A 56,624-nucleotide genomic window follows, 5' to 3' on the forward strand; every position below is an offset into this window, starting at 1 on the left:
ACCCGATTGCCATCGCGCCCATGAAGATGAGGATGTAGATGGATGCTCCGCGCGATCGTACCCATTGCGGGAGGGTCAACTGAAGCGCGGCATTCAGCACGGTGAGCGTCCCGATCCAGGCAACGCCAGCGAGAACGAGCAGCAGCAGCATCGGCAGGAACGACAAGAACGCTGCCGCGACAGTGCCGACCGCGAACAGCAGAGCACTCACGGCGATGACCACGTTGTCGGAGAACTTTTTCCGGGCGATGGGCAGAGCGAAAATGCCGAGTACGGCGCCGGCGCCGAGGGCACCGAGGAGGAAGCCGTAACCACTTGACGTAAGGCCCAGTCGTGTGGCGGTAACGGGAACCAGCGCCCACAGTGCGCTGGCGGGAAGAGCGAACAAGGCCGACCTCAGAAGGATGCGGCGCACCAGGCGGGCCGATGCTACATACCGAACGCCCGCTCGAAGCGCGGCGGTGAACGGCTCTCGGTCGTCGAGCCCCACCTGCGGCGGACGTCGCCACCACCAGAGTGCAGCGACCGCTGCGACGAAGCTCAGCGCGTTGATACCGAAGACCACGGGGGCGCCGAACAGGGACAGCAACACTCCGGCGAGAGCGGGACCGACTGCGCGGGCGCCGTTCACCGTCACTCCACCGAGCGCCGAGGACGCACCGATGAGCGAGCGGGGAACGAGTTCAGGTTGGATCGCCTGCCACGCCGGTGACGTCAGTGTCGAGGTGATTCCGAGCAGGAACGTGAAGCCGAGGATGGTCCACGGTGTGAGTGCATTGAAGAAGGCGATGAGTGTCAGCACCGCGGCGATCACGGCGCTTGCCATCGATCCCCAGATCAGTAGCTTTCGGCGGTCGAGGGAATCGGCAAGAACTCCGGCGGGGAGGGAGAACAGCACGGCCGGGGCAAGGCTCGCTGTCTGGACGAGGGCGATGATGGTCGCTCCCGCTCCCGCGTCGACGAGGAACCACTGCGCACCGACGGTCTGCATCCAGGTGCCGATGTTGCTCCCCAACTGCGCGAACCACAGCACCCGAAACGCCGGGATTGCCAGCGGAGCCCAGGCGGAGGGGGCGCCGGGCTTCGTCACATCGGATGTGGAAGTCATCGGTCGGCGTCCGCCCTCAGAGATGGCTCTTCTCGAACGGCGAAGAGGTTGCCGAACGGGTCCAGAAGTTGACAGAGTCGCTCACCGGTGAAGACCGTTTTCGGCCCGCGGTGGGCTTTCGCGCCATGGGCAGTCCACTCCGCGACAACCGCGTCGACGTCGAGCACCGTCCAATACGGGACCGTCCCGGACGGGCCGGGCGAGTTCAACTCATCCATGGCGTGCAACGTCAGACGCGAACGGCCCAGCTCAAACGCAACCAACGCTCCCCCTCGAACGACAGGCTGGCAATTCAGCCGCGCTGCGTACCACTCAACCGCGGCGTCCAGATCCGCAACGAAATAGAAGACATTGCCCACCGAATCGAACGAAGCCATGCTCACGTGGCATCCATTGCGAGGACGGAACCGAGGAACGCAAGAGTCGGTCCGATGGCGACCGGGGTGTAGCCGTCTCGACCGGTCTGCTGTGTCTTCCGACGTGGCGGCATCCGCCGGGCGGAAACGTCCAGGAGCAGCGGGACGGACGGGGCAGATCCGTACTGCACGTCGAGGGTGACGAGTGAGTCCGCTGACATATCCGGGGCAGTCCTTCCGTAGTACACATCAGGCCTGGTGGCTTCGATGCAGATGGTACAAGGTGCAATCGCCCACTGGAGCGTGCAGGACGATGTTCCGACTTTCGTCCGAAGCTTTCGCTTTCGCTCGTCGCGGGTATCCAGATGTCACCGCCATTTAATGGTCATGCGCGGTGAGCGGGTCATGGCTGTGCCTTGCGATCGTCTCGCCACGTTGCTCCCGCCACTCGCGCTGTTCGGCAGAGTCGGCGGAGGCGTCTACGAACCGCCGGGCCCGCGTCAGTCCGGATGTCGTCCGGTGGTACCCGCCGAAGTGCACCACCGGGCTCCACCCCGTTGACGGGGACTCCAGAGGATCGGCCTGGCCCTCGTAGGCGTCCGAGGCGAACACGACGCGGCCGCCGACTACCGTGAGCTCGGCTTCGATGTGGGGTATCTCGTCGTCGGCGACGGAAAAGTAGTCGGCGGAGAGGATCACGAGGTCGGCGTACTTGCCGACCTCGATACTGCCCTTGGCGTGCGACTCGCCGCTGAGCTCGGCGCCGGCGATGGTGTACATCTCCAGCGCTGTTCAGCGGTCGACGAGGTTCCCAGGAGCTGAGCGCTTCACCCCGGCGATGTCGCTGCCAGTGGTGAGCCAGTGCAAAGCCAGCCACGGGTTGTACGAGGACACTCGGGTCGCGTCCGTCCCGGCGCCCACCGTGAGGCCGGCCGCGAGCAACTTGGTCACCGGCGGTGCCCACTCGGTCGCGAGAGCCCCATACCTGTTCTCGAATGCCGCCCCTTGGAAATACAGACGGTTCTGCACCGACACGCTGCCGCCGAGTGACGTGAGTCTTTCGATGCTTCGGTCGCTGATGGTTTCGGCGTGGTCGAACAACCACGGAACCCCGAGGGAGCCGCCAGAATCGCGGGCGATCCTCTCGAACACGTCGAGATCCTGAACGATGGTTTCGTCGTATGTCGCGTGGATGCGAAAGCCCCAGCCGTTCTCGACCAGCAGGCGGGCCGACGCCTCGAGGTCGGCGGCCGCACTCTCGCGCAATTGGGGTCGGGGCTCGGCGAAGTTCTCGAAATCGGCGGCGCTCCACACGAGGTTCTCGCCGGCGCCATTGGCGCGCAGCCACTGGTCGCCGTCGCCGGGTTTCACCATCGATATCCACCGTCGAAGGTCGTCCAACTCTTGCCCCGCCGTCTGGGGGAAGAGGTGATAGGCGATGCGGACGGTCAGCTCGCCGCGAGCGGCGAGCTGCATCACCGTGCCATAGTCCTCGGGGAAGTCCTGGAACCCACCAGCGGCATCGATGGCGCTAGTCAGGCCGAACCGGTTGAGCTCGCGGAAGAAATGGCGACTGGACTCGAGCTTCTGATCATCTCCCAGGACCGGACCCTTCGCCAGCGTCGAGTAAAGAACAGACGCGGTGGGGGCCGCCAGGAGCAGTCCCGTCGGCTCACCGACTCGATCGCGCACGATCTCACCGCCAGGAGGGTTGGGGGTGTCACGGGTGTACCCGATCGCGGCAACCGCTGCCTGGTTCATCAATGCGGACTGATAAAGGTGCATGACAAATACAGGGGTGTCCGGTGCGGCATCGTTTAATTCCCGCAGCGTCGGAAGACGCTTCTCTACGAACTGTGCGGCGCTCCAACCGCCGACGACCCGAACCCACTGACCAGCGGGCGTTCGGGCGGCCTGCTCACGCACCATGTGCAATGCGAGCCGCAAGCTGGGTACACCGTCCCAGCGAAGCTCCATCAGGTAGTTGTTGCCGCCTCGGATGACGTGTGTGTGAGAGTCGTTCAACCCCGGGATCACACGCCTGTTGAGAGCGTCGACGACGCGAGTGTCCGTGCCGAGATGTGGCGCCACGTCCGCGTCGGTTCCCACGGCGACGAAGACCCCGTCGGTGACCGCCACGGCGGTTGCCGACAGCCGGCTTCGGTCGCCGGTGAAGATCTTCGCATTGCGCACGATCAGGTCGGCTCCGCGTCCCGCGTCGGCTTGCGGACGCATCCCACCAACGGGCATCGATTCTGTCACCATCTCGATCACCTCGATCTTTCGCGCCGTGATCGGCACCTCCATCGCACGCTAGGAGATGCAGACGCCGCGGTGGCTAGACATTTGTAGAGGGGGCAGAGGTGGGAGCGCTCGTACGCTTTCTCCCCACGGTAACCGCTCAGGTCGAGAGGGGCACGAATGTCGAACGCGTCACCGAATCCACGGAAAGCCGCTGTGCGCCCGCCCCCATCGCAGAACCTCGCCTTGATCGTCGTGTGCGCGGCACAATTCGTGCTCCAGCTCGACTTCAGCGTGGTGAATGTCGCGTTGCCGTCGATCAAGGGCGGGCTGGGGTTCTCTGACAGCGATCTGCAGTGGATAGTCACGGGCTACGCGCTGACCTTCGGCGCGCTCCTGCTGTTTGGCGGCCGGGCAGGTGACCTCTTCGGCCAGCGGAAGATGCTTCTCCTCGGCCTGATCGTGTTCGGGGTCGGCTCCGTCGGCGGCGGGCTGGCTCCCACACCTGAAACGCTTATCGCGGCGCGCTTCGTTCAGGGGGCAGCAGGCGCCCTGGTCTCACCGGCCGCGCTGTCATCACTGACGCTCTTGTTCCCCGACGGTCCAGGACGGATTCGAGCGCTGGGCATCTGGCAGGGGGCGACCGCTGCCGGCGGAACCGCCGGAATCGTTCTGGGAGGGCTGCTGGTCGAAGTGCTCGGGTGGAGAAGCGTCTTCATCATCAACGTCCCGATCGTGATCACGCTCGTCGTTCTGGTACCTCGGGTGATACCGCGACCGGCGCCCCGACAGAGCGTCTCCCTGCACGTCGGTCCGTCGTTGTTGGTCACCGTGGGCATTGCACTTGTGATCTACGCGCTGAGCAGTTTGGAACAGTACGGGCCGGTGAGTGTCAACACCCTGGCTCCTTTCATCACCGGCCTCGTCCTAGTCGCCGGTTTCATCGCGATTCAGGTGCGCTCCCGGGACCCGCTCATCGCGCGCGCGTTGCTTCGCTCACGGCAACGGCGCGGCGCGTTGGGCGTCATGCTCATCACCGGCGCCGTCCTCGCCGCCTATGTCTACTTCGTTTCGCTCTATCTGCAGACCGTGCTCGGGCTGAGCCCGTTGCTCACCGGGCTCAGCCTGCTGCCCGCAACACTCACGATCGTCGTGCTCTCGTCATTCATCGCCCGCCGGGTCATCGCGAGGACCGGCCTGAAGTCCTCGGCGCTTATCGGCGCGCTACTGGTCGCCGGCGGCCAGTCGTGGTTTGTGTCGCTCTCGACCGCGGGCAGCTACCTCCTCAACGTTCTCCCGGCCCTCCTCTTGACAGCTGCCGGCATCGGACTGCTGCTGCCCGCGGTGTCCATCGCCGCCACTGCGGACGTCGCGTCGAACGTCCAGGGCGCTGCGGCCAGCCTTCTGACGACGAGTCAGCAGGTCGGCGCGGCTCTAGGGGTCGCAGCCCTGGCCACCATCGCCGCGTCCCGGACCTCCGCCGGCGCGAGCGCATCCGGGGGATACTCCACCGCCTTCCTGGTCTCCGCCATAGCGACGGTCATCGTGGTCGTCATCGTGGCAGCGACCTTCACGAAGCCGGAACCGGCATCTTCAACCCCAGCTGCACATCCCTAGGAGGAAAACATGAAAGACGCAGACCACCAACCCGCTCCCCTCCGATTCTCGACCGACATCAAACCGCTCTTTCGTGAGCTCGACCGCAACAGCATGGTGAAGGTTTTCGACCTGTGGAACTACTCCGACGTCGCGGAACATCAAGACGCGATTGTCCACTCGCTCGAAAGCGGTGCCATGCCCTGCGACGGCACATGGCCTGCCGCCCAAGTAGCCAAGATCAAGCGCTGGATCGCGGAGGGATCTCAGCCCTGACTCAGCCGCCCTGAATCTCTCCGCGAGTCGCCCGCCGATCGACATGGGGACGGCAATCGATCATCCATTGACTGCGGGAGGAGATCGGGTGCTCGCGCAAAGACGGGCGAATACCGCCTTTGCGAGACGGCGGGGATCTGCGATCCTCAACGTTGGGACATCCGCTGAGCACATTCCCAAAAGGCGTCCGTGGCTTCACGTCCCCAGCTAGAGAGACGAACGCCCGTGGCGCAGCATCCGTTCGGAGAGCTCCTGCGACGCCGTCGCCATTACGCCGACCTCACTCTCGAGCATCTCGCGGAGTTGGCGGGGGTGAGCACGAGGACTGTGAGCGATATCGAACGAGGTGTCAGCGTTGGCCCACAGCGCCGGACGGTCATCGCTCTGGCTAATGCTCTCGAACTCGCGGATCACGACCGCGCGGAGTTCCTCGGCGCAGCTCGACTTGGGCGGCTGAGAACTGCGACGAACGTCTCACTGTCTTCTATCCAACCTTTTCGGCTGCCAGATTTCACCGGGCGCGAGGCCGAGATGACGGCTTTGGTTTCTCTGCTGTCTTCGCGCACCGGTGAGGCAGCGAGCTCGGTGTTGGTGACCGGTATGGCGGGCGTCGGGAAAACGACTGTGGCGCTCGAGGCGGTTCACCGAGCAACCGCTGGCACGTCCGACGTCCTCTTCGTCAACCTTCACAGCCCAGACACGCTTCCCCTCTTTCCGCTCCAGGTGCTTCAATCGCTGCTACGCCAGAAGGGGCCCCAAGAAGAGCACGCCACGATGGAAGGAGCTTTCGCGGCATGGCGTCGCGTCAGCGCCATCGAACCCCTCGCCGTGGTCCTCGACAATGTGACCGACGAGGACCAGGTCCGACCGGTGCTCGCCACGGCGCGCCCGGTGGTGGTCGCCCTCACGTCACGCCGATCGCTTGGGGGCCTCGAAGGTTGCCAGCGAGTCGTGCTCGCGACACTCCCTCGGGCAGACAGCATCGCGTTCTTGGCCCGAATCATTCCGGAAGGTCAGCGAGCACGCGGTGATCTCGCAGAGCTGGCTGAGTTGTGCTCCGATCTTCCGCTGGCGCTGCGTATTGCGGGAAACCGAATTTCATCTCGTCCTACGTGGACCGTCGAGGACTTCGTGCAACGGCTGCGCGCGCACTCCTCGCGGCTTCGGCATCTCGTGGCCGGAGATCTCCGCGTCGGCTCGACGTTCGCGCTCTCCTACGAGGCTCTCTCCCCCAGATCCCGGCAGGTATTCCGGAGCCTTCCACTGATCGTCGGCTCCTCTTTCCGGGCGGACATGGTCGCGTCCATTCATGGATATGACGTGGAGACGACCGATGGAATTCTCGGTGAGTTGGCCGACCTTGCCCTCTTGGAACCGTTGAGCGGCGACAGATACCGCATGCACGACTTGCTTCGCATTTTCGCCGAGGAGCGCCTCGGAGTTTCAGAAACGCCGCAGGAAATAGAACCGGGGCGTGCGCGACTACGAAGTTGGACACTTGAGAAGGCGCGCGAAATGGCACTCGTCGATGAAGAGATGGATGCCGCCCACGAGCCGGGGGATGTCACCCTCCCCTCGGCACGAGAGTGGCTGACAACAGAAGCAGACTCGTGGCTGGATGCTCTGAGGGTGGCTGCCGCTACCCCGACCGACTCCCTTGACTTGGTCCTGGGGACCGCCGAGGCGCTCGTCCAGTTCGCAGAGCGGTGGCTCAGTTTTCCGCATTGGCGAACCGTCGCGCGCATCGCAGTGACGGCAGCGGAGCAGTTCGGAGATGAAGCCCGTCTGGCAAAGCAACTGCAGATGTTGTCCGCTCTTGAGTTGGGCCTGCTGGATGCGAATCCGGATATCGCGCTCGAGATCGCACGCCGTGCCCGCGAGACAGCAGAAAGAGCGGGCGCCGGTGATGCAGCCACGTGGGCGCTCATCTCCATCGCCTGGAGTGAGACGCACCGCGGTGAGTCAGATGCAGCCCTGAGGGCTGCGAGGCACGCCCTCGAAGAAGCGCTAGAGGGCGGGTTGGTAGAGCCGCAGGTACAAAGTCGGTATTGGATTGCGATCGGGCTGCTGGACGACGATCCGGAAGGCGCGTTGCACCAGGCAGCCGAGATGCGTACAACCATCGACGACCACGAATCTGACTTGTCTCTGCGCCAGTGGAGCACGCTGAACAACCTCTCTACCGCCATCTCCGCGAAAGTGCTCATCCGCCTCGGGCGGTATTCGGAAGCCGTCGAGGTGGCGAATCGCATGATGGACGACGCGCCGTTCTTCCCGCACGAACCGGACTTCCTAGCTCGCGCGTACCGCCATCGTGGGTTTGCGCACCTCGGGCTCGGCGAACGCGAGAATGCTCGGAGCGATCTTCGCCGGGCGCTAGACCTAGTGCAAGAGCACGAGCGGCCCGACTGGTGGGCGGCAGAGATTCAGGATGCGCTGGATTCTCTCGACCGACCATGATTGCGGGGCTCTCCACGGCAGACGGGTGAACGAAACCGCCACCCGCAATGCCCGTGGGGGCAGAACACCGACGGCGACCACACGGTAATTACCAGCGAGCGGCTACCTCCGACAACGAAGTCGCACCAGCGTGACCGACACAGTGTCGACGGCGGAAGGAGTTCGGCCCGCAGGGCGTGCGCGTGAACACCGTGTCACCAGGCACTACGTACACGACCATCCACGCCGATGGCGGGCGCCCGAACGCTCCCGAGGAGCGCGCCCCCGGTATCCCGTTGCGCCGCGCTGCGCATCCCCACGAGGTCGCCGACGCCGCCGCCTACTTCTTCGGTTCGGGCGCCGCATCCACCTCCGGCGCCGATCTCCGAGTCACTGGAGGCAACTGAGCCTGCACGGCTCGGACTCCGCAACGCACGCCGCCGAGCGAGACCACCCGTGCAACACGCTCACGGTGTGCAGATCGCTGCGTGCCGAGCCTAGGAGGCCGCGCCGTCCCGGTGTTCATGCTCAACCGAGCAGTACGGGTGGAGCCCTCGCCAGATCGCAAGGTGCGACGGGAGCGCAGTTCCACACTCCTCGCAGGCAACGGTGGAGCGTCCGTACAGCGCCCGATCGACGGCCGCGCGGATGGCGTGATGCAGTGGCAAATGTTCCCCCCGGAGGTGGCCCGCTCCGCTCAGGGGTGCCTTCCATCGCGGAGCGGGCCGACCACGAGACTACGGCCGCTTGTCCCCCATTCGGGGGACAAGCGGAGCCGACTAGGGAATTACTAGGGCCTCGTCGACGCGTCCCCTAGGGGCTTCTTCGGGACGGTCTGCCTGCATGGTGACTTACTGCCGGCGTGCGCGGCGATCTTCCACCCTCGGCCGGCCCTGTTCCGGGAACGCTCGCTAGATGACGTCGAGCCCGTCCCACTCGTCGTTCTCCCACTCCTGGTTTCGGTCGCGACTGCGAACCGCGACGACGGGAGCCGAGCCCCCGCCATGCTGAAGCAGCTCTACGCTGGACGCCATCGAGGCGACGAGTTCGGGATCGAGGATCTCCGGATGCGCCGAACTCTCCGTTCCGGCGACGACCTGGCTCGAGGGGCCGATGAGGATGATGGATTGGCCGGGGATCCCGTCGTCGGACAGGGTCGGAATCTCTACGGTGGCCGCCTGACCGACGGATGCGAGCACCTGCGCGTATTCCAGGAGAGCACGCGCGATATCCGAGCCGGTGAGGAACGAGTCGCCCGCGTAGTGGATCCTGTGCATCTTCCACATGTACTCCCCCGCCGCCCGAATACCCGCCCCCTTTCCATCGGACGCCACGTGCGTTAGGGCCCCATCGGCAGGCGTGTTGTAATCTTCGGATACGTGCGCAGATCCCTGCGATCCCCGGCGTTCGTTGGAGAAGGAACCACATGGGACACCTCATCTACGGCATGGCCCCTGCCATCCGGATCGACGATCGGGGTCTCGAGCACCTGCGTGCCGTCATCCTCACCAAGCTCAGACGTAATGAGAGCTTCGGCTTCAACTGGGACAACGAGCCCGATGTGCACGGTGACGACGCGCTGGCCAAGCCCGGCCTCCACGGCACCGTGTGGATCTCGCAGAGCTCATCGCTGTATTTCAGCTTCGACGAGCGCAGCGATCTGCCCTTGAACCGCAAATGGCTGAGTCAACTCGCCGATCTCGCAAACGGAACGGGGGGTCTGCGTCTCATCCCCGAGCCCGCTCCGTGAGAGGGTCCTGACGCCGGGACGTGAGTGGTCACCGCACGCGTCAGATGACGCCTTGCGCGAGCATCGCGTGCGCAACGCGCTCGAAGCCGGCGGAATTCGCGCCGATCACGTAGTCGCCGGGGTGCCCGTACCGCTCGGCCGCGTCGAAGGCTGCGTCATGAACGTTCGCCATGATGGAACGGAGCCGACGCTCGCTGTCGTCGAAGCTCCACTTCTGGCGGGCCGCGTTCTGGCTCATCTCGAGTGCGGATGTGGCGACTCCGCCGGCGTTGGCTGCCTTGCCGGGGCCGAAGAGGACTCCGGCGCGCTGGAATGCGGCGACGGCCCCGGGAGTAGAGGGCATGTTCGCGCCCTCCGATACGGCGCGGACCCCGTTGGCGATGAGTGCGTGCGCGTCGTCGAGGTCGAGCTCGTTCTGCGTCGCGGCCGGGATGGCGATGTCGACAGGGACGTCCCACGGGCGGCGCCCCTCGACGAACCGAGCGGACGGACGTTGCGCCGCGTATTCGCGGATCCGTGCGCGCTGGACCTCCTTGACGTGCCGCAGCAGGTCGACGTCGATTCCGTCGTGGTCCACGACGTATCCCGACGAGTCCGATGCCGTGACAGGAGTCGCGCCCAGCTGCCAGGCCTTCTCGATCGCATAGATCGCGACGTTGCCCGAGCCGGAGACTCCGACCCTGAGCCCGTCGAGCGACGTGCTGTGGACGGCCAGCATCTGCTGAGCGAAGAAGACGGCGCCGTAACCCGTCGCCTCGGTGCGCACCTCCGCACCGCCCCATTGGACGCCCTTGCCCGTGAACATCCCCGACTCGTGACGGTTCGTGATCTTGCGGTACTGCCCGAAGAGGTAGCCGATCTCGCGTGCGCCCACGCCGATGTCCCCGGCCGGCACATCGGTGTGCTCGCCGAGATGGCGATAGAGCTCGTTCATGAAGGACTGGCAGAACCTCATGGCCTCCGCGTCGGAGCGTCCGTGCGGATCGAAGTCGCTGCCGCCTTTGGCCCCGCCGATGCCCTGCCCGGTGAGGGCGTTCTTGAAGATCTGCTCGAAACCGAGGAACTTGATGATCGACAGATTCACGGACGGGTGGAAGCGCAGGCCGCCCTTATAGGGGCCGAGAACCGATGAGAACTGCACGCGGTAGCCGCGGTTCACCTGCAGACGGCCGGCATCGTCGACCCACGGTACGCGGAAGAGGATCTGACGCTCCGGCTCGACCAGCCGTTCGAGGATGCCGCCGTCCACGAACTGCGGGTACCGGTCCAACACCGGGGCGATCGACTCGAGGACCTCATGGACGGCTTGGAGGAACTCCGGTTCGTGAGGGTTGCGTTTCTCGACGGTGGAGTACACATCGCGCACGGTGCCGGGCAGGGCGGACGGGGTCACGGTCATGGTGGAGCTTTCTGGCCGGATGGAGTGAGCCGCCGCGTTCGGGTGTGGTGCGGCTACCGGACTTCACCCTATCCAGACGTGCAGACCCCTCAGACAATATGACGCCGGCGGAGACCGCGCCTCGCTTCAGCGTTCGCGGGCTTCAGTTCTCGACGGCGTCTTCAGCGTCGTCCATCGCCGCGGCGCCCTCTTCGGGCGATTCCGAGCCGGCGCCGGTGGCGTCGTCGTCTTGCGACAGCGAGTCGGTGCTGTTCGGATTGCTCTTGTCTGTCATGGCGTCCTCCTGCGATCGTGGCCTTCGATCAGCCAACGCCGTCGAAGCGCGCGGAGCGAGGGGCTGGCGCAGATGCGGGATACGTGCGACGGCTCAGCCGTAGAAGAGACGCTCGAATACGCGCCGCGCGCGCCGTGAGGTGCCCATCCACTGCTCCTCGATCACGGAGGCGGAGCGCGGGGGGTATTCGAGAATGCGCCCGATGCCGTCGAGCTTCGCCCGGTCGGTGGGAAGGGCATCGCTGGTCTGGCCCGACAGCAGCGTATTCGCCGAGCGGAGACGGCTCGCGAGCAGCCACGTCTCTCGCAGGCGTTCAGCATCGGAATCCTCGATGAATCCCGCTTCTCTGGCGGCTTCGAGAGCGCGCAGGGTCGACGTTGTGCGCATTCCCCGGAGTTCGTGAGCGTGCTGCAGCTGCAGCACCTGCACGAGCCACTCGACGTCGCTGAGCGATCCCGGTCCGAGCTTGAGATGGCGTGATGGATCGGCGCCCTGCGGGAGTCGTTCGCTCTCGACACGGGCCTTGATGCGCTTGATCTCGCGCAGCCCGTTTGGATCGATCGCGTGCGGGTAGCGCACCCCGTCGACCATCTCGAAGAACGCGGTGAGCAGCTTCACACTTCCGGCGATCCCCCGGGCCCGCAGCAGCGCCTGGGCCTCCCACGAGAGCGACCAGCGGCGGTAGTACTCGGCGTAGGCCTCGAGGGAGCGGGCGATCGGTCCGTTACGTCCTTCGGGGCGGAGGTCGGCGTCGAGGTCGAGCGGCAGGCGGTGATCCTCCGAGTGCTGCCGGATGGCGGCGACGAGCTTCACAGAGAGGTCATGGGCGCGTTGGGCGGGAACGCCGTTCGCCCGGTAGACGTACATGACGTCGGCGTCGGAGCCGAAGCCGAGTTCGGAGCCGCCGAAGCGCCCCATCGCAATCACCGCGAAGTCGAGTGCCCCGTCTTCCGGCGGCACGACCTCCGGCCACACCGCACGGAGAGTCGCCTGAATCGAGACTTCGGTGATCGTCGTCAGCGCGCTGGCGAGCTCTTCGATCGTGACGACCCCGAGCACGCCCGCCATGGCTGTGCGCAGCATCTCGCGGCGTCGAAGAGCCCGCACCGACCGCATGGCGTCGTCGACACTGGCGTGCCGCGCCTGGATCGCGCGAGCCTCCTCCTGGAGCGAGATACCGCTGCGCGGGCGCAGGAGCTCCTCGTCGTCGAGCCATGCGGCGGACTCCGGGATCCACTCCATCAGCTCGCCGATGTACCGCGAGCCGGACAGCACGCGGGTGAGGCTCTCGGCCGCCGCCGAGGAGTCGCGCAGCATCCGAAGGAACCAGGGGGTGTTGCCGAGCCGCTCGCTGATGCGGCGGAAGGCCAGCAGGCCGTAGTCGGGGTCGACGCCGTCGGCGAACCATCGGATCATCACGGGCATCAGATGGCGCTGAATCGATGCTTTTCGACTCAGCCCCGTCGTGAGTGCCGCGATGTGCCGCAGCGCGCCTGCGGGGTCGCGGAAGCCGATCGCGCTCAGTCGATCGTGCGCCTGGGCCGTCGAGAGGGTGCGCTCCGATTCGGGGAGGGCCGCAACGGCAGAGAGCAGCGGTCGGTAGAAGAGCCGCACGTGGATGTCGCGTACCTCGCGCTTGGTGGCCTCCCAGAGGTCGAGCACCCCCTGGCCGGTCTCTGCGAGCTTCGACGAGCGCGCGAGAGCCCGCTGCTCATCGGGTTTGATCGGCATCAGATGGGTACGCCGCAGCGCTCGCAACTGCAGGCGGTGCTCGAGAAGCCGGAGCACGCGGTAGTCGCGCTCGAACGCGGTGGCGTCGGTGCGCCCGATGTATCCCTCCGCAACGAGTGCGTCGAGGGCGGCGAGCGTGCCGCGCTGACGGATCCGCTCATCGCTCAGGCCGTGGACGAGCTGGAGCAGCTGCACCGTGAACTCGATATCGCGGAGGCCGCCCGGGCCCAGTTTGATCTGGCGGGTCACCTCATCGGCGGGGATATGGTCGGTGACCCGCTCCCTCATCTTCTGCACGCCCTCGACGAAGTTCTCGCGCGCACCGCTGGTCCAGACCTTCGGCTGCACGGCCGCGACGTAGCGTTCGCCGAGATCCATGTCGCCGGCGACGGCGCGCGCTTTCAGCAGGGCTTGGAACTCCCAGCTCTTGGCCCAGCGGTCGTAGTAGGTGAGGTGCGAGTCGAGCGTGCGCACGAGAGCCCCCTGCTTCCCCTCGGGGCGCAGGTTCGGATCGACCTCCCAGAGGCCGGGTTCGATCTCGGCACCCGAGATCCCTCGCATGGTCTGCATCGCCAGACGCGTCGCGATGTCGATGGCACGAGATTCGCTCACGACGTCTTCGTCAGAGGTGCCGCCGACGAAGATGACGTCGACGTCGCTGACGTAGTTGAGCTCTTGGGCTCCAGCCTTCCCCATCGCGATGATCGCGAAGCAGGTCGCCGCGACCTGGGCTCGCGGGAACGCGGTCGTGCCCGCGGAGGGATCCGAGATGCGAGTGCGGGCAACGGCGAGCGAGGCCTCGAGAGCAGCACCGGCCGCATCCGCCAGGCGTGCAGAGACCGAGTCGACGACCTCCGTGGGGTCGTCCTGCACCAGGTCATAGGCAGCGATGCCGGCCAGGATGCTGCGATAGCGGACGCGCAGCGCGACCCACGCCGACTCTCCCCCGCTCTCCGCGAAGCCGTCTCGGGCCCCGACGGAGTCGAGCATGGCTGTTCGCATGGCCTCGTCTGCCGGCAGGCTCTCGCCCGCTCCTCGAAGGTGCACGAGCTCCTCCGGGTGGCGCAGATAGAACTCCCCGAAACCGAGCGACGCGCCCGCGAGGTTCCAGATCGCACGCCAGGCCGCCGCATCCGCCGCGGCCTGGCGCACGGCCTCGGCGTCGCGGCGTGCGATCCGCACGAGACCCGAGAGGGCCTCATCGGGGTCGGCCGAGCGCGACGCCGCTGCCGTCAGCTCTTCACGGTCGACGGATATGAGTCCGGCGAGCTCGTCGAGCAGCGCGTCGGCTTCGGTGAGGCGTGCGAATCCGCGGCGTGCGAGACCGGTGAGAGGGGAGGAACGATCACTCGACGTCATCGGCCGACCCTTCTCAGGCGTGTCGCTCGGGTCAAAGCATCTCGAGGTTGCTCTGCAGCTCGAACGGCGTCACCTGGGCACGGTACTGCTGCCACTCGCGACGCTTGTTGAGCAGCACGTAGTTGAAGACCGTCTCGCCGAGCGTCTCGGCGACGAGCTCCGACTCCTCCATGTAGGAGAGGGCGTCGTCGAGGCTCTGCGGCAGCGGGGCGTACCCGAGGGCGCGACGCTCGGAGTCGGTCAGCGACCACACGTTGTCCTCGGCCTCGGCCGGGAGCTCGTACTCCTCCTCGATGCCCTTGAGGCCCGCGGCCAGCATCAGTGCGTAGGCGAGGTAGGGGTTGGCCGCTGAGTCGAGCGCGCGGTATTCGATACGCGAAGACTGGCCCTTGTTCGGCTTGTACATCGGCACGCGCACCAGGGCGGAGCGGTTGTTGTGGCCCCAGCAGATGAAGCTGGGGGCCTCGTCGCCGCCCCACAGGCGCTTGTACGAGTTGACGAACTGGTTCGTCACGGCCGAGATCTCGTTCGCGTGGCGCAGGAGGCCGGCGATGAACTGTCGGCCCACCTTGGAGATCTGGTATTGCGCGCCCTCCTCGTAGAAGGCGTTCATGTCGCCCTCGAACAGCGACATGTGCGTGTGCATGCCGCTGCCGGGCTGCCCGCTGATCGGCTTCGGCATGAAGGTCGCGTAGACGCCCTGCTCGATCGCGACCTCTTTGATCACGGTGCGGAAGGTCATGATGTTGTCGGCCATCGTCAGCGCGTCGGCGTACCGCAGGTCGATCTCGTTCTGACCCGGTCCGCCCTCGTGGTGGCTGAACTCGACGGAGATGCCGAGGTCTTCCAGCATCCGCACCGACCGGCGACGGAAGTCGTGCGCTGTGCCTCCGGGCACGTTGTCGAAGTACCCGGCGGAATCGACGGGCTCAGGCTGTCCGTTGGCACCGAGGGTCGACGACTTCAGCAGGTAGAACTCGATCTCGGGGTGCGTGTAGAACGTGAACCCGGCATCGGCGGCCTTCGCGAGCGTGCGCTTGAGCACGTGCCGCGGGTCGGCGACGGCGGGCTGGCCGTCGGGAGTCGTGATGTCGCAGAACATGCGTGCGGTCGGGTCGACCTCGCCGCGCCAGGGCAGCGTCTGGAACGTCGTCGGATCGGGATGGGCGAGCAGGTCGGACTCGTAGGAGCGGGTCAGCCCCTCGATCGCCGAGCCGTCGAAACCGAGACCTTCGGCGAAGGCGCCCTCCACCTCGGCGGGCGCGATGGCGACCGACTTGAGGGTCCCCATGACGTCGGTGAACCACAGGCGCACGAACTTGACGCCGCGCTCCTCGATCGTGCGCAGTACGAAGTCACGCTGCTTGTCCATGGTGTCCCCTCGGGTTACGGATCGACTACTTCTGGGCGCCGTCGGCGCCCCAATTCTTCTCGCGGGCCTCGTCTTCGTCCCACTCCCGCGAACGCTCGCGCAGGAGGGCGGGAGCGTTCGCCGCCTCTTCGGCGGTGTCGAACGGGCCGGCGCGATCGACCATCGGAGACGCGAAGCCGCGCTCGACCTGGCCCGTCGTCAGGTTGTACCAGTACTTCTCGCTGTCATCGGTCACGGAAGACTCCTCGTTTTCACACGGCGCGCGGGCGACTTCGAGGTTCCGAAGGGCCACTGTCGATCCTACTGATCGCGCACCTCCCGCTGGATAGGGTGGGGGCATGGCATCGAACGCGTCGAAAGCAGTCGGAGTGGACATCGGCGGGACCGGCATCAAAGCCGGGATCGTCGACCTCGAAAAGGGCGAGCTCCTGAGCGACCGCATCAAGGTGCCCACCCCCGCCGGCGCCGAGCCAAAAGACGTGCTCGACGCGGTGACGCAGGTGCTCGACAAACTCGGCGTCGCCGACGACACCGACATCGCGCTCGGAGTCGCGTTCCCGGCGATCGTGAAGAGCGGACGCACACTCTCCGCCGCGAACGTGTCGAAGTCGTGGATCGGCTTCGAAGCCGAGAAGTTCTTCGAAGACGGCCTGGGCCGCGGCATCCACTTCGCCAACGACGCCGATGTCGCCGGCATCGCCGAGGTCCGGTACGGCGCGGCGAAGGGCGTCGAGGGTCTCGTCATCCTCACGACACTCGGAACCGGCATCGGCTCGGCGATGATCTACGACGGCGTACTGATCCCCAACAGCGAGCTCGGTCACCTCCAGCGCGCGGAGCACAAGCGCGACGCCGAGGGCTATGCCGCCTACTCCGCCATGGAGCGCGAAGAGCTGTCGTGGGAGAAGTGGGCGAAGCGCCTGCAGTGGTACTACGACTACGTCGAGTTCCTCTTCAGCCCCGACCTGTTCGTCGTCGGGGGCGGCGTGTCGAAGCACTCCGACGAGTTCCTCGGTCTGCTGAAGCTGAACACGCCGATCGTCCCCGCCGTGCACCGCAACAACGCCGGCATCATCGGAGCCGCTGCGCTGGCCGTGCCTGTCGTGGAGGCGTTGCCGGCCGTCAAGTAGGGCGGGTCTCGAGAGGGTGCGAATGGGCCGGCCTGTACGCCGGGTTCTGTCCGGGGGCGTGAGCCCCGTGGACGGTCATCTCTCTACGCGACACGTTGCCGTGCCGCTCTAGCGGCCTACCCGGGGACTCGGCGAGCCGCGTCAACATCCCCTGTATGGCCTTGCTCCGGACGAGGTTTACCGTGCGGGTCGTGTCACCACGACCCCGGTGGTCTCTTACACCACCCTTTCACCCTTACCCCACGGCCCCTTCGACAAGCTCAGGGACCGCAGAGGCGGTCTGCTCTCTGTGGCACTGTCTCGCGGATCACTCCGGGTGGGTGTTACCCACCGTCCTGCCCTGTGGAGCCCGGACGTTCCTCGGCACGGGCGAACCCGTGACGCGACCGTCCAGCCGACCCATTCGCGTGGTCGAGTCTAGGCGGCGATCACGCCTTCTCCGCGCTGTCGGCGATGTGCACGTCGAGTCGGAAGTCGACGGGGAAGCCCCCGAAGAGCAGGCGGCCGGCGGATGCTGCGGCCTCGACAATCGCGTCTGCCGCCGCATCCGCGTGCTCGGCGGGTGCGTGCACGACGACCTCGTCGTGCAGGTAGAACGCGAGATGCGCCTGCCGGGCGAAGACCGGACCCGAGGCGCGCGCGGCCCGCTCGGGCGCGACGACGGGCATCGCCGCGAGGCGATTGCGCAGCTCGGCCATCCACGCGAGCGCCCATTCCGCGGCGGTTCCCTGCACGACGAAGTTGCGGGTGAATCGACCGCGGTCTCGGCCGACCCGACGAGCGAGGTCGGTGTCGGCGGCGGATGCCGCGTCGTCGGTGGCGCCGGATTGCACGTCGCGCCAGGCGCGCGACGGGGGCGGCGACGTGCGCCCGAGCCAGGTGGAGACGACGCCGCCGTCCTCTCCGATCCGCGCCGCGTCGTCGACGAGCTTCATCGCGCGGGGGTACGTTCTGCGCAGCTGCGGAACGAGACGCCCGCTCTCGCCGGAGGTGGCGCCGTACATCGCGCCCAGGAGAGCCAGCTTCGCTTTCTCGCGGCCCTCCAGCTTGCCGTGCTCGGCGATCGCGCCGTAGAGGTCGGCCCCTCGCGCCGCATCTGCCAGTGCGGTGTCGCTCGACATCGCCGCCAGTACCCGAGGCTCGAGCTGCGCGACGTCGGCGACGATGAGCTTCCACCCCGGATCGGCCCGCACGGCCGCGCGCAGCTGACGCGGGATCTGCAACGCTCCACCGCCCGACGACGCCCAGCGCCCGGTGACGACTCCGGCGGGCACGTACACCGGCCGGAAGCGATCGTCATCGACCCACTCCGCGAGCCAGCTCCAGCCGTTCGCGGTGAGAAGGCGCATCATGCGCTTGTACTCGATGAGAGGAACGACGACCGGGTGCTCATGCCGACGCAGCTCCCAGCGCGAGGTCGACTCGACGTTGACGCCGACCCGGTGCAGTGCGCGCAGCAGCTTGGGTTGGGAGTCGAGACTCGCCTGTGGGTCTCCGAGCGCGTCGCGCACCTCGGTCGCCTTGGCGACGATGGCCGCGGGTAGGCCGCCGTGCGCCGGTCGCTCCCCCAGCATGCCGGTGAGGATCCTGTCGTGCTCCACGGCGTTCCAGGGAAGGCCCGCCGCTCGGAGCTCGCAGGCGATCAGCGCCCCCGCCGACTCCGCGGCCGTCAGCAGACGCAGGCGGCCCGGATCGGAGGCCGTGTCGAGGGCATCGCGCTGCCGAGCGAACTCGGCGAGAGCGCTGTCGAGATCCCCCGGCAATGCGTCGGCACCCGAAGGCAGATCGAACAGTGCGGGCGCAGCATCCGTGCCGTCGACTCCGGCGGCATCCCAGGCGCGCGCCGCCCGCACCGGGTGGCCGGCGGAGACGAGTTCGGAGTCGCGCAGGATCGCGTGGGTGAGGCGCAGATCGTGGCAGCGCGCGATCCTCACCCCGGCGGCGAGGAGCGACGGATACCACGCGGGGGTGTCGCTCCAGACCCACCGCACGGAGCCGAGCGACTCCTCGTGCGCGATCCGCGCGATGAGATCAGCGGAGCGCACGCGATCCGTGGCGATCGTCGCGCCCGTCGCATCGAGCGAAGCCCAGAGCGTGTCGCCGTCGTCGCGCCCGAGGACGATCCAGTGGGGGCGCGGGTCAGCGCGCGTCACCGGAGTGGGGGCTCACAGCCCGGATTCTTCGGTGCGCACGAGGATCGCGCCGCACTCGGGGCAGTTCACCACGAGGTTGTCGGCCGCCTGGCGGATCTTGTTCATGTCGGTGCCCGAGAGCACCATGCGGCACGCTTCGCAGGTTCCGCGGTGCAGGTGCCCCGCGGCGTTGCCGCGCGTGGCGAGCCGGTCGTAGAGGGCGACCAGCGCGGGGTCGATGGCGCCGGCGACGGCGCCTCGGTCGCGCTGAGCGGTTTCGAGATCGCGTGTCGCGTCGGCGACGACCTGCTTGGCCTCCGCGCTCAGGCGTGAGCCCTCTTCGTTCGTCGCGGCGACGACCGCTTCCTGCTCGGCAACCGCCGCATCGGCCGCTTCGAGCTTCTCCATCACGACGAGCTCGGCGTCTTCGAGGTCGGACTTGCGTCGAGCGAGGGCGGCGATCTCGCTTTCGAGGCCCTGGGCCTCTTTGGAGTTGGTGGATGCGGCGAGCCGCCCGGCGTCGCGAGCGCTGCGCGCATCGACGACGGAGACATCGCTCTCGATGCGCGACAGTTCGAGCTTGAGATCGTCTCGCACGCCGGCCCGCGAAGAGAGCTCCTGCGACAGGACGGAGCGCTGCTTGAGAAGCTCCTGCACCCGCGCTGCCTGCGGCGGGTTCTTCCGCGTGTTCTCAGCCCGTCGGATGCGGGCGTCGAGCTCGGCGAGGTCGAGCAGTCGGCGCTGGTCTGAGGGGTCGGCGTTCACGAGTCCAACCTACCCGCCGGTCTGCGTCGTGGGCGTTCACAGCTCGAGGGCCACGCCCGTTTAGACTGATCTCGAGGGCCTTTAGCTCAGCTGGTAGAGCGCCACGTTTACACCGTGGATGTCGTCGGTTCGATCCCGGCAGGGCCCACAAATAAAAGCCCAGGTCAGGGGCCATTTTCTTCGCGCACGACGTCCCAAAAAATGAACACAACATTTTCGCGGGGTGTGACAGGGGTGTGTTTCACCGCCAGGACACGCCCCTGGGGTGGGCGTCAATGGCAAATGTTCGCAAGGGTCCGCGCGTAGCCGCAACCGTTCGCAACCATCCGCACAATGGTCCGCCCTTAGCGTCAGCGTGGATGCCGTTGTTGGCAAGACTCCAACGGATATTCGTGCGCCCCGCGCAAACCTCCGGGCATTGCCGGTCAGGGCGACTAGCCCGGCTCCTCTACGCTCTCTCCGCTCGACTGTCAGAGGACCCATAGAGCCGGGGTCTATGAGACGAGGCTCCCTTGATAAGGCTCGTCACTCACCTGAGGAGTGACGAGTACGCGGGCCATCATCGGACGGCGCCAGGCGTTCGTGTCACGGCATTCTCCTGCGGCCGCGCATAGGTCTGTCATGACAACGTTCAAGGCCTCGGCCAAGCCCCCGTCCACCCTTCTCACACTCCGTGATCTGTGCCAGTACACGCAGACTCCGGCGAGCACCATGTATCAATTGCTGTCGCGAGGTGCTGGCCCAACGTCCCTCAAGATCGGTCGCAATCTCCGGTTTCGCCCTTCAGATATCGATGCCTGGCTCGATGGCCTCGCGCACAGCACGGCGGCCGGCGACGCAACGCTGGGACGGGACTCATGAGCGTGGAGAAGCGCCCCAACGGAAAGTGGCGTGCGCGCGTCTACTCAAAGGGGCACTCGATGGCCTCTCGTACGTTCAACCTCAAGCGTGACGCCGAAGCCTGGCACAACGAGCAGGCTCGCCTGCTCCAGATTGGCGATTGGGTAGATCCTCGACGTGCGGACGTCCAGATGACAGATCTCTTCAAGCAGTATCTGGAAGCGACCAAGAGCGTCAGCAACCCGAAGTCCTACGATCTTGCAGAACAACACATTCGAACCCATCTGGACCCGCGCCTGGGTCGGCGACCTGCAAGCGCAGTCTCAGTGCGGCTCCTCGAGACGATGTACCGAGATCTCCTGAACGCGGGACTCGCCGAATCCACAGTGCGGCGTATTCGTGACACGCTGTCGTCCGTTTACACGTGGGCTATCAGGAGCGAGATTCTCCGTACCCACACGGTGCGGGACAGCCGCGTGACCGCACGAAGGGTTCAATCGACACGTAGGGCAATCTCGCCCTTCTCTCGTGACGAACTCGCGCGGACCCTCTCGGCGCAACGCGCGCTCAACCCTGCCTACGTATTGGTCACCGAATTCGCTGGGCTGACCGGCTTGCGCTGGGGTGAGCTTGCTGCCCTGCGGGTAAGCAGCGTCAAGCTTGATGAGCCCGTCCGGCTTCTCGTCGTTCGTTCGAAGTCGGAACGCTACCCGGAGAAGACGACGAAGTCGGAAGTCGGGCGTCGTGTGCCCTTAGTCCCGCGGGCCCGCGAAATTGCGCTGTCGCTTATCGAGGGAAAGCAGCCGGACGAGCACCTGTTCACTTCGTCGCGCGGTCTGCCTATTACGGCTCCGAACTTCAAGAGGGACGTGCATTGGGCTCATACCAGTCAGGATCATCGATTCCATGACCTTCGGCACACCGCCGCAACAGAATGGCTTCGAGCAGGAGTCGAACTGACAACCGTTAGCAAGTGGCTTGGTCATGCCAGTCCGACCGTCACCCTGAACATCTACAGCCACTACGTCGGTGACGCAAGTGACTTCGCCGCTCTTGAGAGGCTCGCGCGAAAGACGGATGAGTAACGACAACCCCGCGGTCGTCCGACCTTCGTACGCCGTGCCGCCAATCCGCCCGCGGATGTTCCCAGATCTGAACCCTTGACCCCCTGCATGCCATGCAGGTGCGCTACCAGCTGCGCCACAGGCCCGGATGGTCTCGCTTCGTACCAGAACCCCCGGAATCTGGCCCTTCGGCTTCACTCCGGTGGTGGTGACTGCCAGCATACGCGACTGGACTTCGAGAAATCTGGACGCCTCTGGAGCGAACTCGAGGTACCTGAACCGTCGAGTTTGTGTCTACATCTCAAGTCCTCGAACGAAACGCCACTCCCAGCGAGACTACCGAGCAAGGCGATCCACCCGACCGCTGAACGATTCGTACCACGGCCCCGGCGACCACGACCCCTCAGCCGAGGCCATCGCCTTCGCAACGATTGCCCAGTCCCGCGGCGACGGATGCCGCGGCGACGGCCGTTCGAGGTTGGCGAGCTCGCAGAGCGCCTCGAGCGCGAGATCAAGGTCTCCCAACGGCGAATTGAATCGTCGGACGGATTCCCAAAGCCTGTCGAAGGCGCGATCCACCTCGCCCAAGGCTGCCAGAATGCGGCCGTCCGTGAGCGCGTCGAGTTGGAGGACCCAGCCGGACGCTTCTTTGTACCCGTTGAAGGCGCGAGCATACGCGGCATCGGCCGCGTCGGGTCTTCCCATCGCTGCATACGCACGTGCGAGAAGCGCCTCAAGTTCCGTCTGGGCAAGCGGATCATGCCAGTAGGGCCTCTCGGTGTCACCGTCCTGCAGGTCGCTCTCGTCCGACTCTTGCGGTCGGTAGGCGTCCAGCAGGAGGTCACTCACGTCGGCGGCTGTGCGGGCTGGGTCGCCTTCGGACCAAAGTTCTGCGATCTCGTCGGCGTAGGGACGGCGAAGCCCGGAGTCGTTGAACTCCGACATGGTGACAGTCGCGACGAGTGATTCCTCGAGCCCCATGAGCTCGTCCTGCCAATGCTCGAGACTTCGGATCTCGTGATCAGGGTCTGCGATGTCGTGCTGCCAGGATGCCTTCGGGTTGTGATCGACGAGCGTGGGACGCGGATCGGCTGCGTCGATGATTGCGCGGAGTCTCTGCTGCTTCGACTCATCCCACCACGGCACGAAGGACCACCAGGTCACGCTGTCGACGACCTCAAACGCGATGGTCGCCCACTCCGCTCGCCTCAGAGCCGAGTCGATCTGGGGATTATGAGCTTCGATCGTGGCGAGCTCATAGAGCGCCTGTACGTACAGGTCCGGGTCCCAGTGGTCATTTGCCGGCGGTTGAACGGCCATACAGAGTCGATCGATCGCCGCTTCCGGATGCCCGAGGGAGCCCTCGAGACGCGCTTCGGCGAGAAATCTCGCCTGCATCAGATACCACGGGCAACCCATATCGATCTCTGTCCACAGCGCGCGGAGGGCTTCCTCGTTCTTTCCTACGTCGAGCAGCTTTCGCCCTACCCAGGCGGAGCGAGCCCAATCCGGAAGATCGGTGAGCACTGAACGCATGTCTCGGGCGCGCGCGAGCTCTGCCCGCGCGTCATGGAGCGCTTCGCTAACCTGCTCGGGATCACGTCGGGGTCTCCTTGGGGATAGAGAAACATCGGGAACTCTCTGGGATAGCGGCCAGGCGTGATGACATCCGCCTGCCGGCGCGCCGCACGTGTTGACGATCAGCTGTCGCCGGTTCGATCCGAAGGGACTTCTGAGTTTCTGAATCTGCTGTCTTCGGCTATGAGGGCCATCCACTCGGCTTCAAGCGCGCTACCAATGCGCTGCTGGCGAGCAATCGACTCTTTGAGCCAGGCGATCGTTGCGGGCACCATCGCGAGCAGCTGCGGGTAGTTGAGCGCGGCCGGATTCATTCCGAAGACGAGACCCGTCTTGACCAGCGTTCCGGACGTCGCGACAGTGTGGCCAAGCAGAAGCATCGAGCGGAGCTTAGCGATCTCCAGATTTCGCTGGTCGGCGGTCTTCCCAGTCGAGAGAGCGTCGAGCATCCAGTACGCCCGGATGATCACTTCGACAGCCGCGGGGACGATGCCCATCGTCAGAAAGTGTCGGAGGTCGTAGCCGTTTCGGTACATGTCGCGGGCGACGTCCGTCCAGGGCACCTGTGGCCCGTCCTTCACTTTCCCGGCTACGAGTTCGAGCCACCGACGCCGGACCGCCCCGAAGCTGAGGCCGATGGCCTGCCGAGCGTGCCCCACCCGGTGAACTGGAACGTGCTCACCTCGGATCGAGCGGCATTCGAGTGGGTCGAACTCGACAGGTGGGTGAACTGGCTGCGCCGCACCTACGGGCTCGGACCGTCGATCATCCCGCCGCTGTGGCACCGACACTCCGAACTGGTCTGGGAGCTCTCCGCCCTCCACCCGCACTGGTTGTGCGCCTACGACGAGGAGCAGCATGGCTCCGCTCCCCTCGGCTGGCACCAGGACTTCGCCGAAGCGCGAGAGCGCCTGCACGACTGGGTCGCCGCCTGCGGCTCACGCCTCGACCGCGACAGAGCGACACGTCAGACCGCGTGGCCCGGAGAGCCGACGACTCGAATCATCACGCATAACCCGCTCGGGTGAGGCTTGCGAGCGCTGCCCGTTCGACCGAGGCTCAACGCATGTCGGCGCGCCGATCTGCTACCGGGAGAGCACGCCGCCTAGTCCAGCGCACGAAGCTACTCCTACGTCAACGTCGGGAGCACGCCGACCCATTTCGTTCGCGTCCTAGTCAGCTGATGTCTCGCAACGCGGTCGATTCGCAGCGCCCGCCACCGGCGAGCACCTCGCGCGGTATCTACAGATTGAGTTCCGCGCACCGATGCTGAAACGGCGTCGAGCGATCCATCGGCCAGAGCCCTATGCTCACATCTGTTCCTTCGCAGGCACCTTGGCCGGCCGGGCGGTTCGCGCCCTCGAAAACGCCGCGTCTGCTGGCGCCCTCACCCGAACACGACCTCAGCTGCACCGTCCTGCAGGCTGACGGTCACCGACGATCGCTCCAAACCGTCGCGTGGGCTCGTCACCTTGAGCGCGCGCTCGTCACCATCGCTGTCGATGACGGTCACCGCCGCGAGCCCGTCACGGCCCATCTGCAGAGGAAAGGAAACTGTGGCATCTCCGACACCGTTCAGCGTGAGCCGCTTGTCTGAATGCTTCTCAAGCCGTGTGAAGCCCTCGGCGCCGTCTAAGTCGACCCGCCACCCGAAGATCTCGAAGTGCTTGTCGGCGGTTTCATACACGAACGTACCGGGCGCCGGGTCAGCCTCGATCAGCGCGGTGCGCATGAGGGGAAGCCATTCGCCGAATGCGCGGTTGAACGTCTGCCAGTCGTGACCGTACCCCTCATATCGCGTGTAGTGGTGCTCGATGCCGAGCTCCAGAAGGCGGGAGTGCATTGCCTCGGCCGCCGCGGAGATGAACGTCGACTCCGGCGCGCCGGTGTCGCCGGCGTAGAGCGCGATATCGGTGTTCACGAGGTTCGCGGCGAGGTCTGGCCCATTCATGCGTCGCCAGCGAAGCTCTTGCTGATCGGGGTCGCCCCAGATCAGTCCGGCGACGAACTTTCCGTCGTTTCGCCACTCGCTTTCGGGTTGCAGGATGTCGATGTCGCCGGAGAAGCTGGCGGTCGCGCAGAACAAGTCTGGGCGGTAGGCCGCGTAGCGCAGAGCTGCTCCTCCCATCGACAGTCCCGCGATGGCCCGGCCGGACCGGTCGTCAATGGTGCGGAAGGTGGCGTCGACCCACGGAATGAGTTGGTCCAGGTGGTAGGTCGCCCATTGTGGTGGGCCGTAGGATCCGGCGTTGTACCAGTCGCTGTAGCCACCTGCGAAGCCGCCGTCCGGCATGACCACGATGAGCTCGTCACCTTCCGTGAGCTCTTCGGTACGGCCGCCTGCATCCGGTGTTGTCCAGGCGGTGTAGTTTTCGGTGCCACCGTGGAGAAGGTAGAGGACCGGATAGCGTCGGTCGGCGTGGTTACCGTAGTTGGCGGGGAGAAGGACTCTCACCTTCGTCTCGCCACTCGGATTCGCGCCGAGCGGGAAGTCGACGGGCGTCGCGAGCGCCTTCGTCTGAAGCGTGATCTCCCGCAGACGCGGGCTGAGCTCCTCTGCACCGACAAGAGTCAGGGCGGTTGTCTGGTCCATTTTCAGCACCCGCTTTCAGGCTGCCGGTTCGGTCTTCAAGAGGTCCCCCATTTGCTTCGCGATGAGCGTGGTTGCGAACTTGGGGTTCAGTCGCGCCAGACGGTCCATTGCGGCTGCGTCGGGCCCGATCGTGGCCCGGAAGCGGTCCTTGCGGATCGCGTCCACGATGACCCGGCCGGCTTCCTGCGGGCTTGTTGTCTTGTGCGTGCTCTTGGTTGAGGAAGCATCGCCGCCTAGGTCAACGCCGGAGTTGGCTGCGATTCCTGTGCTGATAGCGCCGGGGAAGACGACAGTGACGTGAACGTTGGTGTCAAGCAGCTCTGCGTAGAGCGCTTCGGTGAGCAGCTTGACGGCGGCCTTGGAAGCACCGTAGACCGCCTGACCTGGCACGGGCGCGTACGACCCCATGCTCGCGACATTGAGAAGGGACGCTTCCGGGCGGGCCATGAGGTGAGGCAAGAAGGCCTTGCAGACGTTGATGACACCCCAGAAGTTCACATTCATCACCTTCTCGATTTCGGAGAACGGCAGATCGGCGACCTTGACGAACTTCTGGATGACGCCGGCGATGTTCGCGACCCCGTCGACCTGTCCGTGAGCGCTTAAGACTTCGTCCGGAAGAGCAGCCACAGCGGCGCGGTCGGTGATGTTCACTGCATGCGCTGTGAATCGCCTTCCAGCCGATGCCAACCCGGCTGTCGCCTCTAGACCCTCTTGGTTCAGGTCCACGCCCGCGACCGATGCGCCGTTGGCCAGCAGTCGAAGTGCGACCTCGCGTCCGATGCCGTTGCCAGCGCCCGTGACGACGAAAACCTTGCCTGAGATGTTCATGTAGTTCCTTGATGTGTCTATGTGCTCCCGCTCGGCGTCAGCGCGAGCTGGATGAGATGTCGGTGAGGATGCGATCGAGCGTGCGGGTGACGGAAATGGTTGTTTCAGCGTTGTGCCATGGATGTTCCAGCTGTCCGGATGCAACGGCGTCGGCGACTGCGCGGAGCATGGGGCCGTACCCATTTCCGCTCCGGGGATGATGCAGGTGTTCGGGCGATTGAAAGATGCGCTCCGCGGAGCCGGCGTGGAAATACGCATCGGACCCTGCCCAGAACATGGACTCGAGGGTGACCCAGCCTCTCGCTCCGCTGACGGCTGCCGAGAGGTCGAGGAACTCCGTCCCTGACCAAGCGATCTGGGCGAACCCTCCCTCGTTCTGTTCGAGTGTGGCGTGTCCGGAGAGGTCCACGCCCTCGGAGATCACCCCTTGAGCACGAACGATGTGCGGGGTTCCGAGGAACCAGTGCGCGAGTGTCACAGGGTAGATGCCGCGGTCGCGGAGTACGCTGCCTGCGTCCTCCGGCCGAGCCTTGCCAGGGCGCGCATGGAATGGGGTGCCGAATCCTGCACGAACGCTGCTGATCTCCCCGAGCTCACCGCGCTGAACGCGATCGAGGACTTCGACGTGCAATGGGTTGAATCGCATCCACATCGCTTCCATGAGGAACCGTCCGGCTGCCCGGGCGCGGGAGAACAGCTTCTCGGCGTCGCTTGCGGATGTGCTTATCGGCTTCTCAATGAGAACGTGCTTGCCCGCGTCAATGGCTTCGAGGGCAATAGCAGTGTGCGTGTGAGCGGGCGTCGCAACGTAAACAATGTCAATGTCGTCACGCGCGAGAATGCTGGAGAGATCGCCTGACGACACCGCGATTCGATGCTTCCGGGCGAACTCCACCGCTCGGTCGGACGAACGTCCCCACACCGCAATGGTCTCGGCGCCGGTACTACGGAGATCCGAGATCACGCGGTGGGAGATGTCGCCCGTCCCAATGCACCCCCATCTAAGCAAGCGTGTGGCGCTTCTCTTTGATGGGTGCAATGGTCAGCGTCGCCAACGCGACAAGCACAAGCGCCGCCACCCAGACGAACTGATACCCGCCCGTCACCGCGACAACAACGGCAGCGAGTGCCGGGGCAAGGGCCTGCCCGAGGTTCATCGCGACCGTGGCCAGACCAAGGTCACGTCCGGCTCGGGCGGGGTCGGGCAGAAAGTCGATAAACATCGCGTTGTCGACGGGAATGTAAATGCCGAATGCTGCGCCGGTGATGATGACCTGGATGAACAGCGCCGGCAGCGTTGGGGAGATGAGCGGGATAGAGAGAGATATCGCCATGAGGATGGATGCGACGACCACGAACGGCTTGCGACGTCCGATCCGGTCGGAGAGCCGGCCAGATACCGCGACAGCAATGAGCGTGGTGGGGATTCCGCACAAGCCCAGCAGCGGCACGGTGGCGGAGGCTTGCGTCGCGCTCAGGGCCGGCGATATGTAGCTCTGCAGCATGTAGAGGCTCAGAACCGTCGTGGTGCTGTACCCGAAGAAGAACAGGGCTCGGGAGATCCACAGCCAGCGGTAGTTCGGCGCCTTCAACGCGCTGGCGTATCCGCGGAGGAACGGCTTCCACGCGAACTTGTCCCGTTCGAGTTCGACGGAACTCTCGTCCCGGTTTCTCGTCACGAACAGAACGGCCGCGATCACCACGACGAGAGCCAGGATCAGGTAGAAATCCAACCCGATCAGACCGAACAAGGCACCCGCGCCGATTCCACCGATCAGGCCACCGATGATCGATCCCATGCTCGTCCAGGACGTCACCCGCCCTCGACGGTCACGCGGCACACGATCCGCGACCGTGGCCTGGAGTGGATTGGAAGCGACGTTGAACGCGAGCTCCGTCAGGGTCCAGAGCACGACGAGGACCGCCACCGACGGAGCGAAGCGTACTGCGACAAGTAGAACTGCGCCGACCAGCGCCGCGTACAGGATCCACGGGGCACGTCGTCCAGCCTTGGAGCGAGTTCGGTCGGACATGACGCCGATGACCGGCTGAAGGATCATGACGACGATTGCGCTGGTTGTTGTGACTAACGCCAGGCCCGCTGCGCGGGACGCCTCGAAGTCAGAGAGAAGCGCAAGCTGTCGGGTCTGCTCCGCGGTGGGCTGAATGTCACCGGCAGCGACCGCTCTTCCCAGCTCGGTGAGCGCCTGGAGGTCCACTCCGGCGTCCGGACCGAAGAAGAATTGACCGAACTGAAGAATCTGGACCTGGTTGGGCATCAGAATGCCCTGTGAGGACGTCCAGATAGCAGCGATAGCGATAGCAAGGAACAGGTACCCGCGAATGTAGCGAGAGAGCCGCTTCTTGGAGTCGTAGTGGACCGCGATAGCGGACGTCCAGCGCTCGTCCTCGCTTTCCTGCTTGACGATGGGATCGGTCATGCCGGGCTCCCATTCCAAAATATCGCAGCTTTCATTTCAAACCTCCTTGTTTGGTACCGAACGGCAACGCAGCGGGTGCTTCGTTATCCTGCGTGCGGGATTGAATTTCTGAGTAGGGCGAGTCGGTTTCCGCGCGCCACGTCACCGAGCCAGGCGAGGCTGGGCTTCGGTGTTCGAACGAACGTGTCGCGGTCGACAGCGATCAGGCCGAAGGTCGGAGCCCAGTGTCCCCATTCGAAGTTGTCGAGCAGACTCCAGTGCAGGTAGCCGCGAACATCGATACCGTCGGCGATGGTTTCCGCCAGGCCGCGCAATGCCAGGTCGGTGTAGCGAACACGTTGCGCGTCATCAGCGGTCGCGATTCCGTTCTCAGTGACGATGACGGTCACACCCTCCGACACCTCCCACGCGTGGCGGACCGCCATCGCGAGCGAGTCTGGTCGGAACGCCGTTCCGACCAGCGTGTTGTCGGGATGCGCCGGGTGCGGGACGAGTCCGTTGGCGTCGACCTGCTGACTCGAGTACGCCTGGACTCCGACGAAGTCGTCGCCCCGGGCACCCTCCCAATAGACGTCCTCCTTGCCGTAGCGGATCTGCTTCAGCTTCTCCTCCCCTCCCGGAGCTGCCGTCAAGGCGCCCGCGGCGATGGTCCAGCCCACCTTCGCCTTCGTCTGTGCACGCACGATCTCGCGCGCTGCGTGGTGGATGTCCACGAAGGTGCGACCGATCTCGGGGTCGGCGTCCTGCAGAAACGCGCCATGCTGCTTCTTCTCGAGCTTCGTCTCCCCGCCGCCCTCGCGCTCGGTGTCGCTATCGACAGTCGGGCTCTGCCACTGACCGCCCTGGGTCTCGGACATGCGGCGCATCGCCGTCATGATGGCCGCCTGCATGTTCGGCTCGTTCATCGTCGCTACCCACTCGACGCCGTCGAGGATCGTCGTGGCCTCGGTCACGAAGCTCAGGAAGCGTTCCTTGGCCCTGGGCGAGGTCCAGCCGCCGTCGTTCGCGAACCATCGGGGAGTCGTAAAGTGCTGCAGGGTCACGAAGGGCACGACTCCCCGTGAGAAGCAGTACTCAATCACCCGGCGGTAGTGGGCGAGCTCGGCGCGCGAGAAGCGCCCCTCCACAGGTTCGATGCGGGACCATTCAAGGCTGAAGCGGTAGGTCGTGAGCCCCGCATCGGCGAGAAGGTCGATGTCCTCGCGGAAACGGTGGTAGCTGTCAACGGCATCGCCCGAGAGTTCCATGCCGGGAAAGGTCAGCTCACGCTCCCACCAGTCACTGTTGACGTTATTGCCTTCGATCTGGTGTCCGGCGGTGGCAGCTCCCCAGAGGAAGCCGGTGGGAAAATTCGTCATTGATAGTCCTTCTTTCATTCGGCGAGTCGGTGCGTTCTCAACGGAGACGCCAGCGACTCAGTAAGTTCAAACTCGAGAGATCTGATTCAGAGCGGCGTTGAGCGCCGAGACCTGTTCCCTAGACACTGACCCCGGCGCCTGCTGCAGAACGGCCTGGAAGGTCATCCGGCTGAGCACATACTGGGCCACCTCCGTGGTCATCATGTTCTCGGCAACATGACTTGCACCGCCCGCCATCCGAGACATGAGCTGCTCGATCAGCGCAGCGCCTCCAGGAGACTGCTTGATGTCTCCGAGCGTGTCCCGGATTGAGTAGAAACCGTCTGGGGCCGGAAGCTCGTCCGCCTCGAACCAGTTCGTCACTTCCGCGACTTCCATCGAGTACTGCTCGTTCGGCGTCGCGACGCGACGAATCCGGATCGAATCGGAGGTGTCCCCGGCACGTGCGACCAGTTCGTGATCGCCCGAGAGCGGCACAGGAAAGCGGAAGACCCGCGTCCCCGACTGCTGACCGACGAGCTGACCATCGCACCACAGCGAGACTTCGTCGTAGTTCGAATAGACGGTGACTTGCGTCACCTCCTCTGCTCGATCCTCGTATCGACGTCCAGCAATGTGGACGAACGGTTGCGTCGACCAGGCAGCCTTGTAGAGGTAGAACGCATCCTTCTTCAGCGAGCGGTCGAAGCTGACCAGACCTTTCTGGTTCCGTCCTGGAAACTCGCCTTCGTTGCGGCCATCCACACCGAAGTCCGCGAGGTTCCAGACGTGGGTAGCCCAGAGCCAAGGACGCTCCGCGATGATTGTGAGCATGTGCTCGTGATAGGCCGCTTGGAACTGCTCTGAGTAATCGCCTCGCACCGGGTTCGCTGTCTGAAAGCGCGGGTTCGCGTCCGCGCCGTATTCGGAGATGCCGACGGCTACTCCGGGATGCTCAGCACGGAACTCGTCGAGCCACTTCTCGTTGTCACTGAAGTCTCCGACGTACCAGCCGTAGTAGATGTTGTAGCTCATCACGTCGGTGACCGTCGCGAGAGGGTCGGAGGGATCGAGCACGAACACGTTCGCAATGGCCGTCAAACGAGTGGGGTCGAGGCGATGCGCGAGCGCGTTGAGCTCCTGGTGCGCGGTCAGGATCTCGGGCGTATTGCGGGTGATCGTGATCTCGTTCGACAGGCCCCAACACACGATGCTGGCGTGATGACGGTTCTGAACGATGAGGTCGGTCAGCTGTCGTTCTGCGTCCGATTTTCCAAGGGGCAGGAAGTCGGAGATCTGCGGGATCTCCGCCCACACCACAATGCCGGCCTCATCGCATCGGTCGTAGAAGCCCTGATCGTGCTGGTAGTGCGCGAGTCGCACGGTCGTCGCGCCGAGTTCACGCAGAAGTTCGAGATCGGCGTCCATATGCTCGGCGGTGATCGCGTTGCCAACGCCCTCCCAGTCCTGGTGTCGGGACACACCACGAAGCGGATAGTCCTCGCCGTTCAGGATGAATCCCCGATCCGGGTCCACGGCGAACTCTCGGCATCCGAAACGCAAGGCGACGTCGTCGACGGCCTGTTCGCCGACGAGAAGTGTCGCCTCGAGCGAGTAGAGGTAGGGATCACGCACTCCATGCCAGCGGCGAACGCTCGCGATCTCGACGGATGCCGTGGCCACGCCTTTGGTGACGGGAGCGACGACCTCCCCGACGCCATGGATGAAAAAGTGGACGGCGTCGCCGCCGGACACCTGCGCGTTGAGCGTCACGCTGGCGTTCGCTCCGTCAAGATGCACAGTCGCCACCACCCCCGGACCACCCGAGTCGTCCAGTGCGAAATGTGCCCGGGGGACTTCGATGAGGTAGACGTCGCGATAGACACCGCCATAGAAGGTGAAGTCGGCACGCTGCGGATAGCTCGTCTCGTTCGGGCCGTTGTCGACGAGAACGACGAGGGTGTTCTGCGGGGCCACCACCTCCGAGAGGTCGACGCGGAACGTCGAGTACCCACCCTCGTGAGTGCCGACAAGTGTGCCGTTGAGGAACACGCGGGCGGACGAGTTTACGCCGCGGAACTCCAACCATCGTTGTTGGTCGTCATCGGCAGCAGCGAATTGCTTGATGTACGAGGACACGCCGCGACGGTAGTCGTTGCCACCGTCAGTCCCGTCCTGAGCGTTCCAGGTGTGCGGAAGGGTCACCGCCTCCCCACTGATACCGCCCGCGGACGAGGGATCGACTTCTTCCGGAACGAACGTCCAACCGTCGTTGAAAACCGTGGAGTGCCGGAGCCCGGGGGTCATAGTCCGTCCTTTCGTGCAGCGCTGCCCGCTGTGTTTCATCGCACTAGAGTACGAACCAGAATCGGACGGAAATAGAATGAGATCGTGTTTCGTAGAAGAATGGAGACACCGTGGATGCACGCTCAGCGGAATTCGCCGCCCGCCAAGGCACCGTCGAAGCCGTGTTGGGCTGTCGCGTTCACGTCACGCGCGACCCGCTTGTGCTGTTCACACAGCTTGAAGACACACTGCGCGTTCACGACACGCTTCAGCACTACCTGACGGCGGAGCACCTCAGCGATTTAGTGCAACGCCTGCGTCACGACACCGTCTATGAGCTTCGCGATCGGCTGGGCGCCACGCTGAGTTTCTTCTGGGGCGACGACTCTCTCGTCGTGATCGGCCCCTATACCGATGCGTCGACCAACGAGTCTCAAGATCGCGAGACGTTGCGGTCGCTGGGCGCTTCCCCCTCGCTGAACACCCGATATCGCATCTGGCGGGCAGGCCTGCCCATCGTCGACTCAGAGTTTGTCATGCGGAGCGCAGCCGTTCTTCTCACTGGGTCCTTCTCGGGTCAGCTCGGCTTCGAACGAGTTGCCCTCGATGGCCCCACTGCGCCGTCAGCCCCGTCATCCCGTGGCGCGGCGGGATCGTATAGTGCCATTGCAGACCGGCACGCGAGCGAAGAGGCCTTCATGCGCGCCGTTTCGCGGGGCGACGATGTGAAAGCTCTAGCCGAACTGCGGCGCCTCAGCACCCTTCCCACTTCTTTCCCCTATCTGTCGATCCCGTACCTCGCTCCCACAATCCTGAGAATCATGTGCCGCATCGCCGCGCAGCGCGGCGGCCTTGCTCCAACGACCATCGAGGCGGTGTCCCAGAGCTTCGCCCAGCGGCTGCATCGCGTGGGACTCACGCCGGGACGGTCAGACCAGTACGCCGAAGTTGACCGAATGGTCCGTGAGTTCTGCACTCTCGTCCGACAACAGCGGGCCCTGCCCTATTCCCCTCTGGTGAGGAAGACTGTGTCGAGGCTGACATCGGACTTAGTTGGTCCTCCGACACAACCGGAACTCGCCTCTGACCTCAAGATCTCGTCGGAGCATCTGGGCCGCAGATTCAAGTCCGAGACAGGTCTCACGATCTCGCAGTTCCTCGCCCGCGAACGTATCTCAGCCGCCACAACTCTGCTCACCGAAACAGATGACCGAGTACGCGACATCGCGGCAGCGACAGGGTATCTCGATGCGAACTACTTCGTGAAAGTCTTTCGCTCCGTGACGGGGATGACGCCAACGGAGTACAGGCGCACATCCATGCCGTGAGCGTCAACGAAACGGCCCAACCACCGAATAGGAATGCGTCGTGACGGGGCGCTTGTACGTGGAGCAGGTGGAAGCCCGCACGCGATGCGTTGCGTTGCGATCAGCTTGATCGGACGTACGTTGGGGCCACTCACTGGCTGCCATGCGCACACACGACTCCTTGAATCGTTTGCGCGGCGATAGCGCTCGATAGGCGCGCCCTCAGTAGGACGATTGTCGACGATCCGGCGCATGCTGCTCGGGCAGGGATCGGCCGTGACAGAGCGTCACCTCACCTCACCTCACTCACCTCACCTCGTTCTAGACCGCATGACCGCGGACGTCGACAGGCTCGACGTCGACGTCCCAACACGCAACGAATCGCGGCTGGCGCCGCCTCCTTGATTGCGCAGTGAATCGGTCGGCGCGCTCGTGATCGAAATCAGGGACGGGCCAACCGGCGATCGCGGCAGGGCTTGCGTGCCGATACTCGGCGGTGAGCCTCTCGGCAAGCGGCTTGATCAGCTCAGACACAAGGGCGCTCATCCGGTCGACAGTCTCGGCGATGCGACGGGCTGCGGTCCGTGGAAGATTGTGGCGGATCGTGATCGGCACTACCTGGCGGACAGTGCCTTCTGTGGTGAGCGAGGCAAGCGGCAATGACATCGAGAGTTCCGACTGCGAATGCGCGATGGTCGTATTCCGGTAGCCGCGAATCATGTCGTGCGTTTCAACCAGATCGGGAGGGACTGGAACATGCGCGAGGAGACCGGACCGGACGTTTGAATGCGCGAACACGCGCACATAGGCGACCACGGCGTAGCTTGTCAGCGGCTGCCGGAGCGGCGATTCGTGTCCTGCTTCCAATGCCTGCTTGATCGCATCACCCGCCTCGGACAGGTCGTCCGAGTAGGAACTCAACTCGGCGAGCAGCCGCGAGTCGGGGGTGTCGGGAAGCATCGCGAAGGTCGGACTTAGCGGCATGAGTCCATCATGCGACCTATCCGCCAAGGAGCGTTGCGTATGCGTTGATGGCGAGCGTCGCGGCCACCACAATTCCGCCAAGCAGACCGGCCGTTCCCCACAGCATTCGCACGCGCCGCGCGGCGCCCACTTCGCGACGAAGAGCGGCGAACGCCGTGAGGTCCGGTTCCGGGGAGGCGCCGGATGTCGTAGCCCCCTTCGCGATCCCAGCGTGGCACGTCGTTGCTTGTAGGTTTCCACAATCGCTCGAAACTCATGGATCTGAGACAAATCCAATCCCAGCCGCTGAGTCACCTGACGCCGTCTGCCTGGTGCTTGACAAGCTGTGTGTGCGACGTTGCTCTGAAAGGCCTGCGGCCTCTGGGTTCCGAGATGCGAGTCGTGATTTCGGTGTTCTTTCGAACCGTCCGTGAACGCGCATAGGGCAGGCGACGGCTGCCCAGCCGCATGAACTGAGCGGGAAATTGGAAGATGACCAAGACGAGCACGTTTCGCCTCATCGGCGAGTGGCACTGCGGAGACGACTATCGACTCACGGAGGTGATCTCCGACAACGAACGGACAGCCCTACGCGAGCTCTACCCCACGATGAATCGACGACATGTCGATGCAGCCGTGGCACATCTCGCCAAGCCGAGCGACGCTAACGGGGTTGCACTAGCGGGGTACGCCTGGGCCTGGATCGCCATGACCTCGGTCGACGACGTTCGCGAGGCGCGAACCGTCATTCATTCTGCGCTCATCTCCCGCGGCTACTAGCACCAGGCGGCCGCAGAAGCCGCGCTTGGTCCGTCGTCGACCGCAGGAGGTTGTCCTGGCAGGTATTGCTGGGCTTCTTTCTTTCCCCCCGTACGACCTCTTGTCCAACTCCGCGAACTTGAATAGCGAGGTCGTGCTGGTCTGTCAATTACGGGTCCTACAGGTCGTTGACTTTGCCGTTGTCAGTTCGACGCGATGAGGGAACCATCGATGCCGAAGCGGAGCCAGTGGCCAGAGGAGATGATGACGGGCTCTTCTGTCGGCGTGCGGATGAGGAGCGCGGAATCGTCGTCGATGAACCAGACCTCCTGGCCGGAGCGCGCGGCACCGACCGCGAACTGCTCCTTTGCATCGGCGGGCATCCAGTCGGCGCCGAGGTGGCCGGCGAAGAACCAGTCGAAGAGGGGAACGGCGGGTGCGGCGGACTCGAGCCCGAACATGTCGAGCTCGTCTTGATCGTCGAAGTCCGCGGGCCACCGGTCCAAGCGGCGGGCGAAGATCATCGAGCCTGCGCTCCACCCGACGTACACCTTCTGCTCGAGCAGCTCCGCGAGCACCGGTGCCAGGCCGGTCGCCTGCCACGCGTGTGCCGACCACAGGTGGCTGCCTCCGTATCCGAGGATCACGTCGGCTGAGCGCAGCCTCGATTCGACAAGGCTCGGGGGCCCCGCGAACAGCGATGCCATGTCGAATTCCGCCCACCCGAGTGAGCGCAGCGCATCGAGATGCTCGACGAGCGTGGAGCTGTCACCGGGAAAACCGAGGATCGCGTCAATCACCACGATGACTCGGGAATCGGCGATGGGCTTGTCGAGCAGATCGACAAGCGCCGCACGGATGACGTCGTTGGTGATGCCGTTCGAGGTGAGGAGCATCCGCATCGGCCCAGGCTAGAGCATGGACGACGCGGCCACGGCGCCGGGCCCAAAGGGCGCATATCTCCCGGCATACCGCAAGCGTGCGATGCTCGAACGGGGATCCGTCAGCGGGCGAGTAGTTCGGCGTGCGGCATCGATAGTCAGCCGTTCTCGTCGTAGGCCCATACCTTCCAGGCTGCGCTGATGGGCTTGAGTGGCGAGCCCGCGTTCCAGAGCGGTGGTGGCGAAGGAGGAGCCGACTGACCGGTCCGCCTATGAGGCGCCCACACCAGGCGCGGTCTTCTGTGGTCTCGAATCACCATAGCGACGCCGTCACCTCGATGGTGTCGAACCCCGCCTTGTGACCCCACTCCTTTAGCCGCCGTCGGCGGTGGGTGCGCCCACCGGCGCTCGATGCACGCGCTGGTAGTGCCCTCCCCAGGACTGGAGGCCGCCAGTGAAGGGGTAGAGCCCAACGGCAGACGTTTACGACGGTATCGACCAAACGAAGGCACCCAGACTGGTCAGGATCCGGGTTGGCTGGTGGCGGCGGGATCGGCAGCCCAGGAGGCGAGTAGCCGGAGTCGTTCGGCAGACGAGGATCCGGGTTCGGCGGAGTAGATCAGGAGGACCTGTCCGGGTTCCGCGGTGATCGCGAGCTCTTCGTACACGAGCGTGAGGTCGCCGACGACGGGGTGGTGGAAGCGTTTTTGCCCGGATCCGTGGGAGCGGACGTTGTGGGCGGCCCAGAGAGTGCGGAACACATCGCTGCGGGTGGAGAGCTCGCCGACGAGGTCTTGGATGCCCTTGTCGTGTGGGTCGTGGCCGGCTTCGGCTCGGACGACTGCGACGCACATGTCGGCGAACAGGTCCCAGTCGGGGTAGAAGTCGTGGGCTGCCGGGTCGAGGAACTGGAACCGGGCGAAGTTTGGTACGCGCCCGCCGTCGCCGATCAGAGGTGAGTAGAACGCTCTTCCGAGGTCATTGAATGCGACGAGGTTCTGTCTCTGGTCCCGCACCACCGCGACGGAATCGGTGATGGATGCGAGGGCCCATTCCAGGCTTGGCCGCGGTGGGCCGGGCTTGGTGCTGCGTCGACGGTGGCGCCCTGAGGAAGGGATGCCGTCGGCGTTGCGTGCGAGGTCGAGCAGGTGCGAGTGTTCCGCGTCGGTGAGTTGTAGGGCGCGGGACACGGCGTCCAGCACCGCACCTGAGGCGCCGGCGATGGCTCCGCGTTCCAGTTTGGAGTAGTACTCGACGCTGACACCAGCGAGGGCAGCGACTTCGCTGCGCCGCAGCCCTTCGACCCGCCTATTGGACCCGGCCGCGATCCCTGCCGCATCCGGCGATACACGCGCGCGACGGGTCATGAGGAACTCTCGGACCTCTGATCGATTGTCCATCATCCCAGGTTAGGTCGGCGAAGCCTTCAGGAGGGATGCCCTGTCAGAGCACCCCGTGAAGGGTTCCCTTCCGGTACACCCCTCGTTAGGGACTCCCCCGCAGCGTGCGGACGAATGAGGCTTGATGACATGACCGAACAGATCGTTTCGCCACGGACGGGGTTCAGCCGGATCCTGCCCTCTCTGCTTCTGCTGCTGACGGTTTTCGGTCCGATCTCGATGGACCTCTACCTTCCCGCGCTTCCCGCGTTGACCGCCGACCTTGCCGCGGTCACCTCCGTGGCGCAGCTGACCGTGACGGCCTGCTTGATCGGGCTTGCCGCCGGCCAGCTGATTGCTGGCCCCGTGTCGGACCGGTTCGGCCGGCGCGGCATCCTGCTCATCGGCGTCGTCATGTACGTCGTCACGTCCGCACTGTGCGCGGTGAGTCCCACGGTGGAGTTGCTGATCGCTGCAAGGTTCGTGCAGGGACTGGCCGGCGGGGTCGGGATCGTCATCTCTCAAGCCGCCGGCCGCGACATCTACGCCGGCGGCGCGCTGATCCGGTTCTACGGCCGACTCACCGTGGTGGGCGGGTTCGCCGCGATCATCGGCCCCCTCCTGGGCGGACTGTTGAACACGGTCATCGACTGGCGGGGACTATTCATCTCCCTGGCCGTCATCGGTGCCACGATCCTCGTCATCGCACTGTGGATGTTTCCCGAGACCCTCCCCGCCGATCGGCGCACCACCGGCGGTTTCACACACACCGTGCATGACTTCCGCACCCTGCTGTGTGACCGAGTGTTCGTCGGGGCTGTGCTGAACCAGGGGTTCCTGTACGCCGCACTATTCGCATACCTGGCTGGGTCTACGTTCGTGCTGCAAGACATCTATGGGCTGTCCCCGCTCGGTTACGCCCTCGCCTTCGGGCTCAACTCCGCCGGCTTCATGACCTTCGGCTACCTCGCCGGCCGGGCCTCAGAACGGTGGAGCATCACCGGCACACTCAACACCGGCATCCTGATCGCCGGTGCGGGCGCACTGGGACTACTCGCTTCTGGTCTCACCGCTATGCCGCTGTGGGTGGTTATCGCGTCCCTGTTCTTGCTCGCGGGGGGTGTCGCGATCTCCTCACCGCCCGCCACAACCCTCGCCCTCGTCAACTACCCGCAAATGGCCGGCACAGCATCTTCTCTGCTCGGAATGGTTCGGTTCGGGTTCGGGGGAATCGCCGCACCCCTGGTCGGGGTTGCGGGTGCGCTCAGCATCCTTCCCCTCGGAGTAGTCACGACCGTCGCGGTGTTCCTTGCAGGCGCCGCCTACCTCCTACTCGCTCACAAGCACATCCCGACTGCGCCCGCCGCATCCGGGGCCGCTCCCTCCTCGAGCGACCTCGTCGAGTGAAGGGACCTCGTCATCGTCCGCCACCCTCGCGAAGGAGCCCATCATGAACATTGAACCCTCCACCCCCACCGTCAAAAACCCGCCGGAACAGTTCGCCGGCGACGTATGGGTCGACATGATCGCCGTCCCTCACGAATCGAACCAGCGAATGAATGTCGCGGTCGTCAAGTTCGCGCCCGGTGCCCGCACCGCCTGGCATTCCCACGCGCGCGGCCAATACCTGCGTGTCACGCGAGGAATCGCCCGCTTCGGCGACCGGGACGGCACCATCATCGACGTCCACCCCGGGCAGACCCTCTACACCCCACCCGGGCAGGACCACTGGCACGCCGCCGCCGGAGACACCTTCATGGAACACGTCGCCATGCTCGAAAACAGTGACGACCCCGCCGCCACCACCACGTGGAAAGAACACATCACTGACGACGACTACACCGGCCGCACCGGAAAGGATCTCAGCTGATGACCGAACACCAATCTGCTGCCCAGCAGTCGCTCGGCGGCTTCGCCGACAAACTGGTGTCCCTCACCGACGACGTCCTCTTCGAGGACGTCTGGAAACGCCCCGACCTGGCGCCCCGGGACCGCAGCCTCATCACCATCGCCGCGCTCGTCGCCGGCGGCAACACCGAACAGCTCCCCTTCCATCTCGCTCTCGGACAGCGCAACGGGCTCACCGACACCGAGATCGTCGAAGCCATCACCCACCTCGCCTTCTACACCGGCTGGCCCCGGGCCATGTCCGCGATCACCACCGCCCGCGCCACCCTCACCGGTGGCGATGACACAGAGCGGGACGGCCGATGAAGCGCCCCGGACTATTCTCGGCCGCCGTTAGCGCGCTCGTGATTGCCACGGTGACCGAGTGCGCTTCCACCCCGACCGCTGCTCCATCGCGCCCGTCCCCCGCCTCGGCGACCCCGGCCAGCATCGCGGTCGAGGAATCGTCGTCACCCGCACCGACACCCGCACTCGCGCCCGCCGATGAACCGGCGCAGATCGTGGGCACGGTGGTGCAATTCACCTCCGACCGCACCAGCGTCGACGTCACCATCGGTGAGGACAGCCCCGGCGTCCGCGACTTCCTGTCCCTCCTGCCCACGGAGCTGTCGTTCGAGGAATTCAACGGTAAGGAGAAGATCTCCTACCTGCCCCGGGAACTGAACTGGGCCGGCTCTCCCGGCTCCGACCCCGAAGACGGCGACCTCATCTACTTCACGTCGTGGGGAAACCTCGGCTTCTACTACGACGCATCGGGTATCGACTACTCCGATGCGACCCTCCACATCGGCACGTACACCGCCACCGAGGAACAACTATCCCTCCTCGAAGGCAGCCCCGTGACCGTCGAAATCGTCGACTGACCGACGCCGGCATCCTCGATCCACCGGAGCACATCTCATGACCACTATTGACAGCAGAACCGCCAAGCCCGGACGCGGGTCGGCGATTGCCCGCCCATTCGGCGGCACGGGGCATCATCGCATCGCCGCGGTCCTCGCTGCGGCGGCCGCGCTCACCATGATTGTCGGCTGCACCGCGACACCGGCAAGCCCCACCCGAACCGCCCGGCCTGTTCCGACTACCTCGGCTGCGAGCCCCACGCGGGCAAGCGCGGTCGCCCCGCAAGGAGACCCCGTCGAGTTCGCAACCGGGCTGGTCACGCCGTGGGCCATAGCGTTCGACGGGGAGACCGCGTTGATCAGCGAGCGAGACACGTCGAACATCCTCGAGCTCACGGGCATCGCCACCCGAATCGTCGGGACCGTCCCCGGCGTCGTGCAGCAAGGCGAGTCCGGGCTGCTGGGCATCGTCGTCGACAATCAGCGACGCCTCTACGTGTACTCCACGGCCGCTGACGGCAACCGCATTCAACGCTTCCCTCTCACCGGAGTTGCCGGCTCACTCGGCCTCGGCGAAGCGGAAACACTTCTCGACGGCATTCCCGCCGCGAGCTACCACGACGGGGGGCGGATCGCGTTCGGACCCGACGGGATGCTGTACGCCACGACCGGCGACGCCGGGCAGCGGGATGCCTCGCAGAACCTGAACAGCCTCGGCGGCAAAATCCTCCGGATGACCCCTGACGGCGGCGTGCCAGCCGATAACCCCTTCCCTGACTCCCTTGTGTACAGCTATGGGCATCGCAATCCACAGGGAATTGCGTGGGCGGAGGACGGGACACTGTTCGCTGCCGAGTTCGGGCAGGACACCTGGGACGAACTGAACATCATCATCCCCGGCGGCAACTACGGCTGGCCGACCGCCGAAGGCATCGCCGGCAACGGCGCCTTCATCGACCCTGTCCAGCAGTGGAACCCTGATGACGCCAGCCCCAGCGGCATTGCCATCGTCCGGGGCACCGTCTTCATCGCCAACCTTCGCGGGCAGACCCTCCGCACCGTCCCGGTCGCTAACCCGAGCACGTCCACGGACTACTACACCGGCACGTACGGGCGCATCCGGCACGTGGCCGAAGCGCCAGACGGGCAGCTGTGGTTCCTCACCAGTAACACCGACGGATACGGCTCTGGCGCCCGCGAGGGCGATGACCGCCTCCTCAGCGTCCCCCTCACCACCCAGCAATAACCCCGCGGGGGCGGCGCATCCGCGCCACCCCCGCACGTAGCGAAAGAAGCCGACATCATGCGCGCAACACTCATGTACTCCGCCGGAGACGTCCGCGTCGTCGACGTACCCGAACCCACGATCCAAGAGCCTACAGACGCGATCATCCGCGTCACCTACGCCTGCGTATGCGGGTCAGACCTGCACCCGTACCACGACCTCGAAGACACCCCCGAGGGACGCCACATGGGTCACGAGGCCATCGGCGTGATCGAGCAGATCGGCCCCGATGTCACCACCCTCGACGTGGGTGACACCGTCATTGTCCCGTTCGCGTGGTCCGACGGCACCTGCGCGTTCTGCCGAGACGGGATCACCACGTCCTGCGTCCACGGGGGATTCTTCGACGGCGCCCCGTCGGCCACGCAAGCGGAGAAGCTCCGGATCCCCTACGCCGACGGCACCGCCGTCGCCATCCCTGCCGGGACCGACGAGGCGCTCATGCCCTCCCTGCTCACCCTCTCCGACGTATACCTCACCGGCTACCACGCCGCCATCCGCGGCGGCGTTGAGGCGGGAAAGGCCGTCGCGGTGATCGGCGATGGCGCGGTCGGCCTCTCCGCCGTCCTGGCCGCGAAGCAGCTCGGCGCCGAGATCATCATTCTGATGGGCCGCCACACGGCTCGCACCGATCTCGGCCGCGAGTTCGGTGCTACGCACGTCATCGCAGAGCGCGGCGAAGAGGGTATCGCGAAGGTCCTCGAGCTCACCGGCGGCGAGGGGGCGCATGTCGTGCTCGAAGCAGTTGGTCACATGCCCGCCTACGAGCAGGCCTACGGCATCGTCCGCCCCGGCGGCGTCATCTCCCGCGTCGGCGTCCCCCAGTACGAAGACGCCGCCGTCGGCTTCGCGTCTCTGTTTGGCAAGAACGCCACCCTCACCGGCGGACCCGCCACCGTCCGCGCCTACCTCGAAGCCGCCATCCCCCAGGTCATCGACGGCACCATTGAGCCAGGGAAGGTCTTTGACCGCGAACTGCCACTCGACGAGATCGCCGAGGCGTACCGGTTGATGGACGCGCGAGAGGCACTGAAAGTCCTCATCCGTCTCTGACCGCGTGACCGGCGTCCGCGTGGGGTGGTCTGGTGGACCACGTTACGGTCCGCCCTTCCCCACGCGGACGCCGCCGGGTTGACTCGATATGCAACGAGAGGAACACCATGTCGGACAACACCATCACCCTGAACAACGCCGTTGCGCTCCCCACCATCGGACTCGGAGTCCTGCAGAGCGAGGGAGACGAGGCCACGTCGGCCGTCACCACCGCGCTGCAGACCGGGTACCGTCTCATCGACACCGCGGCGGCATACTTCAACGAGCGCGAAGTGGGCCGCGGCATCCGCGAGTCGGGCATCGACCGCAGCGAGATTTTCCTCACCACAAAGCTCTGGATGACTGACTACGGTTTCGACAGTGCCCTGCGTGCGTTCGACACGAGCGTCACCAAGCTCGGCGTCGACTACCTCGACCTCTACCTGTTGCACTGGCCCGTTCCCGCGAACTGGGCGCAGACCGTGGCGGCGTACCAGGCCGGTGAGCGGCTGCTCGCCGAAGGGCGGGTGCGCGCCCTCGGCGTGGCCAACTTCACGCCCGCGCACCTGAAAGCCCTCATGAAGGACACGGACGTTGTGCCCGCGGTGAACCAGATCGAGCTGCACCCGAACTTCCAGCAGCCGGACCAGGTTGCCATCCACGCTGAGCTCGGCATCGCAACGCAGGCGTGGTCGCCGATTGGTGGCGTGTACAGCTGGGCCGGTGAGAACGGGGCCGTGCCGCCGCTGCAGAACGAGACGATCCGCGCCATCGCCGATCAGCACGAGAAGACCCCGGCGCAGGTGATCCTCCGCTGGCATCTGCAGCACGGGCGCAGCGTCATACCGAAGTCCGTCACGCCGACGCGGATCGCGGAGAACTTCGACGTCTTCGGATTCTCGCTCACACCCGCCGACGTGGGAGCGATCGATGCTCTCGACACCGGGCAGCGCGGCGCGATCGACCCCGACATCGTCACGCCCGAGATCATCGACCTCACCATCGACGCGGCCTGACATGTCAACGCCGGAAGAGATCAGCAGCTTCCTGGTCTCCCGTCGTGCCCGGATCAGCCCCGACCAGGCGGGCGTTCCCGCCTACACGGGCCACCGACGGGTGCCGGGGCTGCGGCGGGAGGAGGTCGCCTTTCTCGCGGGGGTGAGCACCGATTACTACGCGAAACTGGAACGGGGGAACACCCGTGGCGCGTCGCGCGGGGTGCTCGAGGCGATCGCTCGTGCGCTGCAGCTGGACGAGATCGAGCGAGACCACCTGTTCAACCTCGTCGAGGTCACCACTGCGCCGCGCCGTCGCTCCCCGCGCCAAGCCCCCCGCACCGGTGTGACCCCGAGAACGCAGGCCGTGCTGGATGCGCTCACCGTGCCGGCGATCGTGCAGAATCCGCGCCTCGACGTGGTCGCAGCCAACGCCCTCGGAGCAGCCCTCTACGGCTTAACCCGCACCGACGTCGGCAGTGCCGCATTCAACGGTGCCCGTTTCCAGTTCCTCGACAGCCGCGCAGCCGATTTCTACGTCGACCACGAGCGCGGCAAGCGCAACGTGGTGGCCCTGCTGCACCAGGCCGCCGGGCGTGACCCCTACGACGAGGACCTCATCCGGCTCGTCGGTCAGCTCTCTACGCAAAGCGCCGAGTTCCGGGCCCTGTGGGCCCAGCACGACGTCATCCGCTACCAGCGAGGCTCGAAACGGTACCGACACCCCGCGGTCGGCCGCCTCGGCTTCGCATACGAGAGCTTCGACCTGAATACCGAAACCGGCCTCACCATGCTCGTCTACACCTACGAGCCGAACTCGCCCACGGCGGAGCGCCTCATGCTGCTCAGCGCACTCGGCCCGACCGCCGCCGACGCCCCGCGCGACGACGTCCACGTCGACCACCCCTGACCGCACTTCCCCTGGAGTCATCATGAACAACCTGATCACGCTCAACAACGGCGTCCGCATCCCTGCCGTCGGCTTCGGGGTCTTCCAGAGCGCCCCAGAAGAGACCGCGACCGCTGTCGAGACCGCGCTGAAGGCCGGATACCGCCACATCGACACGGCGGCTGGGTACGGCAACGAACGCGAAGTCGGGGAAGGTATCCGACGCTCCGGCATCGACCCCGCCGACGTCACGATCGAGACGAAAGTCTGGGTCAGCGACTACGGCTTCGATGAGACCCTGCACGCCTTCGACAAGAGCGCGACCAAACTTGGCGTCTCCCAGATCGACGTCTTCATCCTGCACCAGCCGATGCCGCAGCATTTCGAGCGCACCGTCCAGGCGTACCGGGCACTTGAGCGACTCCTCGCGAACGGCCAGGTCCGCGCCATCGGGGTGAGCAACTTCATGCCTCACCACCTCGCCGCCTTACGCAAGGAAACTACGACCGTCCCCGCGATCAACCAGGTCGAGCTGCACCCGTACTTCACTCAAAGCGCCGTCCAGCGAGCAGACGCCGACCTCGGCATCGTGACGCAGGCGTGGTCGCCCATCGGTGGGATCACTTTCTACCCCGGCTGGGGTGAGAACCGCAAGAGCGTCATGGAAGACGACACGATCGCAGGGATCGCCGCGTCCCACGGCAAGACGCCGGCGCAGGTCATGTTGCGCTGGCATCTGCAGCAGGGCCGCTCCGTCATCCCCAAGTCGACCAACCCGGAGCGGATCGCCCAGAATATCGACGTCCTCGACTTCGAGCTCGATGCGACCGATCTCGCCGCCATCGACGGGCTCGACCGCGGCGTGCGCGGCGGCCCCGACCCTGACGCAGTGGACCCCTCGACGTGGGACGTCGAGATCCCCGAGGCTGACACCGTCACGTCCGCGACGGAAAGTTCCTGATGCACGCACGCGTGCTCGGCGGATCCCTGGAGGTGTCCGCGGTCGGGCTCGGCTGTATGGGGATGTCGCAGGGATACGGTCCCAACCCGGGAGATCGCGCGGAGATGATCCACGTGATCCGTTCCGCCCGCGACGTCGGCATCACCTTCTTCGACACAGCGGAGGTCTACGGACCCTACGTAAACGAAGAGCTCGTCGGCGAAGCCCTCCAACCCGTCCGAGACGAGGTAGTCATCGCGACGAAGTTCGGGTGGGACATCCGAGACGGCAAAAGCATCGGCCTGAACAGCCGCCCCGAACAGATCCGTGGCGTCGCCGAAGCCTCCCTCCGGCGCCTGCGCACCGAGGCCATCGACCTCTTCTACCAGCACCGTGTCGACCCGGCGGTGCCCATCGAAGACGTCGCCGGCACCGTCGGCGACCTCGTGCGAGAGGGAAAGGTCCGGCACTTCGGCCTCTCCGAGGCATCCGCGGCGACGATTCGTCGCGCCCACGCGACCTTCCCTGTCACCGCTGTGCAAAGCGAGTACTCGTTGTGGACCCGCGACCCCGAGCCCGAAGTGCTGCCCGCCCTCCGAGAGCTTGGGATCGGCTTCGTCCCGTTCAGTCCGCTCGGCAAGGGATTCCTCACCGGCACCGTCGACGCGACCACGACATTCGCCCCGGACGACATCCGCAGATCCATCCCACGATTCAAGATCGAGAACCGCGCGGCGAACAAGGCACTCCCGGACTTCGTCACGGCGCTCGCACACACCCACGGAGCCACCCCCGGACAGATCGCCCTGGCGTGGCTGCTGGCCCAGGATGCGTCGATCAGCCCGATCCCCGGGACTCGCCGCATCTCGCGGCTCGAAGAGAACGCGGCCGCGACGACGGTGCCCCTCTCAGCCGACGACCTGAGCGACCTCGACTCCCTCGCACGTCGCGTCGGAGTCTCGGGAGCGCGCTATAACGAGCTCCACCAGTCGCTCGTGGGACGCTGACAGGCAGCTGTTGGGGGGTGCCCTTCCAGGGGGCGTTTCGACGGAGACTCCCTCCCTCCCCGTATCCGCCGTCAGCTGGGGGGCAACGCCCCCCGACGGCGAGCCGCCAGCTCCTTCACCTCCATCTGAAGCGTCTCACCGGCCGACATTGTTGGATGCTGGCCGCCGCCTCGACCCCCTGCATCACAATGACAATCGCTTCTCGAGGGGCCGCGCGCAAACCCCCGACGCGAGACACGGAAGCCCCCACCGGGGCCGCCGGAGGGGCCTCCGTGCTCAAAGATTCTGCGCCTCGATGCTACTGACTCCCGTGTCCGGCGTTGGAGCATCCGTACGATCTTCCGCAGCATTCGACGAGAGGTTGATTGGCACGTTCGGAGAGACGACGCTGGGCGGGGGGTCGACGATCTCGGCCTTCTCGACACGCTTGGAGGATCAGATGGGGAAGATCGTTGTCAGCAGCATGGTGAGCATCGACGGATACACCGAGGGACCCGGCGGTGACGTGTCGCAGATGCCCATGGACCTTGCGTTCGCTGAGCACAACGCCGACAGGGTCCGCTCATCGAGCCGTCTGCTCTTCGGAGCGGTGAGCTACGTCGGAATGATGCAGTACTGGCCGAATCAGGTCGACAACGCCGATGCAATCCCGGAAGACAAGTACATCGCCTCCCGGTACGCAAGCGATCTCGGCATAACTGTGGTCTCCGACCGTCTCACTCGAACCGACATCAAGGTGTGGGGCGACCGCACCGAGATTGTCTCCCGCGCGCGGGCACACGATCATCTGAGGAAGCTGCGTGACGCCGAGGCCGGCGACATCCTCGTCTTCGGCAGCCGCACCCTGTGGACGGACCTGCTGGCCCACGGCTTGGTCGATGAGCTGCACCTGCTCGTGGGGCCGAAGGTCGTCGCTGGCGACGACCGTGCCTTCACCGGGCTCCCGCAGATAGAGCTCACGCTGCTCGGAGTGCGCACCTGGAAGGACTCCAGCACGGTTGCCCTGTCCTACCGCCCCCGAAACGCAGCTCCACCAGCCCGGCGTGATGTCGACTACAACTGAGCTGCCATCCGTCGGCCATATTGTCCACTGCCGTCGCCCTGAACGTTATCCCTGAGTGCACGAATGGGCTGCGTTGGACAGCTCAGGAATCCGTCTTCGTGGGGTGACGCGAGTGGCTAGCGAGCGGCGTCACCCGGGTGCGATTCTGGACGGGTGACTGATGGCACTGCGGCTCAGCAGCTCCGCACCCTGATAAAGCAGCGGGTGCAAGCTATCGCGGCGCGTGATGCCCAGTACCTCGCGGACGTGCAGGCCGACGATGTTCTTGCCTACAAGGTTCTGCCACCTCTGCGCCTCCGTGGCTCCAACCAGGTGGCGGAGCAGACGCGGGCGTGGTTCGACGGGTACGCGCACGGCCCCGGATACGAGGTGCACGACCTGCAGATCGAGGTCGACGGGAACGTCGGCTCGACAGCATTCCTCTACCACGTGACCGGAACCTGCACTCGGGTGACGAGGTCTCCATGTGGGTGCGAGCCACACCCATCTGGAAACGCACCGACCGCAGTTGGAAGATCGTGCACGATCACGAATCAGTTCCTTGGGACCCCGTGACCGGCCAGGGACTCACGACGCTCGAACCCTGACCGCACCAGCGCGACCCGACAGCATCAGATGACGCGAGCATTCTTCATCTAGGGAACAACATGGCAACCACCTACACCTGGGACGTCTTCTCCACCCTCGACGGATACGGGTCATACGACCCCGGGCCCGAAGGCGTCGACTGGGGAGGCTACTGGTCCAAGCAGGGACCCGAGCTCCTCGAATGGCGTGCAAGGCGCTTCGAGAAGCCGCAGCGCATGGTCTACGGGGCCACCACCTTTCGCGAGGTCGCCGGGACTTTCGCCGCCGCGGCAGATCCGAACACCCTCGATGAGTGGAACGTGCGATTGTCGGCGATGCCGGCCACTGTTGCGTCCTCGACGCTTCAGGACACGCTCGGCTGGCCGGACGCGACGATCGAGAAGGGCGACGCGACCGCAATCGTCAGCCGGCTGAAAGAGACGTCCCCGGTGCCACTCCGATCCCAGGCCAGTCTGACCATGAACTGGTCGCTACTCGCAGCCGGTCTCATCGACCGCATCGAGGTGACCCTGTTTCCCGTCATCACCGGTCGCACAGGCACCAGCCCGATCTACGCCGGGCTCAAAGACTACGACCTCGAACTGCTCGACAACCAAACGCTCGATGGCCGCACCATCGCCCTGACATACCGGCCCTCGAAGCCCGCTTAGCCCGTACGCGCTCCGCATGCCGCCGTCACGTCCCGTAGCGCGCGCCCACGATTCGACGCCGAGAAGGTTGTGAAAGTGTTTTCCTCTAGTGGAGGTCGGTTGACAGAGGACATCTGACCCTGGAATGAATTCGCGGACGAGCAACTTATGGCGTTGGCGCTCGGAAACTGATTTCTGCGGCTTCGAATTTCTTGTCCAGCGCCTTGAAAGCCGATGGCTCAGCGGGCGCCGCGCCTACTCCCCCACGGACGCCTAGCCCGACCACTTGACCTGGCTGCCCCTGTGGAATCAAATCACGGACCCGAGCAAAACCTGATGCGGGCGTCGCGCGTCTTAAGCGCCTCCTCGTAGTCACTGCCGAACGGCCGTCCAGGTGTCCCAATCCTGACCTGCGCGTCACGACGAATCGGAGATGCCCGCGAGGATCTGCTCGCGTTCCTGGATCGTGAGAATGCCCTGGAACACGGTGTTCCTGCGCATCATGCGGCTGTCATCGTCTTCGCCGAGGAACACCCGCTGGAGGCCCTCGAAGTCGCAATTGCGGAGAAGAGCTTCCCACCGGTCGATGGCGTCCCGTGCTCCCCCGCTAGTGAGGTCCCGCTTACGAGGTACGTTCTGCAGAGCGCGCACGATGACGAACACAGGTTCCATGCGAAGACGCTCAGCGAGCGCACGATGAAGAGCGAGCGCAACGACGTCACTAGGGGTTGTCCTGACCACGACTGACTTCCTGTTGGTCGGTTTCGAGCGGCTTCACCTACGTTCCACGGGAGACCGCCCCGATGCAAGTGAGCCGTCCGCCGGAATCGAACCGCCTCAACCATCCAGACATCGCGTCCCACGCGAAAATGCTTGCTGCACCAGATCCCCGCCCGGTGGGCATCTCTCACGGGCGCGCTCGTGTTGGGGGCGCAAGGAGCGCCTTGCGTGCTCGCCGCACAGTGCGCCAATACTATGAGCGCGTGATACACACTCCCCTGCACCAACTGCTCGGCGTGGGACCCGGGCCACTCACAGAGCAGATGATTGACGCCGCAATCGCTCAGGGACTTGTCGAGTCAGATCGGTTGGACTGGAAGAAGCACCTCCCAGCCGAAAGAGACTTTAAGACCTCTGGCATCGTCAAGGACGTCGCAGCGTTCGCGAACAGCGGCGGGGGCATCCTGATCTTTGGCGTTGAGGAAAACCAGAAGGCCGCTTCCGGGCGCGTCGACGCCGGTGATCTCAACGAAAGCTACGAACGTACGATTCAAGCCGTGAGCTACAGTGCAATCTCTCCTCCAGTCATAGGTGTGCGGTCGTACAAGATCCCCGCCGCAGGAAATGACCGGCTCGCGGCAATCATCGTGCCAGCCAGTGTGGACGGCCCCCATCTGATCTTCGACGGGAACAAGCAGTCGTTTAGTGCACCCCTCCGCGTCAATTCCGACACGCAGTGGATGAATGAGCGCCTCCTCGAGGCGAGTTATCGCGCCCGGTTCGAGGCTGCGCGACGTGGACATGAGCACTTAGAAGCCCTGTATATAGACATGACGAATTCGTTCGACCCGCATCGGAATGCTGTCCTGGTGGGGGTCGCCCGACCTCGATTGCTGAGCCCTAATCCAAAGCGACGCAAGCAGCCCGAGATCGCGGCGCTGACGGCGAAAGCGCAGGATGACGCCTGGTACTGGCTCGGACAAGGCGACTATCAACCGCTGACCGATGTCACCGGCTACGGTGCCCGCCCGGGCCTGCGCGGATGGATCGTGCCGCCCACTGAGAGAGTTTCCTGGCGACGTGCTCGCGCTGCGATCTTTGATGACGGTGCCGTTGGATTGGTCTGGGAAGCTGGCGGGCACCGCTACGGCGCCAACGGCGCCAACCTGCCGGCGCACCATGTCCCCGCTGACGCGGTAGAAGGATTCGTGGCAGCGCTACTTGCGTTGATCAAAACCGTGTCTGACGACGCCCCTGCGGGCGATGTCGAGCTGCTGGTAGGTGTGGAGTGGATGCCGTCCGAGTACACGTCCGCCGGCAATGAGCGCCTAGTTTTCGAACCGGCTTACGACTTCGTCAGAGGCGGCAACTCAACGACCACCCTCGGCGGCAACTACCGCCCTGTCCACCGTGTCGTTGATCCGAGTCAGGAGGAGACGGTGTACCTCCAGACCGTCGTCGACGTCGCGATTGACTGCCTAAACCAGGCGGGCATCCGACACCTCGTAAGACTCAGCACCGATCTGCCAGCGCGTTGGTAGCGGCGAGGCCAGGCAGTCTGCGGATGCGCGCCCTGCCTTGTACCGATCCCTCGACGGGCGCCACATACGGATGCCGCTAGGAAGGGATGCTCTCGCCGTGGAGGTGAACCTCTTCAACGGCAGGCGCGGCGCTCACTGAAAATACTTGGTCACAGCGTGGCGGTTTACGGTCTGTTCAGAGCCCGACATTGCCCGAGGCCGAGAGCCCGATTCGGTCAGGACCTCTCATCGCCGTCCAACGTTGCGTCCCAAAGATTACGACGGTGAAGGTCATCGTCCTTCACTTCCAAGAAGGGGCGAAAGGCAGGATGTACGCGATAGCGAACATCCATATTGTGCCGGGTGGCGAATCGCTGGGCTACCTTTACCTGGCGACGGGCGTCGGTCTCTCCCTCAACGTGCACGAACTCCCCGGATCGGACCTCGACTCCGAGAAACGACGTCCGCACAAGCCAGTCTCGAATGAAACTGGCTTCACCGAACGTCTCCAGCAACTCCACCAGTTCAACACCGACGCAGAGCACGTCGCCCACTACGACGAGAAGGAAGACGCCGGCGCCGCTGCCGAGGTCGAGTGGTTGAGCACGGTTCTCCCGGAACGGTAGGGCACCGTAATCGATCTGGGAGCGGGAACGGGGCAGTTCGCGCTCCTCGCCGCTCAACGATGGTCGAACGTGGTCGCCGTCGACCCTTCGCCCGTGATGCTGAGCGAATTGCGCCGCAAGGTCACGGCGACGGGTGCGCCGGTCACGGTCGCGGAGGGCGGCTACCTCACCTTCGAGTACCCGGCGGGCAGCGCGGACCTCGTGTACTCGCGGTACGCCCTGCATCACCTCCCCGACTTCTGGAAAGCGCTCGCGCTGGACCGGATGCGGCGCATGCTGCGGACCGGCGGGTTCCTCCGCGTGTGGGATGTGGTCTACAACTTCCCCGTCTCCGACGCAGTCGAACGCATCGAGCATTGGTGCTCGACCGGCTACTCCGACGGAGAGGGCGGCTGGACGCGCGTCGACCTCGAGGAGCACGTCAGCGACGAGCACTCGACGTTCACATGGCTCCTGGAACCGATGTTCACCCAGGCCGGCTTCTCGATCGAGCGGGCCGAGTACAACAACAACGGGATCTTCGCGAGATACCTTCTCCGCGCCGTGTAAGCGCGGACGCGTCCGTTTCTGGATCGGCTTATGCAAGCACGATGGCGTGCATCCGGCCCGGCCTATGGCTCCAATCTTCCTGGCTGTCGCTGGAACCTCCTTCGCCGTGGGAGTCGCCCTCGTTCTTGCGACGAGGCCAAACGTTGATTGCGGGCTGTCATCGTCCCTCTTCGGTGTTTTCTGCGCGCTGCTCTTCGCAGCCGCAGTAGCGAGGATCATCTGGCTCCGCCAGAAGCGAAACCGCGAGCTCTAGTTTCTAAGTGAGGGGTCCGCCGCCTCGTGCGGAGAGCGATCCCCAGCGGTCGATGACGACGAGGCAAGAGTTCGTCGTTAGACGGGCTCGATGAGCGTGGGGTCGGTGGGGTCCGCCGTGCGGGTGTTGTTGACTTTGCGGTCGACGTCATGGCTAGTGATCGTGCAGGCGACGCGGTCGGACTCGACGGTGAGCAGCTGAATCAGGTCCTGCTTTCCGGCGTCGTCGAGTTTGTCCGGCGACAGGTATTCGTCCCAGACGTCGTGCTCGAGGAACACCGGCATCCGGTCGTGTATCTCCCCCGACGCATCCCGTGCGGGACGGGTGATGATCGACGCTGACACCTCCCAATCGTCGTCCACCTTTCGGGCGGTGTAGATGCCCGCGGCCGCGAGGAGCATCCCGTCGCTGGAGTGCAGGAAGTGAGGCTGCTTGTTGCCCGCGGTGCCGGTCCATTCGAAGTAGCCACGCATCGGGAACAACGCCCGAGAGGATGCGAACGCGCCCTTCCAGAGCCCGTTGGTCGCGACGGTCTCGATCCTGGTGTTGAAGTTCGGGCGTTTGGAGTCCTTCATGAACGCCGGGTGGAAGTTCCACACCGCGGTGTCCACGGTTCGTTGGAACTCCCCCGTCTCCGGGTTGGCACGTTCCCGCACAATCGGGACGACCTGGGTCGGCGCGATCGAGTACCGCGGGGTCCAATCCTGCGCGTCGCCGCCCGCGGCGACGAACTCACTGATGAGTGAGTCAACTTTCTCGTTCAGAGCGAATCTGCCGCACATACCGGCGAATGTACCAGCCGGCCTTTGCGCCCCCTAGGGCCTGCAAGTTTGTGGACAGCCACATCGCGAGGCCGACGCGATCGTTGCTGTTCCGGTTATGCGCGCCGTCAGCCCGATCCCCCCTCCCTCGACGGCTCGTGGTCCACCGCGGAGCCTCAGCTGCACCCCCAACCACGACGGCACTGCGGCTACTTAGGCGGAGGCGCGGTGCGTGCCATCGTCCTCGGTGCGGTGCAGGTCTCACACGACGCTCTCCCGCGCCCGCGTCGGTGGTATGGAACCGCCACCCTTAGAGCCCGTGGTGGTGCTCCAGTGGCGCTGACTACACCGAGCCTCAACGAGTCGCTGGAGCGACTGGGCTCGACCGTGTCAACGCCCTCTACCTCCACGACCCTGAACGTCACAGCCTCGAGGCCGCCTCGACGAACGCTCTCCCCGCCATGGAGGAACTGCGTCGCGAGGGGTGCGTCGACCGCATCGGGGTGGGCTCGATGGACACTGACGCGTTGGCCGCGGTCGTGACAGAGGCCGATCTCGACGTAGTGATGATCGCCGGGCGCTACACGCTCCTCGAGTAGCCCGCCGCCGTGACCGTCCTCCCCGCGTGCCATCTCTGCGAAACGGAGGTGGTGGCAGCATCAGTCTTCAACTCGGGAGTGCGCGCTCGGCCGGAGCCGCGACGAAACGCCCGCTACGAGTACGGCAGGGCGTCCGACGAACTCTGGGAGAAGCTTCAGCGCATCTTCGCTCTGTGTCGGCTGTTCGGCGTGGCCCTACCTGCCGCCGCCCTGGTCTACCCTGCTCGCGAGCACGCAGCGACATAGGTGGTCGTCGGAGGAAGCCGACCGGCCCACCTTGTTCAGGATGTCGAGTACGCGACGACAGAGATTCCCGAGGCGTTCTGGCGAGCGCTCTCCGACGCCGGTCTCATCTCCGAGGAGATCGAATAACCGAAAGGCCTACTGTGCTGAGCGGAACCCGCCCCCTCCTCACCGCCGAGCTGCTCCTGCACCTCGACGCGATGGGGCACTCCGACGCCGTGGTCGTCGCGGACGCGCATTTCCCCACACCAGCTCTCGCGTCTCGGCTCGTGAAACTGCCTGGCACCCGGGGCGCCCGAGGGTCTCGCCGCGATCCGCAGCGTCATCCCGCTCGACGACGCTCCCGCGCTCGATCTGATGGCCTCCGCCGACGCCGAGGTGCTGGACGTGCAGCATGAACTGATGGCGGCTGCCGGAATAGACAAGGCGACCACGCGGTTGACTGATCGTCACGAGTTCTACGACGTCGCGCGGATGGCCTTTCTCATCGTCCGCACGGGAGAGACTCGCATCTACGCGAATGCGCACTTGCGCAAAGGAGTCGTCACCTGACACCCGGCTCTGAGCTGGCCCGCGTCTGGAACGTATCGGGCGCAGCAGGCGGCGTGGGCACGGCGAGGCGTGCTGCGCCGTGCCCACGCCTCTATTCCGCGCGCGTCTGTCGAGTCACCTGGCGCCGCTAGATAAGCCCCCGTAGCGACCCGCTCGGCCCTGTGTCGTCACCCAAGCCGGCCGCGGAGGAGAAATACACCCACGTGGCGGCCGCCGCGCTCGGTTGCGTCTCCGGCCGCCCGGCTGACCAGCCGGCGACCACTCAGCCGCGGCGCAGCGGGGATGTACGCGACAGGCGCTCGACGATGGCCGTCAACCAGCCGCGAGTACCGGCGAACGGCCCACACAACACCTCGACGATGCACGAGACGGCGAAGCTACCATCCACGGTCACTCGAAAGTCCGGCAGGAGTGAGCTCGGCCCGCCCTGGTTGACGGCCCTCATGGCGAGCACGAGGGGTGAGTCATCCGGCACGTCAGCCAGCGCCTGGTAGATCGTTCGGAACAGCAGCATCGTCTCCGCGTCGGATGCTGAAACACCGTCCAGTGAGAACCCGACGTCTCGTGCCCACTCGGCAATAGCGCCGCCCGGGTCGGCGCTGTAGAGGTCGTTGATGGACAGGACGAGGTTGCCCTCGTCGGTCGTCCGGTTGGAGTCGTCGCCGAAATAGCGCTGCCAGGAACGGGTGCCATCCGAGGCAACGGGAGAAATGGCCGAGGTGGGGAAGAGATCGTGGAGTGGCATCGTGCTGCTTTCGTCGTGGTGGTTGCCAGAGGCTTGAACGTGCACCTCCCCTATGCGCGGTCTCCGACTCGCGACGCGCCCGGATCGTGGCAAGAACTCCTTCGCGAGCCCGGTTCTGGTCGGCCATCGATGGAACGTCCGACCGACAGCAGGGGTCAAGTAACACCCCCCTGACAGACGGACGCGAGAGATACTTCGCAGACTGCCGAGCCGGGGGCCACGCGCCGACGGCGTCGCCCGTCGCGCGCGGCTACCGGAAGCCGCGTCTCGTCAGACCCATCGTCCGGTTGTCGGGGAGAACCTTGCACCAGGGGGCGTGCCCGTCGGGCACGTGGCGAACGTCTGGGACGAGGTCAGCTCGCTTCGCGCAGCTGTTCTCCGTGACCCCGGTCTCCCGATGGTCCAGCGTCTTAGTGGCCGCCTCGAGACTCGCCTGGTCCGAGGTCGCGGTCGCAACCGAGCGGCGTAGTGCTCAAGGCACCATATGCACGCTGATAGTCGGCACTAGCTCAGTCGTCGCTGACCACATCCGCACCGCACACAACGACCGATAAAGGTCCTGCTGTCCAGAGACCCGGCCCGTCTTGGTATTAAAGACGAACGGACTCCCCGTCGTGTTCTCCCTCGCCCGCCGCGGAGAGTCTGCGCCCAAAAATCAGGAATGGGAACTGTCCTCTGCAGGCCTCCGTCT

Annotated in this window: 51 protein-coding genes, 1 tRNA gene, 1 other RNA gene and 5 pseudogenes (1 of these 58 cut by a window edge); 32 read left to right on the plus strand and 26 right to left on the minus strand. The window is 65.2% G+C overall.

Going from position 1 to position 56,624, the window contains the following annotated elements; all coding sequences use genetic code 11:
* The 3 genes and pseudogenes from FVP77_RS06510 to FVP77_RS06520 all read right to left on the minus strand — a co-directional run.
* Positions 1-1,108, minus strand: partial view of an MFS transporter gene (locus FVP77_RS06510; protein ID WP_147893759.1) — the 5' portion only. The gene continues 530 nt to the left of window position 1, outside the view; only the first 1,108 of its 1,638 coding nucleotides appear in the window; its start codon is at positions 1,106-1,108; the stop codon falls past the left edge of the window.
* Complete coding sequence (locus FVP77_RS06515) at positions 1,105-1,485, minus strand: VOC family protein (protein WP_147893760.1); 381 nt, start codon at positions 1,483-1,485, stop codon at positions 1,105-1,107. The genes FVP77_RS06510 and FVP77_RS06515 overlap by 4 nt, the downstream gene beginning before the upstream one ends.
* A gap of 357 nt (positions 1,486-1,842) precedes the next feature.
* Positions 1,843-3,771: pseudogene (locus tag FVP77_RS06520) on the minus strand (amidohydrolase).
* A 114-nt stretch (positions 3,772-3,885) separates the two neighbouring features.
* On the opposite strand from FVP77_RS06520, the gene FVP77_RS06525 reads away from it, so the two are divergent.
* The 4 genes and pseudogenes from FVP77_RS06525 to FVP77_RS06540 all read left to right on the plus strand — a co-directional run.
* On the plus strand, positions 3,886-5,322 hold the full coding sequence (locus FVP77_RS06525) for an MFS transporter (protein WP_147893761.1): 1,437 nt from the start codon (positions 3,886-3,888) through the stop codon (positions 5,320-5,322).
* Positions 5,323-5,331: 9 nt separating this feature from the next.
* Positions 5,332-5,577, plus strand: a complete 246-nt coding sequence (locus tag FVP77_RS06530) for a hypothetical protein (RefSeq protein WP_147893762.1) — start codon at positions 5,332-5,334, stop codon at positions 5,575-5,577.
* A 225-nt stretch (positions 5,578-5,802) separates the two neighbouring features.
* Positions 5,803-8,037: a helix-turn-helix domain-containing protein gene (locus tag FVP77_RS06535; protein WP_187266837.1), complete on the plus strand. Its 2,235-nt coding sequence runs from the start codon at positions 5,803-5,805 to the stop codon at positions 8,035-8,037.
* A gap of 170 nt (positions 8,038-8,207) precedes the next feature.
* Positions 8,208-8,423 (plus strand): annotated as a pseudogene (locus FVP77_RS06540) (SDR family oxidoreductase); the annotation flags it as partial.
* 504 nt (positions 8,424-8,927) lie between these two features.
* On the opposite strand, the gene FVP77_RS06545 reads toward FVP77_RS06540, so the two are convergent.
* A complete protein-coding gene (locus FVP77_RS06545; RefSeq protein WP_147893765.1) occupies positions 8,928-9,293 on the minus strand; it encodes a hypothetical protein in 366 nt (121 codons plus the stop codon).
* 149 nt (positions 9,294-9,442) lie between these two features.
* On the opposite strand from FVP77_RS06545, the gene FVP77_RS06550 reads away from it, so the two are divergent.
* Complete coding sequence (locus FVP77_RS06550) at positions 9,443-9,766, plus strand: DUF7882 family protein (protein WP_147893766.1); 324 nt, start codon at positions 9,443-9,445, stop codon at positions 9,764-9,766.
* A gap of 40 nt (positions 9,767-9,806) precedes the next feature.
* Here FVP77_RS06550 and gdhA read toward each other — a convergent pair whose 3' ends face one another.
* The 5 genes from gdhA to FVP77_RS06570 form a co-directional block, all read right to left on the minus strand.
* Entirely contained in the window at positions 9,807-11,165 is a 1,359-nt protein-coding gene (gene gdhA, locus FVP77_RS06555; RefSeq protein WP_147893767.1) for an NADP-specific glutamate dehydrogenase, read from the minus strand.
* Positions 11,166-11,307: 142 nt separating this feature from the next.
* Positions 11,308-11,439, minus strand: coding sequence for a hypothetical protein (locus tag FVP77_RS17150; protein ID WP_276308329.1), 132 nt, complete (start codon positions 11,437-11,439; stop codon positions 11,308-11,310).
* A gap of 93 nt (positions 11,440-11,532) precedes the next feature.
* Positions 11,533-14,529: a bifunctional [glutamine synthetase] adenylyltransferase/[glutamine synthetase]-adenylyl-L-tyrosine phosphorylase gene (locus FVP77_RS06560; protein ID WP_147893768.1), complete on the minus strand. Its 2,997-nt coding sequence runs from the start codon at positions 14,527-14,529 to the stop codon at positions 11,533-11,535.
* Between the two features lie 31 nt (positions 14,530-14,560).
* Positions 14,561-15,901, minus strand: a complete 1,341-nt coding sequence (gene glnA, locus FVP77_RS06565; protein ID WP_116646522.1) for a type I glutamate--ammonia ligase — start codon at positions 15,899-15,901, stop codon at positions 14,561-14,563.
* Between the two features lie 25 nt (positions 15,902-15,926).
* Positions 15,927-16,136: an SPOR domain-containing protein gene (locus FVP77_RS06570; RefSeq protein ID WP_116646521.1), complete on the minus strand. Its 210-nt coding sequence runs from the start codon at positions 16,134-16,136 to the stop codon at positions 15,927-15,929.
* A gap of 103 nt (positions 16,137-16,239) precedes the next feature.
* On the opposite strand from FVP77_RS06570, the gene ppgK reads away from it, so the two are divergent.
* Positions 16,240-17,031 carry a polyphosphate--glucose phosphotransferase gene (ppgK, locus tag FVP77_RS06575; protein WP_147893769.1) on the plus strand — a complete coding sequence of 264 codons (792 nt, stop codon included), beginning with the start codon at positions 16,240-16,242 and terminating at the stop codon, positions 17,029-17,031.
* A gap of 19 nt (positions 17,032-17,050) precedes the next feature.
* On the opposite strand, the gene rnpB is transcribed toward ppgK, so the two are convergent.
* From rnpB to FVP77_RS06590, 3 genes are all read right to left on the minus strand, one after another.
* An RNA gene (gene rnpB / locus FVP77_RS06580) (RNase P RNA component class A) lies at positions 17,051-17,433 on the minus strand.
* Positions 17,434-17,459: 26 nt separating this feature from the next.
* Complete coding sequence (locus FVP77_RS06585) at positions 17,460-19,184, minus strand: bifunctional 3'-5' exonuclease/DNA polymerase (RefSeq protein ID WP_147893770.1); 1,725 nt, start codon at positions 19,182-19,184, stop codon at positions 17,460-17,462.
* Between the two features lie 12 nt (positions 19,185-19,196).
* Positions 19,197-19,928: a zinc ribbon domain-containing protein gene (locus FVP77_RS06590; protein ID WP_147893771.1), complete on the minus strand. Its 732-nt coding sequence runs from the start codon at positions 19,926-19,928 to the stop codon at positions 19,197-19,199.
* Between the two features lie 75 nt (positions 19,929-20,003).
* On the opposite strand from FVP77_RS06590, the gene FVP77_RS06595 reads away from it, so the two are divergent.
* The 3 genes from FVP77_RS06595 to FVP77_RS06605 all read left to right on the plus strand — a co-directional run bounded on the left by FVP77_RS06595 (position 20,004) and on the right by FVP77_RS06605 (position 21,853).
* Positions 20,004-20,076 (plus strand) — tRNA-Val (locus FVP77_RS06595).
* A 473-nt stretch (positions 20,077-20,549) separates the two neighbouring features.
* Positions 20,550-20,789, plus strand: coding sequence for a helix-turn-helix transcriptional regulator (locus tag FVP77_RS17155; RefSeq protein WP_147893772.1), 240 nt, complete (start codon positions 20,550-20,552; stop codon positions 20,787-20,789).
* The gene (locus FVP77_RS06605) at positions 20,786-21,853 is read left to right on the plus strand and encodes a tyrosine-type recombinase/integrase (protein WP_147893773.1); all 1,068 of its coding nucleotides are present in this window, start codon (positions 20,786-20,788) and stop codon (positions 21,851-21,853) included. Before FVP77_RS17155 ends, FVP77_RS06605 begins: the two co-directional genes overlap by 4 nt.
* Positions 21,854-22,168: 315 nt before the next feature.
* Here FVP77_RS06605 and FVP77_RS06610 read toward each other — a convergent pair whose 3' ends face one another.
* Positions 22,169-23,359, minus strand: a complete 1,191-nt coding sequence (locus FVP77_RS06610; protein WP_147893774.1) for a hypothetical protein — start codon at positions 23,357-23,359, stop codon at positions 22,169-22,171.
* Positions 23,360-23,532: 173 nt separating this feature from the next.
* Positions 23,533-24,069: a hypothetical protein gene (locus FVP77_RS06615; RefSeq protein WP_222707700.1), complete on the minus strand. Its 537-nt coding sequence runs from the start codon at positions 24,067-24,069 to the stop codon at positions 23,533-23,535.
* Between FVP77_RS06615 and FVP77_RS06620 the strand changes: the two are divergent.
* Positions 24,052-24,399: pseudogene (locus FVP77_RS06620) on the plus strand (hypothetical protein); the annotation flags it as partial. The gene FVP77_RS06615 and the pseudogene FVP77_RS06620 overlap by 18 nt on opposite strands.
* 398 nt (positions 24,400-24,797) lie before the next feature.
* On the opposite strand, the gene FVP77_RS06625 reads toward FVP77_RS06620, so the two are convergent.
* From FVP77_RS06625 to FVP77_RS06650, 6 genes are all read right to left on the minus strand, one after another.
* A complete protein-coding gene (locus tag FVP77_RS06625; RefSeq protein WP_147893775.1) occupies positions 24,798-26,003 on the minus strand; it encodes an alpha/beta hydrolase in 1,206 nt (401 codons plus the stop codon).
* Positions 26,004-26,018: 15 nt separating this feature from the next.
* Positions 26,019-26,834: an SDR family NAD(P)-dependent oxidoreductase gene (locus FVP77_RS06630; protein WP_147893776.1), complete on the minus strand. Its 816-nt coding sequence runs from the start codon at positions 26,832-26,834 to the stop codon at positions 26,019-26,021.
* 37 nt (positions 26,835-26,871) lie between these two features.
* The gene (locus FVP77_RS06635) at positions 26,872-27,873 is read right to left on the minus strand and encodes a Gfo/Idh/MocA family protein (protein ID WP_147893777.1); all 1,002 of its coding nucleotides are present in this window, start codon (positions 27,871-27,873) and stop codon (positions 26,872-26,874) included.
* The gene (locus tag FVP77_RS06640; RefSeq protein ID WP_147893778.1) at positions 27,836-29,275 is read right to left on the minus strand and encodes an MFS transporter; all 1,440 of its coding nucleotides are present in this window, start codon (positions 29,273-29,275) and stop codon (positions 27,836-27,838) included. The genes FVP77_RS06635 and FVP77_RS06640 overlap by 38 nt, the downstream gene beginning before the upstream one ends.
* An 83-nt stretch (positions 29,276-29,358) precedes the next feature.
* Entirely contained in the window at positions 29,359-30,633 is a 1,275-nt protein-coding gene (locus FVP77_RS06645) for a family 1 glycosylhydrolase (RefSeq protein WP_147893779.1), read from the minus strand.
* Positions 30,634-30,699: 66 nt separating this feature from the next.
* Complete coding sequence (locus tag FVP77_RS06650) at positions 30,700-32,919, minus strand: glycoside hydrolase family 2 protein (RefSeq protein ID WP_147893780.1); 2,220 nt, start codon at positions 32,917-32,919, stop codon at positions 30,700-30,702.
* Positions 32,920-33,029: 110 nt separating this feature from the next.
* Here FVP77_RS06650 and FVP77_RS06655 point away from each other — a divergent pair, with 110 nt between their 5' ends.
* Positions 33,030-34,226: a helix-turn-helix domain-containing protein gene (locus FVP77_RS06655; RefSeq protein WP_147893781.1), complete on the plus strand. Its 1,197-nt coding sequence runs from the start codon at positions 33,030-33,032 to the stop codon at positions 34,224-34,226.
* Between the two features lie 300 nt (positions 34,227-34,526).
* Here the strand turns inward: FVP77_RS06655 and FVP77_RS06660 are convergent, their stop codons facing one another.
* A complete protein-coding gene (locus tag FVP77_RS06660; protein ID WP_147893782.1) occupies positions 34,527-35,189 on the minus strand; it encodes a hypothetical protein in 663 nt (220 codons plus the stop codon).
* A gap of 471 nt (positions 35,190-35,660) precedes the next feature.
* Between FVP77_RS06660 and FVP77_RS06665 the strand changes: the two genes are divergently transcribed.
* Positions 35,661-35,948, plus strand: coding sequence for a hypothetical protein (locus FVP77_RS06665; protein WP_147893783.1), 288 nt, complete (start codon positions 35,661-35,663; stop codon positions 35,946-35,948).
* A 182-nt stretch (positions 35,949-36,130) separates the two neighbouring features.
* On the opposite strand, the gene FVP77_RS06670 is transcribed toward FVP77_RS06665, so the two are convergent.
* Together FVP77_RS06670 and FVP77_RS06675 are read right to left on the minus strand one after the other, a co-directional pair.
* Positions 36,131-36,829: a Type 1 glutamine amidotransferase-like domain-containing protein gene (locus FVP77_RS06670; protein WP_147893784.1), complete on the minus strand. Its 699-nt coding sequence runs from the start codon at positions 36,827-36,829 to the stop codon at positions 36,131-36,133.
* A 500-nt stretch (positions 36,830-37,329) separates the two neighbouring features.
* The gene (locus FVP77_RS06675) at positions 37,330-38,208 is read right to left on the minus strand and encodes a helix-turn-helix domain-containing protein (protein ID WP_147893785.1); all 879 of its coding nucleotides are present in this window, start codon (positions 38,206-38,208) and stop codon (positions 37,330-37,332) included.
* A 129-nt stretch (positions 38,209-38,337) separates the two neighbouring features.
* On the opposite strand from FVP77_RS06675, the gene FVP77_RS06680 reads away from it, so the two are divergent.
* From FVP77_RS06680 to FVP77_RS06745, 14 genes and pseudogenes are all read left to right on the plus strand, one after another.
* Positions 38,338-39,594 (plus strand): multidrug effflux MFS transporter, encoded by a 1,257-nt coding sequence (locus FVP77_RS06680; RefSeq protein WP_147893786.1) that lies wholly within the window; start codon positions 38,338-38,340, stop codon positions 39,592-39,594.
* A 43-nt stretch (positions 39,595-39,637) separates the two neighbouring features.
* The gene (locus FVP77_RS06685) at positions 39,638-40,057 is read left to right on the plus strand and encodes a (R)-mandelonitrile lyase (protein ID WP_147893787.1); all 420 of its coding nucleotides are present in this window, start codon (positions 39,638-39,640) and stop codon (positions 40,055-40,057) included.
* On the plus strand, positions 40,057-40,401 hold the full coding sequence (locus tag FVP77_RS06690; protein WP_147893788.1) for a carboxymuconolactone decarboxylase family protein: 345 nt from the start codon (positions 40,057-40,059) through the stop codon (positions 40,399-40,401). The genes FVP77_RS06685 and FVP77_RS06690 overlap by 1 nt, the downstream gene beginning before the upstream one ends.
* A 50-nt stretch (positions 40,402-40,451) precedes the next feature.
* Complete coding sequence (locus tag FVP77_RS16770; protein WP_246134001.1) at positions 40,452-40,958, plus strand: cyclophilin-like fold protein; 507 nt, start codon at positions 40,452-40,454, stop codon at positions 40,956-40,958.
* Positions 40,959-40,995: 37 nt separating this feature from the next.
* A complete protein-coding gene (locus FVP77_RS06700; RefSeq protein WP_222707701.1) occupies positions 40,996-42,183 on the plus strand; it encodes a PQQ-dependent sugar dehydrogenase in 1,188 nt (395 codons plus the stop codon).
* A gap of 57 nt (positions 42,184-42,240) precedes the next feature.
* On the plus strand, positions 42,241-43,275 hold the full coding sequence (locus tag FVP77_RS06705) for a zinc-binding dehydrogenase (RefSeq protein ID WP_147893789.1): 1,035 nt from the start codon (positions 42,241-42,243) through the stop codon (positions 43,273-43,275).
* A gap of 107 nt (positions 43,276-43,382) precedes the next feature.
* Complete coding sequence (locus FVP77_RS06710) at positions 43,383-44,270, plus strand: aldo/keto reductase (RefSeq protein WP_147893790.1); 888 nt, start codon at positions 43,383-43,385, stop codon at positions 44,268-44,270.
* Between the two features lies 1 nt (position 44,271).
* Positions 44,272-45,159: a helix-turn-helix domain-containing protein gene (locus FVP77_RS06715; RefSeq protein ID WP_147893791.1), complete on the plus strand. Its 888-nt coding sequence runs from the start codon at positions 44,272-44,274 to the stop codon at positions 45,157-45,159.
* 22 nt (positions 45,160-45,181) lie between these two features.
* Positions 45,182-46,099, plus strand: coding sequence for an aldo/keto reductase (locus tag FVP77_RS06720; RefSeq protein ID WP_147893792.1), 918 nt, complete (start codon positions 45,182-45,184; stop codon positions 46,097-46,099).
* Positions 46,099-47,085, plus strand: a complete 987-nt coding sequence (locus FVP77_RS06725) for an aldo/keto reductase (protein WP_147893793.1) — start codon at positions 46,099-46,101, stop codon at positions 47,083-47,085. Before FVP77_RS06720 ends, FVP77_RS06725 begins: the two co-directional genes overlap by 1 nt.
* A gap of 439 nt (positions 47,086-47,524) precedes the next feature.
* On the plus strand, positions 47,525-48,148 hold the full coding sequence (locus FVP77_RS06730) for a dihydrofolate reductase family protein (RefSeq protein ID WP_187266841.1): 624 nt from the start codon (positions 47,525-47,527) through the stop codon (positions 48,146-48,148).
* A gap of 153 nt (positions 48,149-48,301) precedes the next feature.
* Positions 48,302-48,571: pseudogene (locus FVP77_RS06735) on the plus strand (nuclear transport factor 2 family protein); the annotation flags it as partial.
* Between the two features lie 41 nt (positions 48,572-48,612).
* Positions 48,613-48,735: a nuclear transport factor 2 family protein gene (locus FVP77_RS17235; RefSeq protein WP_147893796.1), complete on the plus strand. Its 123-nt coding sequence runs from the start codon at positions 48,613-48,615 to the stop codon at positions 48,733-48,735.
* Positions 48,736-48,795: 60 nt separating this feature from the next.
* Positions 48,796-49,386, plus strand: a complete 591-nt coding sequence (locus tag FVP77_RS06745) for a dihydrofolate reductase family protein (RefSeq protein WP_147893797.1) — start codon at positions 48,796-48,798, stop codon at positions 49,384-49,386.
* Between the two features lie 396 nt (positions 49,387-49,782).
* Here the strand turns inward: FVP77_RS06745 and FVP77_RS06750 are convergent, their stop codons facing one another.
* Positions 49,783-50,037 (minus strand): hypothetical protein, encoded by a 255-nt coding sequence (locus tag FVP77_RS06750; RefSeq protein WP_147893798.1) that lies wholly within the window; start codon positions 50,035-50,037, stop codon positions 49,783-49,785.
* 371 nt (positions 50,038-50,408) lie between these two features.
* Here FVP77_RS06750 and FVP77_RS06755 point away from each other — a divergent pair, with 371 nt between their 5' ends.
* From FVP77_RS06755 to FVP77_RS06765, 3 genes are all read left to right on the plus strand, one after another.
* Positions 50,409-51,626 carry an AlbA family DNA-binding domain-containing protein gene (locus FVP77_RS06755; protein WP_187266842.1) on the plus strand — a complete coding sequence of 406 codons (1,218 nt, stop codon included), beginning with the start codon at positions 50,409-50,411 and terminating at the stop codon, positions 51,624-51,626.
* 263 nt (positions 51,627-51,889) lie between these two features.
* Entirely contained in the window at positions 51,890-52,231 is a 342-nt protein-coding gene (locus FVP77_RS06760; protein ID WP_147893800.1) for a hypothetical protein, read from the plus strand.
* A 15-nt stretch (positions 52,232-52,246) separates the two neighbouring features.
* Entirely contained in the window at positions 52,247-52,780 is a 534-nt protein-coding gene (locus FVP77_RS06765; RefSeq protein ID WP_246134060.1) for a class I SAM-dependent methyltransferase, read from the plus strand.
* 330 nt (positions 52,781-53,110) lie between these two features.
* Here the strand turns inward: FVP77_RS06765 and FVP77_RS06770 are convergent, their stop codons facing one another.
* Positions 53,111-53,815: an SOS response-associated peptidase gene (locus FVP77_RS06770; protein WP_147893802.1), complete on the minus strand. Its 705-nt coding sequence runs from the start codon at positions 53,813-53,815 to the stop codon at positions 53,111-53,113.
* A gap of 416 nt (positions 53,816-54,231) precedes the next feature.
* On the opposite strand from FVP77_RS06770, the pseudogene FVP77_RS16775 reads away from it, so the two are divergent.
* The 3 genes and pseudogenes from FVP77_RS16775 to FVP77_RS17165 all read left to right on the plus strand — a co-directional run.
* Positions 54,232-54,393: pseudogene (locus tag FVP77_RS16775) on the plus strand (aldo/keto reductase); the annotation flags it as partial.
* Positions 54,394-54,836: 443 nt separating this feature from the next.
* The gene (locus tag FVP77_RS17160; RefSeq protein ID WP_281290322.1) at positions 54,837-55,034 is read left to right on the plus strand and encodes an RbsD/FucU family protein; all 198 of its coding nucleotides are present in this window, start codon (positions 54,837-54,839) and stop codon (positions 55,032-55,034) included.
* On the plus strand, positions 54,961-55,188 hold the full coding sequence (locus FVP77_RS17165; RefSeq protein WP_281290323.1) for an RbsD/FucU domain-containing protein: 228 nt from the start codon (positions 54,961-54,963) through the stop codon (positions 55,186-55,188). The genes FVP77_RS17160 and FVP77_RS17165 overlap by 74 nt, the downstream gene beginning before the upstream one ends.
* A 262-nt stretch (positions 55,189-55,450) precedes the next feature.
* On the opposite strand, the gene FVP77_RS06785 is transcribed toward FVP77_RS17165, so the two are convergent.
* Positions 55,451-55,933: a hypothetical protein gene (locus tag FVP77_RS06785; protein WP_147893804.1), complete on the minus strand. Its 483-nt coding sequence runs from the start codon at positions 55,931-55,933 to the stop codon at positions 55,451-55,453.
* Between the last annotated feature and the right edge of the window lie 691 nt (positions 55,934-56,624).

This window comes from Microbacterium hatanonis, assembly GCF_008017415.1.
Classification (GTDB): domain Bacteria; phylum Actinomycetota; class Actinomycetes; order Actinomycetales; family Microbacteriaceae; genus Microbacterium; species Microbacterium hatanonis.

What these genes read in the sequence shown, in the direction of transcription:
- FVP77_RS06515 (WP_147893760.1), bottom strand. Translation starts at nt 1,485, where the DNA reads ATGGCTTCGTTCGATTCGGTGGGCAATGTCTTCTATTTCGTTGCGGAT.
- FVP77_RS06525 (WP_147893761.1), top strand. Translation starts at nt 3,886, where the DNA reads ATGTCGAACGCGTCACCGAATCCACGGAAAGCCGCTGTGCGCCCGCCC.
- FVP77_RS06530 (WP_147893762.1), top strand. Translation starts at nt 5,332, where the DNA reads ATGAAAGACGCAGACCACCAACCCGCTCCCCTCCGATTCTCGACCGAC.
- FVP77_RS06545 (WP_147893765.1), bottom strand. Translation starts at nt 9,293, where the DNA reads ATGCACAGGATCCACTACGCGGGCGACTCGTTCCTCACCGGCTCGGAT.
- FVP77_RS06550 (WP_147893766.1), top strand. Translation starts at nt 9,443, where the DNA reads ATGGGACACCTCATCTACGGCATGGCCCCTGCCATCCGGATCGACGAT.
- gdhA (WP_147893767.1), bottom strand. Translation starts at nt 11,165, where the DNA reads ATGACCGTGACCCCGTCCGCCCTGCCCGGCACCGTGCGCGATGTGTAC.
- FVP77_RS17150 (WP_276308329.1), bottom strand. Translation starts at nt 11,439, where the DNA reads ATGACAGACAAGAGCAATCCGAACAGCACCGACTCGCTGTCGCAAGAC.
- FVP77_RS06560 (WP_147893768.1), bottom strand. Translation starts at nt 14,529, where the DNA reads ATGACGTCGAGTGATCGTTCCTCCCCTCTCACCGGTCTCGCACGCCGC.
- glnA (WP_116646522.1), bottom strand. Translation starts at nt 15,901, where the DNA reads ATGGACAAGCAGCGTGACTTCGTACTGCGCACGATCGAGGAGCGCGGC.
- ppgK (WP_147893769.1), top strand. Translation starts at nt 16,240, where the DNA reads ATGGCATCGAACGCGTCGAAAGCAGTCGGAGTGGACATCGGCGGGACC.
- FVP77_RS17155 (WP_147893772.1), top strand. Translation starts at nt 20,550, where the DNA reads ATGACAACGTTCAAGGCCTCGGCCAAGCCCCCGTCCACCCTTCTCACA.
- FVP77_RS06605 (WP_147893773.1), top strand. Translation starts at nt 20,786, where the DNA reads ATGAGCGTGGAGAAGCGCCCCAACGGAAAGTGGCGTGCGCGCGTCTAC.
- FVP77_RS06625 (WP_147893775.1), bottom strand. Translation starts at nt 26,003, where the DNA reads ATGGACCAGACAACCGCCCTGACTCTTGTCGGTGCAGAGGAGCTCAGC.
- FVP77_RS06630 (WP_147893776.1), bottom strand. Translation starts at nt 26,834, where the DNA reads ATGAACATCTCAGGCAAGGTTTTCGTCGTCACGGGCGCTGGCAACGGC.
- FVP77_RS06640 (WP_147893778.1), bottom strand. Translation starts at nt 29,275, where the DNA reads ATGACCGATCCCATCGTCAAGCAGGAAAGCGAGGACGAGCGCTGGACG.
- FVP77_RS06645 (WP_147893779.1), bottom strand. Translation starts at nt 30,633, where the DNA reads ATGACGAATTTTCCCACCGGCTTCCTCTGGGGAGCTGCCACCGCCGGA.
- FVP77_RS06650 (WP_147893780.1), bottom strand. Translation starts at nt 32,919, where the DNA reads ATGACCCCCGGGCTCCGGCACTCCACGGTTTTCAACGACGGTTGGACG.
- FVP77_RS06660 (WP_147893782.1), bottom strand. Translation starts at nt 35,189, where the DNA reads ATGCCGCTAAGTCCGACCTTCGCGATGCTTCCCGACACCCCCGACTCG.
- FVP77_RS06665 (WP_147893783.1), top strand. Translation starts at nt 35,661, where the DNA reads ATGACCAAGACGAGCACGTTTCGCCTCATCGGCGAGTGGCACTGCGGA.
- FVP77_RS06670 (WP_147893784.1), bottom strand. Translation starts at nt 36,829, where the DNA reads ATGCGGATGCTCCTCACCTCGAACGGCATCACCAACGACGTCATCCGT.
- FVP77_RS06675 (WP_147893785.1), bottom strand. Translation starts at nt 38,208, where the DNA reads ATGGACAATCGATCAGAGGTCCGAGAGTTCCTCATGACCCGTCGCGCG.
- FVP77_RS06680 (WP_147893786.1), top strand. Translation starts at nt 38,338, where the DNA reads ATGACCGAACAGATCGTTTCGCCACGGACGGGGTTCAGCCGGATCCTG.
- FVP77_RS06685 (WP_147893787.1), top strand. Translation starts at nt 39,638, where the DNA reads ATGAACATTGAACCCTCCACCCCCACCGTCAAAAACCCGCCGGAACAG.
- FVP77_RS06690 (WP_147893788.1), top strand. Translation starts at nt 40,057, where the DNA reads ATGACCGAACACCAATCTGCTGCCCAGCAGTCGCTCGGCGGCTTCGCC.
- FVP77_RS06700 (WP_222707701.1), top strand. Translation starts at nt 40,996, where the DNA reads ATGACCACTATTGACAGCAGAACCGCCAAGCCCGGACGCGGGTCGGCG.
- FVP77_RS06705 (WP_147893789.1), top strand. Translation starts at nt 42,241, where the DNA reads ATGCGCGCAACACTCATGTACTCCGCCGGAGACGTCCGCGTCGTCGAC.
- FVP77_RS06710 (WP_147893790.1), top strand. Translation starts at nt 43,383, where the DNA reads ATGTCGGACAACACCATCACCCTGAACAACGCCGTTGCGCTCCCCACC.
- FVP77_RS06715 (WP_147893791.1), top strand. Translation starts at nt 44,272, where the DNA reads ATGTCAACGCCGGAAGAGATCAGCAGCTTCCTGGTCTCCCGTCGTGCC.
- FVP77_RS06720 (WP_147893792.1), top strand. Translation starts at nt 45,182, where the DNA reads ATGAACAACCTGATCACGCTCAACAACGGCGTCCGCATCCCTGCCGTC.
- FVP77_RS06725 (WP_147893793.1), top strand. Translation starts at nt 46,099, where the DNA reads ATGCACGCACGCGTGCTCGGCGGATCCCTGGAGGTGTCCGCGGTCGGG.
- FVP77_RS06730 (WP_187266841.1), top strand. Translation starts at nt 47,525, where the DNA reads ATGGGGAAGATCGTTGTCAGCAGCATGGTGAGCATCGACGGATACACC.
- FVP77_RS17235 (WP_147893796.1), top strand. Translation starts at nt 48,613, where the DNA reads ATGTGGGTGCGAGCCACACCCATCTGGAAACGCACCGACCGCAGTTGG.
- FVP77_RS06745 (WP_147893797.1), top strand. Translation starts at nt 48,796, where the DNA reads ATGGCAACCACCTACACCTGGGACGTCTTCTCCACCCTCGACGGATAC.
- FVP77_RS06750 (WP_147893798.1), bottom strand. Translation starts at nt 50,037, where the DNA reads ATGGAACCTGTGTTCGTCATCGTGCGCGCTCTGCAGAACGTACCTCGT.
- FVP77_RS06755 (WP_187266842.1), top strand. Translation starts at nt 50,409, where the DNA reads ATGATTGACGCCGCAATCGCTCAGGGACTTGTCGAGTCAGATCGGTTG.
- FVP77_RS06770 (WP_147893802.1), bottom strand. Translation starts at nt 53,815, where the DNA reads ATGTGCGGCAGATTCGCTCTGAACGAGAAAGTTGACTCACTCATCAGT.
- FVP77_RS17160 (WP_281290322.1), top strand. Translation starts at nt 54,837, where the DNA reads ATGGGGCACTCCGACGCCGTGGTCGTCGCGGACGCGCATTTCCCCACA.
- FVP77_RS06785 (WP_147893804.1), bottom strand. Translation starts at nt 55,933, where the DNA reads ATGCCACTCCACGATCTCTTCCCCACCTCGGCCATTTCTCCCGTTGCC.